We start from the raw sequence: 56,116 nt of genomic DNA, 5'->3' as shown, positions 1-56,116 counted from the left end.
ACCGCCCGTTTGGAGGGGCTTACTGAGAGGCTTCGGGTCCTGGAGAACGCTCCAGCGCAGACAGCCGAGACTCAAAGCTATCGAGCCGAGTCATGATCGCGTCCAGTCGTTCGATGATGTCGTCAGCCGCCGGTTGTTCGGGATCGGCAGGCACGCGGTAGAAGGTCCCGCGCCCCTGCCAGGAGACGATCAATCCCTCGGTGCGAAGCACGTCGAGTGCAGCGCGAATAGTTTCCTTCGCAACACCCCACTCCTCGGCCAGTTTGGGCGCTGACGGTAGCTGGCCGCCTGGTGTGTACGCGGCGCGAAGCTCATCGGCGATCCGCTGGTATACGGGCCGCAGGTCATCGGGGTCCATCAGCTGCTTCGGCACGCAGCCAGTTTACCCAGCTGTGCAAGACAATCTTGGTTCAGTTTCCTAGGTAGGTATAGACAAGCGCGTCTTGACCGTTCTAACCTAGGGAAGATAGCCAACACCAGATAAGAAGGAGTGCAGAGCGATGGCATTGAAGGACGTTTGGTTCAGCGTGGATTTCGGTGAGGCGTTCCCGATGGGGCTGGTGCTGATGGGCGAGGTCCAGCCGATGACGGAGTTCAGTTCGGACCGCAACGCGGTGAAGCGGCAGCGGGTGGACCTGGACAAGGACGGCAACGGCACGGGCAAGCGGCTGTGGAAGGGCACGGTGACCGATCCCGCGGGTTCGGGCGCGAGGAGCACTTCGTTCGATGTGACGTTCGTGGCGGACGTGCAGCCGGTTCCCTCGGCCGCGCCGCTGATGCCCGGTATCACCCCGATCGTGTTGGAGGGCTTGCAGATCAAGCCGAAGATCCAGGGTTCGGGTGAGTTCAAGTCGATCGGTTGGACGATCCGGGCCACGGGCATCGCGGGCGACAACTCGGGTGCGAAGCAGGCTCCGGCCGATCCGGGTGCGGCCCGCCAGTCCAAGGCGGCCTGACGATGAGCGCGGCGGACCAGACGATGTCGGCGGGGATGCGTTGGGCGCGTTGGTCCGCCGTGGTCATCATCCTGGGCGTGGGAGCGGCGGCGTTCCGGCTGTCGTTCACCACCCTGGAGGACCTCGCCAAGCTGGCGCACGTTCCCGCTCGGGATGCGTGGCTGTTCCCGCTGATCGTGGACGGCACGATCCTGCTGGCAACCTTCGGGGTGCTGGTCTGCACGCACCGCCCCGAACGCCGGTTCTTCGTCGCTGTCCTGACGGTCGGCGCGCTGGTCTCGGTGGCGGGCAACTCACTGCACGCGGTCGCGGCCGGTCGGGACCTCCCACCGTGGGCAGCTGCCTTGGTCGCGGCCATCGCCCCGATTTCCCTGCTTGCCGACACACACGGTCTCGCACTGCTTTTCCGTGCGGCACAACGCCATTCGGCACCCGCCCGGGTCGCGGCTTCGGCCGCCGTGGAGTCCGAGCCCGAACCTGATCCCGTCCCGGTCGCCGAGCCTGCCACGGCTTCGGTCCCGGTGGCGGTCCCCGATCCCGAACCGGTCACCGCTCCGCTTCCGGTCCCGGTTCCCGAGATTCGTCCGGCTGCGCCGCGTGTGGTCGCGCCGGTTCCTGTTCCTGTTCCTGTTCGTTCGTCGCGACCGGTGCAAACGATGCTGCCGATCGCGGTTCCTGTTGGAGGTGTTTCCTGATGTCCGATAGCTCGTTCATTTCGGTTCTGACGAGCAACGACAGCCGTTCGGGCGAGGCGTTGAACGCTCGCTGGGGCAGCGCCGTCGACATGGTGGTGATCTCGCTCGGTCACGGGCAGATGTTCCTGTCGCTGCTGGATGCCGCCGAGCTGCACACCCAGTTGGGTGAGGTGCTGACCGAGCAGTTCAAGCAGACCTCGACCATCGACCCCGGCGACTCGAAAGCGGTGGCGTAATGACCACGCTGACAAGCCTTTTCGTTACGGGAGGCACCTTCGCCGCGGCTGGTGGTATGGCCTGGCTTCGTCATCTGGGTTCGGGTCCGCGTGAGCTCACGGTGGCCGACATCGTGGCCGACGCTCCGCCGGAGTTGCGGACGGCGGTGTCGATCCTGGCCGATCCCGGTCAGACGGACTTGATGCTGTCCGCGCTCGGGCTGGGTTCGATCGAGGGCGGGTTCCCGTTCGTGGAGCGCTACGACTACACCGCTCACGGCCTGGACGTGGAGCTGATGATGCTCGGCGGACAGTCCCTGGCCGACTGGAACAACGGGGAAACCCTCGATCAGTTCGCCACCTATCTCGGCGTCCCGAAGGTGACAGCGTCGTCACCTGCTCCGAGCTGGGTCCGTCTCCAGGTGAGGGCGTGGGACACCCTCGCTGCCCCGTCAACGCTGCCGGGTGCGGTTCACAACGGCGTGGACCTGGAGGCGGTCCCAGTCGGAGTCACCGAAGACTACGAAACCTGGCGGCTGCGCGTCCTCTACGGGCACATCCTGCTCGCCGGTGCCATGGGTTCGGGCAAGGGCAGCGTGTTGTGGTCGATCCTGGCCGCTCTCGGCCCCGCCATCCTCGCCGGTCTGGTGGATGTGTATCTGGCCGATCCCAAGGGCGGCGCGGAGTTCGGCCGCGGGGAGAACAAGCTGTTCGTCCGCTTCGCTACCGACACCGAAACGATCCTCGCCATGCTGCGCGAAGCGGTCGTGGTGATGCGTGAACGCCTGGCCCGCATGCGCGCCCAGGGCATTCGGAAGCTCGTGCCCAGCACCGACGAGCCGCTGATCCTGATCATCATCGATGAGGCGGCCTCGCTGTCCTCCTACGCCGATCGCGAGGAACAGCAGGAGTTTCGGCGCCTGACTGGACTGTTGCTGTCGCAGGGTCGGGCGGCGGCGGTGTCGGTGATCGCGGCGTTGCAGGACCCGTCGAAGGAGACGATGCCGAACAGGCAGTTGTTCCCGATCCGCATTGGCCTGCGCCTGGATGAGCCGACCCAAACGACCATGGTCCACGGCCAGGGTGCCCGCGACCGCGGCGCACGCTGCGACGAGATCAGCGAACACACTCCCGGTGTCGGCTACGTCGGCGAAGACGGCTCGACGGGGTTCGTGCGGGTGCGCGCCTTCTGGGTGGACGACGACGCGGCAGACGCCATCGTGAACGCCTACTCCCCGGCACCGGAAATCGCCGGTCCTGCTGAGGATTACAGCGGTTTCGACCCGGACGACCTTGGCGACGGTGACGGGCTGGTGGCGGCATGAAGCGCGGATTCGTCACAGAAACCCATGTGGTCGTGTACTGCGAGTCCTGCGGGAATCACTACGCCGAGGGCGAGAACGAAGCGGTCTGCTTCGACACCATCGCCCAGGCCATCACCCATTTGGACTTGCAGGCCGCCGGTGTCGGCTGGCTGTTCGACGGCAACACGGTTGTCTGCGACGGCTGCCGGGCCACCAACTACTGCATCGAGTTCGGCCACACCTTCTCCACCACCTTGCCGTTGAGCACCACCCGTTCCCGCACCTGCGACCGGTGCGGACTCCCCGAAATCGAGGCCCAGAAATGACCAGCAAGAAGACCGCCGCCCGTAAGACCACCAAGGCCGACCGGTACGCCGACAACGTCATCGACCTCCAGGCTCGGCGCCGCTGCCAGTTGGAGGCCCGTGGCCTGGACCCGCTCGCGATCGCGGTCAACGTCTTCGCCGAGACGGGTTCGGTCCCGGCCTGGAACAGCGGCGGTGACGACTACGACGGCGGGGACTGGGCGGCATGAGAACCAACCCGAAACCCGCTGCCAAGCAGGTGAACCCGATCGTCCAGGCCGCAGCTGATCAGGTGGCCAAGGGCAAGCGGCGGCGTCCCGGCAAAAACCTGCACGAACCCTGCCGCGATCAGCTGGCACTGTTCGACCCGCCCGCCGAGAGGGACCCGCGATGAGTCGCCGTCCGAGACTGCTGGATCTGTACTGCTGCGCCGGTGGCGCCGCGATGGGCTACCACCGCGCCGGGTTCGAGGTGGTCGGCGTGGACATCGCGCCCCAGCCGCGCTATCCGTTCACCTTCCACCAGGGCGACGCGATCGAGTTCCTGACCGCGCACGGCCACGAGTTCGACGCCATCCACGCCTCCCCGCCCTGCCAGCACTACAGCTCCTTGCACGCGCTGTCCCCGGACTCGGAGTACCCGGACCTGGTCGCGGCCACCCGAACCGCCCTGGACCGGGTCGGGGTGCCGTATGTGATCGAGAACGTGATGCCCGCCCCGCTGGACCGGGCGCGTTCGATCACCCTGTGCGGGGCCATGTTCGGGCTACGCACCTACCGGCATCGCCGGTTCGAAAGCCGCGTCCGACTGTCGGCGCCGATCGAGCCCGAACACCGGGTGCGCACCGCGACGAGCCGACGCCGGGAACGGTGGGCCGCGGGCTGGAACATCTCGGTCACCGGTGATGTCGGCCGCTACGTCGGCCCCGAGGCCATGGGCATCGACTGGATGACCGGTGACGAACTGTGCCAAGCCATCCCACCCGCCTACACCCACCACGTCGGTGCCCAACTGCTCGCCCATTTGACCAATCCCAGCGGACAGCTGTCCCTGTTCGAGGCGGTGGCCTGATGACCAACAAGACAACCCACAAGCCCAATGACCCGTTCGACCTGCTCGGGCTGGCCGTGCTCAACCTCGGCGCGTGGATGATCACCGGAGCCGCCGTGACCATGTGGTGGGCGGTGTTGTTCCCGATGGTCTCGGTCCCGCTCGCGCTCGCGGTCACCGCAGGAATCGTCGCCGGACCGATGGCGGCGGCCGTGGTGGTCGGGGTGTCCGCCGCGGGGATGGTGCTCTGGCGCCGCAGGAGTCCGGAGACCTTCGAGCGGTGGGTATCTCGACGGGCACGGCATCGGTTCCTGACCTGGCTGCGCTACCGACGCCGCTGGACCCGCCTGATGACCGCCTGCCACTTGTCCGTCACAACCGACGACCGCACCGCCGCACTGCGGCTGCTGGGTGTTCAGATCGGCGACAGCGTGGATCGGGTCCGGGTCCGGATGTTGCCGGGCCACTGCCCTGCCGACTGGGAAAACCGCACCGACCATCTCGCGCACGCGTTCGGCGCGCAGGAGTGCCGCGCCACCATCGCCGGACCTGCGCTCGTGGAACTCGCTTTCCGCCATGGTGATTCGCTCGCTGACCCGATCGAACTCCCGCACATCGAAGGTGGGTTGTCCTGGAACATGGACGCGGCATGACCACGCCTGCCGCAGGAGTGGCCCCCATGCGGGAGACGGCCGCCGACCGGCGAGCAATGCCGAACATTGACGACATCGCCGAATCGGCCGCCGCGAAGGAAGGTGTGTGCGCTCGGGTGGTCCCAATGCGGGCCTTCGACCCGAAGACCGGTCGTGTCTCCTACGTCGGTGCTCCGTGCAAGGCGACCGTGGCCACGACGTGCCCGGCGTGCGCGAAGGCGAACAAGTACGTGCGCGTGACCCAGCTGCGGGAGGGTTGGTGCGCCGAACACGAACCCGTGCAACCCGAACCGGTGGTCACCGAGGCACAGGCCGATGTCCTGGCCTCCCGCGCGACCCTGTACGCGACGTATCACGAGGCCCGCCGCGACGGGGACACCGAACTGGCCGACGCCATCAAGGCCCTGGTCGCCGAACTCGACACCGAACTCCGCGAACTCGGCGTACGCGGTCAGCTCCCACCGCTGGACGAGAAACCACGCCGCAAAGCGAAGTCCACGCGACGCAGAGATGATCTGCCGGACCTGCCGCGCAAGAAGGTCGCCAGGACCACGATCGGCACCGCCTACGCCAACGGCAAGTACCGGCCCTCGACGTTCTGGACTCTCACGATGGGTTCCTACGGCCGGATCAATCGGGTGTGGGACCCCGAGGGCGGCAAGGACAAGCGCGGTGCGTGGGTCTCGGATGGGTCGCCGGTCGATCCGGAGTCCTACGACTATGCCCGTGCTGCTCGAGACATCATGCACATGAAGACGTTGTTCGATCACTGGATCACCAACCTTCGCCGCGCTGTCGGCTGGGACGTGCAGTACTGGGCCAGCGTCGAACCACAGAAACGCGGCGCGCCACACATCCACCTGGCTATCCGGGGCTCGATCCCGACCAAGCTGCTCTACGCGGTCACCGCGGCGACCTACCGCAACATCTGGTGGCCGCACTTCGACCCGAACGACCAGGTGTACACCGACGGTCACATGCCGATCTGGGACCACCAGGCGGGCACCTTCGTGGACCCGAGGACCAGGCGCGCGCTGACGGGCTGGGATGACGCGATGGCGGTCCTCGACAGCGTGGATGACCTGGAACCGGCTCACACCCTCAAGTTCGGGGCCGAGTCCAAACCAGTTCAGATCCTTGCCGGGACACCGGAAATGGATCGCAAGGTGGCCTACCTGACCAAGTACCTCACCAAGTCGGTAGGCGAAATCCTCGAGTCCGACAGCCCGCGAGTGAACCGCCACTACGACCGGTTGCACGCCGAACTGCAACGCACCCCGTGTTCGAAGACGTGCGCTGTGTGGTTGCGCTACGGCATCGTTCCCAAAGGGGCCACGGAAAAGACCCAACCAGGGCGTTGTCGGGGCAAGAACCATCGCCGTGACCTGCTCGGCGTCCCGGGCAAACGGTGCGGCAACTCGCGCAGGTGGAGCGGCAAGACGCTGCCCGACCACAAAGCCGAACGCATGGAGTTCGTCCGCGAGAAGCTGGCCGCGCTCGGCATCTTCCCGCCCGATACCTCACACCTGCGGATCACTCCGGTCGGTCCGGGTGACCGGGACGCGCCCCCTCGCTCACACCTGATCATGGCGTTGGTCGCGCTCAAGATCAGTCAACGCGCCGAATACGAAATGGCCATGCTCGCACGTGACGAAGGGCCACCAGGCGGCGACCCCATTTCCCGCGAAACCGTTGCAGTGCAACATGATTCGCACACTCAGATGGCAGCATAGGGAGGAAACCGCCATGTCCAAATTGCTCAACGAAGCCGAGGTTCGCAAGCTGATCCCAGTCGGGCACAGCAAGTACTACGAGCTGATCGGTTCCGGTGCGCTGCGCTCGGTGAAGATCGGCCGTCGCCGCTTCGTCACCGAACAGGCTGTCGCTGACTACATCTCCGGCCTCGACCAGGCCGCCTGATGCCACGTCAGAGGATGACACCCGGCGAGTGGGGCAAGATCACGGTCACTCAGACCAGCCCCGGCCAATTCACCGCCTACGCCTACGTGCGCGATGAGGACGGCCATCGTCGCAAAGTCAGGCGTACTGGTAGCAGCGGGGAGGCTGCACGCCGAAATCTGTTGCGGCACTTAAAGGAACGCACCGCCCCTCTCGCTGACGCTGCGGTCACCGATCGCATGACGCTGGGCGAGCTGTTCCCGGTCTGGCTCGCGACCAAAACCAAACTCAAGCCCCAATCGCGCAACGTGTACGAACAGGCATGGAATCGTCACGGGCGCAAGCAACTCGGCGCACTGCGTATTCGGGAGCTGCCCACCAGCCGCGCCGAAACGTACCTGGGCAAGATCGCAGCTCGATCGGAGTCGAACGCCAAGACATTCCGGGTGGTGCTGCTCGGCATGTTCGCTCTGGCGGTGCGATACGACGTACTGACGGTGAACCCGATTCGGGAGACCAGCCGGACTGGCGGCAAGCAATCCGGTGCCCGCGCCCTCACTCCTGAAGAGTTCGCGAAGGTGCGGGAGGCGGTCCGTGCCTACCGTGACCGGAAGACGGGTTTCGGACCTCGGCCCGGTCGCCAGCTCCCCGAGTTCATTGACGTGCTGGTCTCGACGGGATGTCGCCCGAATGAAGTGCTGTCGCTGCGCTGGTCCGATGTCGACTTGCTAGCCGACCCGCCGACGATGACGACCACCGGGACCATGATCGACCACGGTGCGGTCAAGGGGGAACCGCTACACCGACAGGACGAGCGAAAAGGGGATGCACCCGACCACACGGTGATCTTGCCCAAGCTCGCGGTGGAAGCGCTGACGATCCTGTTCGGCGACGCCGCCGGTCCCGACAGCCCGGTATTCACCAACCGAGACGGCGGGTGGATGAGCCTGGCGAACCTGCGTCGGTCACTGCGGGCCGCGCTGCCCGAGGAACTGAAGTGGGTCACCCCGCGCAGCTTCCGGCCGACTGTCGCGACGGTGGTTCGTAACGACCTCGGCCCGGCCGAAGCACAGGCCCAACTGTCACACGCAAAACTGGCTACGACCGAGCGGCATTACCTCGAACGGCGAACGGTCGGACCGGACGCGAGAAAGGCCCTTGACCAGTTCACGAAGGGAAAGTAGTCCCGCGTTTGTAGTCGGAAAGTAGTCGATCTGGGGCGATTCCCCGGACAACGAAAAAGCCCTCCACCTGCTTGCGCTGGTAGAGGGCTTTTTACTGCTCCCCCATCTGGACTCGAACCAGAAACCTGCCGATTAACAGTCGGCTGCTCTGCCAATTGAGCTATAGGGGACTATCCTGAGTGGCTCTCCCGTACTGGGCGGGCCGAGGAGAAACTTTAGCGTATAGCTGGGCGGGTTCCCAAATCGCGCTTCTACCTGGGGTGATGCGGGGGTGCATGTGGGACGGGTGGGGTCACAGTTGTCCCAGGGGTAACTCGGATCCGGATCGACAGGTGGACGTGGCGTCGGGCAGGATGGTAGCCGCGCGCACAGGCGATTGGGAGGAGCTCAGAGGAATGCTGCGGTTGATCATCGGCGTCGCGGCCGGTTATGTGCTCGGCAGTAAGGCCGGGCGGGCTCGCTACGAGCAGATCAGCGCGGCGACCCGCGCCGTCACCTCGAGCCCGGTGACCCGCAAGCTGGTGCAGGTGGGGCGGCAGAAGCTGTCGGACAAGTTGAGCACGCGCCCGCAGTTGGAGCCGATGGTGCCGTTGGACGAGCGCACCACCGTGCTGGTGCCGCACGATCAGCTGCGCCGCTGAGCTACTCCGGGCGCGGGAGCTACCGGCTCAGCGCCTCGCAGCGCCGTCAGCTGGCGCCGCTCGGGGAACCAACCAGGTTGCGCCGCTGAGCGATCCACAGTCGCTCCGCCCGGCGAATCCCGACCGGGCTGCGGCCGCGCCGCCGGGCGACCCGGTCCGCCAGCGGTAAGGCCGACTACCTTTCGGCCCAGCCGCATACGGACAGTCGCAGTACGGCGGCGCGTATCCGCAAGGGCAGGGCGGCTATCCCTCCTATCCGCACCAGGGCCAGCCCTTCGGTAGGCGCGGCAAGCACGGCCATGCTCGGTCATGCGCCGAGCAACCTCAGTCGCCCCACGGACGCGGTCCGGACGACGCTCAGCCGCGTCAGGAAGCAATCCCAGGGACGTAGCCGGAAACCGGAGCACCGACCGGTCCAGCGCCCCTCAAGCAGGTGCGAAATCGTCGGAGTTGCCCATCGCCTGGGCCTCCAGACTCTTCCGATACTGCTCCAGCGCAACCAGATCCCCGAACAGCGCCATATACGCGTCGGGCTGCTCGGTCGCGGAGAGCCGCTGCAGCTTGGACTTGAGCGTCGCGATCTGACGGCCGACCCACGCCTCCTGAGCGCGGGCGAGCACGCCGGTGATGAAGCGCGGGATGTCGTCGACGGATTTCACCGGCAGCGGCGCGTTGGCGAGTTCGGAGACCAGGGCGCGCATGGTGAGGTCGTCGGCGGCGTCGCTGACGGCGTTGACCCATTCCGCGCCGCTCAACCCGGCGGACGCGCCACCCGCGTCGGCGATCATGGTGCGCACCGCGACGTAGGCGGGATGGGTGAACGCTTCGGTCTCCAACGCGTCGAAGACCGTGCCCGCGATCGCCGGGTATTGCAAAGCGGCGCACAGGACTTGGCGTTGCGGCAGCAGCGTCGGGTCGTTCGGGTTGGGGCGGGCGGCGGGGTGTTCGGTGACCTTGGTGCTCGGCGCGGGGGTCTCGGCGCGACGCGGCCCGCCGAGGCGGTTGCGTTTGGCTTCCTCGCCGACGCGGCGCACCACGGTCTGGATGTCGTCCCAGCCGACCCAGCCCGCGAGGCGGGTGGCGTAGGCCTTGCGGGTGGCGTTGTCCTTGATCTGCGCGACCACGGGGACCGCGCGGCGCAGCGCCTCCACCTGGCCCTCGACCTGGTCCAGGTTGTGTTCGGCGAGCAGACCGCGAATCACGAACTCGTACAACGGGGTTCGCCGCGCGATCAGATCGCGGACCGCGCCGTCGCCGGAGCGCTGACGTAGCTCACACGGATCCTGACCGTCGGGGGCGATGGCGATGTAGGTCTGGCCCGCGAGCTTCTGGTCGCCCGCGAAGGCCTTCAGCGCGGCCGCCTGGCCCGCCGCGTCGCCGTCGAAGGTGTAGATGATCTCGCCGCGCCAGAAGTTGTCGTCCATCAGCAGGCGGCGCAGGATCGCCATGTGTTCGTCGCCGAAGGCGGTGCCGCAGGACGCGACGGCGGTCTTCACGCCCGCCAGGTGCATGGCCATCACGTCGGTGTAGCCCTCGACGACGACGGCCTGGCGGCCCTTGGCGATCTCGCGCTTGGCGTGATCGAGGCCGAACAGCACCTGAGACTTCTTGTACAGCAACGTTTCCGGCGTGTTCACGTACTTGCCGGGCATGGTGTCGTCGTCGAAGAGCTTGCGGGCGCCGAAGCCGATGACCTCGCCGCCGAGGTTGCGGATCGGCCAGAGCAGGCGGCGGTGGAAGCGGTCGATGGGGCCTCGCTTGCCCTGCTTGGACAGGCCCGCCGCCTCCAGCTCCTTGAAATCGAAGCCTTTGCGGAGCAGGTACTTGGTGAGCGTGTCCCAGCCGTCCGGTGCGTAGCCGCAACCGAACTGCAGGGCGGCGTTGCCGTCGAAGCTGCGGTCGGTGAGGAACTTGCGCGCCGCCTCGGCCTCCGGCTCGCGCAGCCGGGCCATGTAGAACTCGTGCGCGGCGGCGTTGGCGGCGACGAGACGGGCACGGGTGCCGCGATCGCGCTGCACCGAGGTGCCGCCGCCCTCGTAGTTGATCTGGTAGCCGATCCGGTCGGCCATCTGCTCGACGGCCTCGACGAAGCCGATGTGCTCGATCTTCTGCAGGAACTTGTAGACGTCCCCGCCCTCGCCGCAGCCGAAGCAGTGGAAAAGACCGTGGTTGGGCCGCACGTGGAACGACGGCGACTTCTCGTCGTGGAACGGACACAGCCCCTTCATGGAGTCCGCGCCCGCCCGCTTGAGCGCTACGTACTCCCCCACCACGTCTTCGATCCGGACGCGTTCGCGTATTGCCGCGATATCGCGATCAGGGAGTCGTCCGGCCACGCGACGAGTCTAGCCAGTCCGGCCGCGCTCGAGGCACCGGCATCTGCTGTCCGGTCGGCGCCATTCGTGGTCGACCAACAACCTCGGCGCACGACTGAACAAGGCGGGGTCGGTTCGACCAAGCCACAGTTCGGCATGCCCGCGTGGGCCGTGCGGCGTGCGATGTCCGCGGCCAGGACCTTGTCGGCGTAAGGCCGTAATGACGTAATGATTACGTCAAACGCCGAAGTAGGTGGCGAGACGTTCGAGGCGGCTTTCGGTGTAGGAGGCGATCTGGTCGACGACGACGCGGATCTGGGCGGTGGGGGTGGTGGCGGCGTCCCACCACGGGAGGAGTTGGGAGTCGAGGTGGCGGGGGGCTTCGGCGTGCAGGCGGGTGGCTACGGCGAGGATGCGTTCGCGCTGGGCGGCCTGCCTGCGGCGGTGGTCCGGGTCGGACATGACGTAGCGCAGGGCGACGGTCTTGAGCATGGCGACTTCGGCGGCGGCGACGGGCGGGATCTCGAGGTCGGCGGCGTAGCGGGACAGCGGCTCGCCGCCCGCGACGGTGCGGGTGGCCATGATGGCGGCCGTGGCGAAGCGACCGACGAGCTCGCTGGTGAGACGTTTCAGCGCGACCGAGGCGGTGAGGGTGCCGTCGTAGCGGAAGACCGCGGCGACCACCGGTAGTTCGGACAGGCGCTGGGCAGCCTGGACGAGGTCGTCGACGGTGAGAGTGGGGTGCTGGGCGTGGCCCATGCGTGCCAGTTCCCGCTGTTCGGAGGGGTCGGCGAGGGCGCGCAGATCGATGCGGCCCGCGATGATGCCGTCCTCGACGTCGTGCACCGAGTAGGCGACGTCGTCGGACCAGTCCATGATCTGGCATTCCAGGCTGCGCCTGCGGTCGGGCGCGCCCTTGCGTATCCAGGCCAGCCGATCCACGTCGACGTCGTAGGCGCCGAACTTGGTGCCGGAACCCGTTCTGCCCCACGGGTATTTGATCGCCGCGTCGAGGGCGGCGCGGGTGAGGTTCAGCCCGGCGCTGGCGCCGTCGGGGGTGAGCACCTTGGGTTCGAGCCGGGTCAGGATGCGCAGGTTCTGGGCGTTGCCCTCGAAACCGCCGTGCCGGTCGGCGAACTGGTCGAGGGCCTTCTCGCCGTTGTGGCCGTAGGGCGGGTGACCGATGTCGTGGGCGAGTCCGGCCAGGTCGACCAGGTCGGGGTCGCAGCGCAATCCGTCGGCGATGCTGCGGCCGATCTGGGCGACCTCCAGCGAGTGCGTCAGCCGGGTGCGCGGGGTGTCGCCGTCGCGAGGGCCCATCACCTGGGTCTTGTCGGCGAGCCTGCGCAGCGCCGCGGAGTGCAGGACGCGCGCCCGGTCGCGGGCGAACTCGGTGCGGTGGCCGTTCTCGAATTCGCTGCGCGGCGGGGCGAGGCCCGCGGTCTTGGTGCCCTCGGCGGCCATCCGTTCCCGGTCGTGATCGGTGTAGCAGTCCATCGGCGTCACTGTCCGGCGGTGTAGGAGAAGTCGGCGGAGAAGTGCGTCAGCTGGTACCACAGCAGCGCGAAGGTCTCCCTGGCGATGCCGTGGGCCTGGGATTCGCGGGTGTAGACGGCGGGGCCGGTGCGGGTCGGGGCGGTCCAGGCGTGCAGTCCGGCGTCGCGCGCCATGGTGCGGGTGCGCAGTGAGTGCCACGGGTCGCTGACCAGCACGGCCGACGACATGTCGCGCGCCTTCATGGCCAGTGCGACCGCCTCGACGCTGCGCAGCGTGTCCGACCCGGTCTCGACGGCCAGTATCCGGTCGGCCGGTACGCCGCGCCGCTGCAGATAGTTCTTGCCGGAGGCGGCCTCGGTGTAGAGATCGCCCTCCTGCTTGCCGCCGACGGTGATCACGCGCGGCGCGACTCCGGCCTGGAACAGTCGATACGCCTGGTCGAGACGGGCCTCGAACACCGAGGACGGCGTGCCGGAATACTGTGCGGCGCCGAGCACGACGATCGCGTCGGCCTTGGTGTAGTCGTCGATCCGCGCGACCTGCCAGACTCGAAAAGCCGTGCCGCCGATCAGCACCAGGGCCGTCAGCACCGCGGCGATCAGGATCCTCCGTGTCCAGCGCAGCATCCCGGCACCGACCCCGCGCGCGAGGCCGGATTCGTGCGCCGAGGCCGGTGTGCTGCGCTGGGGTGCCGAAATCACCCAACCAAGTGTGCCAGGTGACTCCGCGACCGCGCGGAGCTGCGCGCACGCCGTGGCCGCGCCGACGTCGAATTGTATTCCGGCGCCCGCGCGTGACTGATCCGACCGGGATCGCCCGCGGGCCGCGTCGACCGCTGGCCGGACGGGCGACTCGGCTCGCGGGCACCTCGGCCGCGGCACGTGGCGAACACGCCGCAGTCCAGTGAGGTATCGCACGGAGGCGTTTCCGAGTGCGCGGACTCACTCTCGGGTCGGCGGCGGGCATGAAGAGCCCGGCTCGACAAGGAGTCGAAACCGCACGCCGACGACCTACTCGCTGTGGCTGGAAAGCTCGGTGAGGCGATCCCGCACCGGCGGCTCGAGCAGCGCGCCGATGGCCTGCAGCGCGCGCCGGGCCGCCGGGGTCGTCGCCTGGTCGAGCAGTGCGCCGACCACCGTGCCGTCGCCGCTGCTCAACCGCGCGGCCACCGGCGGCAGATGGCGTTCGTCCACCGCGGACAGCACGGTCATCAGTTCGACCACCGCTTCGCCTTCGATGGCGACGGTGAACAGCCGATCGAGTCCCGCCTCGTCGAGTCCGTCGAGGAACTCTCCGCCCAGTTCGCGGCGCAAGCCGGGCTCCAGCCGGGACAGCACCGAGATACCGGCGATCAACGTCTCGTCCGAACTCGCCGACGCCGCACGGACGATGGCGCTGCGGCGCTCGGCGGACAACACCCGGACGACGTCGTTGAGCCGGTCGGCCGAGGGCGTCAGCGCCCCGGTGCGCAACAGCCCCTCGTCGTCGGCGATGCCGCGCTCGAAACCACGGATCAATTCGTCGGTGGCGTGCTCGACGAAACGCGCGGAGGTGACGTAGTCGCGGCGGCGCAGCAGCTCGTTCGCGGCGGGCACCAGCACCTCAGCGGGCATCCGAGGGGCGAGCACCGGGATGGCCCTCGGATCGAGATAGGGCGCGGCGTCGGCCATGTACTCGGGCGTGAGTTCGCCGAGCAGCCCGGCGGCCCGGTCCGGGTGATCGACCCCGACCGCTCCTCCCGCGCGGCCGCCGACCTCGGCGGGCACGGCTTTCAGCACCACCTTGGCGGCGAGCGCGTTGGGCACCAGCGGTGCGAGTTTGCTCACCCTCGCGAAAGTGGCCGCGTGCGCGTCGAAGAGCCGGTCGGAGATTCGCTCCCGCAACTCGCGCAGGTTCTGCGCGCCGAGCCGGGTCAGGCTCGCGAGGTCGGCGGGGTCGGCGTCCAGCGTCTGCGCCAGCATCTCCAGCTGGCCGCGGGTCAGCAGATCGGTCATCGTCTCGCCTACTTTCCGAACAGGATCTTGCGGGCCGGGATGCGCACGAGCCGCGGCAGTACTTCGAGCGCGCCGTCGATGGCCGCGTCGAGACTGTGCCGCTGCTGTTGTTCGGCGCGGTGCAGGAGGGTCGCCAGTGTCCTCGCCTCCTCGTCGGTGAGCTGGTCGATGATCTCGCGCGGCTCGGCCAGTTCGGCGAGCAGCTCACGTTTCGGATCGGTCATCCCGGTTGTGGCTCCTTGGTGTCGAAAAAGGTTGACTGGCTGGGTTGTTCGATCAGGCGGTGCGACGCTCGGCGCGCTGCCAGAGCGTGCGGTCGAGGAAGCCGCCGATCTCCCGGACGGCCTCGGCGGCTTCCGGCACGATCGAGGCCGCCGCCTGGAAGACGTGCACCTGCCCCGGCCAGATCTGGAGTTCGCAGGACACGCCGTGGGCGGCCAGGCGCTCGGCCATGAGTTCGGCGTCGGGATAGACGAATTCGCTGGAGCTGGCCTGAATCAACGTGGGCGGCAATCCGGTCAGATCAGCGTGCGCGGGCGAAACCAAAGGCGTTGCCCCGCACGTTCGCTCGGCGAGCGCACCGAAGATCGGCACGGCGCGGACCGGGAAGACCGCGCAGACGCCGCCGGTGGGCGCGGCGAGCTTCGCGGAGTGATCCCAGTCGGTGAGCGGCGACATGGCGACGATCGCGGCGGGCATCGGCAGACCCTGGCGCCGGATCTCCAACGCCGTCGCGAAGACGAGGTATCCGCCCGCGGAATCGCCCATCACGGTGACGTTCTCCGGCGCGACGCCCATCTCCAACGCGTGCCGATACCCGTCGACGCAATCCGATACCGCCTCGGCGATACCGTATTTGGGCATCTTGCGATAGCCGACCGCGAGGATACGCGCACCGAGCATGTCGGCGAAGCGCCCGACCATCTGGTGGTGCAGGGTCCGGTTCCCGACCAGGAACGCCCCGCCGTGCAGGTAGAGCACGAATCGGGATTCGTCGACGGTCCGCGGCGTGGTGAGCTCGGCTCCGCAGTGCGGCAGCGCGATACGTCGACGGCTCAAGCCCGGCGCGGTGCGCAGCACCCGTCCCAGATGATCGATCGCGCCGTACGGCCACGGCAGGTCCGGGTAGCGCGACCAGAGGGCGATGAACGGCCGCACGGAGTACCGGATCGCCGCGTCGAGAACGCGGGAGCGGAAACTGCCGCCCGCGAAGTCGGTGCGCAGCGGATTCGGTTGGGGGCGTACGGCGGAACGGTCCACGTCGACCGAATTCATGGTGGCAGCCCTTCTCGTCCTGGGTCCCCTTGCCCGCACGAGCGCTTCGAGCCCGCGCAACGCCGACGACCCGCGTTGTGATCCTGGCACAAGTATCGGCAACCGTCTGAGTCGGTGTCACTGCATCGATACGAGAATACGGGCTGCCGCGTTAGTCACGCGGAACGAATCGCGGTCAGACCGGATCCGCCGCCGCGACGGCCGGCGGGTAGAGGCGGTACACCATCAACGCCGCCGCGAGCAGCCGGGATTCGGTGGGATCGGAGGGATCGAAGCCGGTGAGTTCGGCGACGCGTCGCAGGCGGTAGCTGAAGCTGTTGGGGTGCAGGTGCACTTCGGCCGCCGCCGCCTTGCGATCGGCGCCGTGACGCATGTGCGCGTCCAGCGCCTCCAGCAGATGCGGGTAGGGCTCGAGCGGAACTATGCGCTGCGCCAATCGTTCTCGGGACCGGCCCGGACGGGTCAGCTGATACTCCAGCATCAGGTCGTCCAGCACGTAGGTGCCCGTCGGGAGGCCGAGCGCCCTGGCGAGATCACCGAGTTCGGCGGCCTCGCTCGCGGCCGACACCAGTTCGTCGCGCGGTACCGATCCGGCGTCGATGACGACGACCGAACTGCCGAGCCGAGCCGCGAGCGCCGCGCCCAATTCCCCGTACGGCGGATCGATCGACGGGTCGGCGGCCGTCGGCAGCAGCGCGATACCGGTCGTGCCGTCGAAGGTGTTCAGCGCCGTGGTCGCGGCGAGGGTGTCGAGCGCCTGCTGTACCAGCCGGATTCGGCGGCGGGCCACTACTGTGTCGACCCTCGGGTCCGCCTGGTTGAACGGGACGACCTGGATGGCGAGCACGTCGTAGCGCTCCGCCAGTGCGATGTCGGCGCGGGCGGCCAGTTCGGCGGTCTCGACGCCGCGCAGCAAGGCGGCGCACAACAGCCTGCGGGCCTCCCGTTCGCTGCCGTAGATCGACTGCTCCACGTCGCTGTGCGTCTCGGCCATGGAGACGGTCATGTTGGCGAGCAACTCCAGCAGCAGATCGGAGAAGGCCAGCAGATCACGCAGGTCGTCGGGTTCGGCGAGCGTCCCCGCCTCGCGCCAGAGATGCCGCACCGATCCGAACAGCGCTTGGATCAACGCCCGCAACGGAATTCGGTCTTCGGCATGCCGCTGCACCACCGGCACGACCCACTCGGCCACTTCCTCGGGAGTGCACGCTCGTTTCTCGTCCAGCGCCGCGAGGAAGGCCCCCGCCCCGGCGACGATCGCCGGAACGACCTCGTCGTTGAAATGCCCGGCGGGCAATGCCTCGGCGCCGGGGATCGCCGCGATCCCGGCATCGAGCAACTCGGTGAACAGATCGGTGAGGCGCGGAAGGAGCCGGGTGATGATCGGGGCATCGATCGAGAGCGGTGACGGCAGTGCGGGCATTGCGGCATTTTGACCGCGACCCGATGTTGCTGCAAGTTCCCCTGACGGCCGAGATCGGCTCACGCGACAAAGCACGGCGCGGTGCGGAACGAATCGGTCGGCCGCGCCTGTCGGTGAGCAGGAGCGATACGTCGCGAATCTGGCGCACTTAGTCTCTGGAGACTAATCAGCACGGTCGATCTTCTCGCCGATGTGCAGTGACAAGGGTCGCGCCAGCCCCCTAGATTCGGACACCGGCCGGGCTATGGCTCGAGTCACAACCCGAGCAGTGCGGAAAGGGAGCGGCGAACTTGGTGGGGACCTTCCGCGATATTTCGCGAGCGGCAGCGGCCGACGGGGGTGGTCCGGCGATGTTGCGCACCGTTCGCGAGAACTTCTCGGAGACGGTCACGTCGTCGTTGCGGACCTTCGGTCGTGCGGTGGGTATCGCGCAGGAGTCGGTGGTCGGCGCGGTGGGGGATGTGGTGCGCCGGGAGTTTCAGTGGCGTGAGGCGATCTTGCAGGCGTGGCGGTTGATCACGGTGACGACGGTGCCCGCGATTTTGATGGCGATTCCGTTCGGGGTGATCGTGTCGATTCAGGTGGGCAATCTGATCCACACGTTGGGTGCGGATTCGTTGTTGGGTGCGACCGGTGGTTTGGGGGTGATCAAGCAGGGTGCGCCGATGGCGACGGGGTTTCTGTTGGGTGGTGCGGGGGCGGCGGCGATCGCGGCGGATTTGGGTGCGCGCACGATTCGGGAGGAGATCGATGCGTTGCACACGATGGGGATCTCGCCGGTTCATCGGTTGGTGATTCCGCGGATGGTGGCGATGTTGGTCGTGGCGCCGTTGTTGAACGTGTTGATCATTTTCGTGGGGGTGTTGGCCGGGTATGCGGTGGCGATCGGTGGGCAAGGCGTCACCCCGGGGTCGTATTGGGCGACGTTCGGGTCGTTCACGACGGCGGCGGATGTGTGGATGTCGTTGGTGAAGGCGTTGATTTTCGGGTTTTTGGTGGTGGTGATCGCGTGTCAGCGGGGGTTGGAGGCCAAGGGTGGTCCGCGGGGTGTGGCTGATGCGGTGAACGCGGCGGTGGTGTTGTCGGTGGTGTCGATCGTGTGTGTGAATCTGTTGTTGACGCAGGTGACCGCGATGTTCCTGCCCACGAGGCTGGCCTGATGACCGCGTCCTCCTACGTCCCCGCCGGGCTCGGCAGGCTGACCCGCCGACTACGCGCGGCCCGGCCGCTGCATCCGCTGGAGACCATCGGCTTCGCGGCCGGATTCGTCTGGCAGGCACTGAGTTCCATCCCGCTGACGGTCACCCACTATCGCGCCGAGACCATGCGCGCCATCACCAATATGACCTGGGGGCGCGGCTCGGTGATCGTGGGCGGCGGCACCGTGCCGATGATGATCGTGCTCGGCGCCGCGATGGGCGCGTCGGTCGGCGTCGAATCCTTCGCCACCCTCGACATGCTCGGCATGGGCCCGGTCACCGGGTTGATCTCGGCGTTCGCGACGACCCGCGAACTGGCGCCGATCGCGGCCGCGATCGGATTCGCCGCGCAGGCGGGCTGTCGGATGACCGCCGAAATCGGTTCGATGCGCATCTCCGAGGAGATCGACGCGTTGGAGGCGCTCGGCCTGCGTTCGGTGCCGTTCGTGGTGACGACGCGCGTGATCGCGGGCGCCATCGCGATCGTGCCCACCTTCCTCATCGCGCTGATCCTGTCCTATCTCGCCTGCCGCGGGCTGATCACGTTGGTGCACGGGCAGTCCTCGGGTGTCTACGACCACTACTTCTTCCAGTTCGTCTCCGGATTCGACGTGATCGCCGCGGTGTTCAAGGTCGCGATCTTCGGCACCGTGGTCATCCTGATCCATTGCTATTACGGGTTTTTCGCCACCGGCGGCCCGGAAGGCGTCGGCGTCGCGTCCGGCCGCGCGGTGCGCGCGAGCTTCGTGGCGATCATCGCCGTCGACATGGTCTTGTCCATCGTCTTGTGGGGCTTCAACGCCGCCATCAGTTTCACGGGGTAGGAATGCCGAATTACGGAATGCCCGGTGTCGCGATCGACCGCAAGATGTCGATGCGCACCGGGGCGGTCTTGCTGGCGGCGGTGGTATGCGTCGGCGCGGGTTGGCGCGGCTACGACAGCGTCCGCGAGGAGGACGGCCTGCGAATCTCGTTGCACACCGAGCAAATCGGCGACGGAGTGGTCGCGGGCACACAGGTCAGGGCCGATGGCGTGCTGGTCGGCGAGGTCGCCGAGATCGCACCCGACGCGCAGGGCACGCAGCGGATCACCTTGCTGCTGGACGACTCTCGCCTGGACGGTCTCGACGACAGCCTGCGCGTGGACTACGCCACCGGAAACGTCTTCGGCATCAGCGAACTCGAGCTGCGCCCCGGACCGGGCGGTGCGGCCCTGCGGCCGGGCACGGTGATCGACCTGACCGGTGCGAACGCCGCGGCCGCCTACGACGCGACGATGGGCAGCCTGCTGCGCAGCGTCTCCCGGGTGAGCGACGAGGTGCTCACCGCGCAGCTGACCTCGGTGCTTGCCCAGCTCGCGGGTGACATCCGGGCGTTCACGCCGCTGCTGCAGTCGATGGTGGTGCTGGCCCGCACGGTCGCCGACGCGCAGACACTGCCGCTGTCGTATCAGCTCGGCCAGTTCGGCTCGGCGCTGGGCGGCGCGGCGCCGTTCGTCGGCGCGACCCTGCAGGTGATCGATCAGGTCTATCGAATTCCGGTGCTGCGCACGGACCGCGAGCGCTTCGACGCGACCATCGACACGGTCGTCGAGCAGCTCTTCCCGGCCTTCGAACGGACGATGTACCGCGCGGGTGACGAGTTCGCCGAATACGCGGCGATGCTGACGCCCATTCTCGCGGCCGCCGCCGGGATGGTGTCGACGCCGGAGCAGTCCAGTGCCGAACTGCGCGAGTTGCTCGATCGGTTGCGCTCGGCCATGCCCGAGACCCCGGATGGTCCCGTCCTGAACGTCGACATCGACGTGCGCACGGTGCCGGTCCTGGCGCCGCTGCTCGGCGACGCGGGAGGCCGGTGATGATCTCGGTCCGCGCGGCTGGTCTGCGGCTCGCGCTGTTCGCGGGCGCGATGGTGGCGGTGCTCGCGCTGGTGATCACCGCGATTCAGCGCCCGGTGTCCGGCGACACCGACAGCTACCGGGTGGTCTTCACCGACGCCAACGGCCTGAAGACCGGTGACGACGTGCGCATGTTCGGTGTCCAGGTCGGCAAGGTCGAAACCATTGCGCTGCAGAGTAATCAGGCCCTGGTAGGCATCAGCGTGCGCCGCGCCTCGCCGGTCTACGACAACTCCAGGTTCGCGATCCGCTACCAGAATCTCACCGGACAGCGATACGTGGATCTGCAGCAGCAGAACACGCCGAGCGGCCGCACCGCGGCGGGATCGACGATCGGCGCCGACCGCACCGTGCCCTCGTTCGACGTGACCAGCCTGTTCAACGGTCTGAAGCCGGTGCTGGCCACCCTCTCGCCCGAGACGGTGAACCAGTTCAGCGAGAGCATGCTCGCGGTGATCGAAGGCAACGGCAACGGCGTCGGCCCCGCACTCGACGCCATCGGGACGCTCAGCAGCTACGCGATCGACCGGCAGCAGGTGATCTCGACGCTGATCAGGAACTTGTCCAAGATCTCGGACGAAATCGGTGGACGCTCACCGCATTTGGTGACGCTGCTGAGCAAGCTGGCCGACGTCTTCACCTCGCTGCAGATCAAGATCACCGGACTGATCGATTTCGCGGTCACCGCGCCGCCGGTCCTCGATCCGGTCGACTCGCTGCTCGCCACGCTCGGGCTCACCGAGGACGCCAACCCCGACCTGGACACCATCGTGCACACACTCTTCCCGGACCCGCGTGTCTTCGTCGACCTGCTCGGCAGGCTGCCCGCCCTGCTGGCCGGTCTGCGCGAGGCGCTTCCGGCGACATCATCGAACACCGCTCTGACGTGCAGTCGCGGCCGGGCCGACGTCCCCGGCGCGCTCGACGTGCTGATCGCGGGCCAGAAGGTGGCGATATGCAAGGGCTGACGCGCTTGTTCGACCGGGAACGCCCACGCCGCGACGAGGCCGCCACCAGAAGGCGCGACCTGCGCCTCGGCGTGCTCGGCGTGCTGCTCGTCGCGCTGGCCATGGCGGCGGTCGCGGTGCTGTACGCGGTGCCGTTCGGCGAGCGCACCTACACGGCCGAGCTCACCGAGGCCCAGTCGGTGCGTCCCGGTGACGACGTGCGCCTCGCGGGCATCTCCGTCGGCAGCGTCGAATCGCTGGAGTTGCAACAGGATCGGGTGCTGATGACGTTCACCGTCGACTCGTCGGTCTTCGTCGGCAAGGAGACCTCGCTGGACATTCGCATGCTGACGATCGTCGGCGGCCACTACGTGGCATTGTTCCCCGGCGGGAACGTCCCGCTCGGCTCCCGAACCATCCCGTCGGATCGAGTCCGCCTGCCCTACAGCCTGATTCAAGCCTTCCAGGATGCCGTCGAACCGATTCGCCGCGTCGACGGGACCGGCTTGCGCGACAACCTGGCCGCGATGGCGGACTCGCTCGAGGCGAGCCCGGACAGCCTGCGTCGCACGCTCGACGGCGTCGAGCATTTCGTCGACGTGCTCGATCAGCAGCGCGCCGACGTCTCGAAAGCCATTGGCATCGCGGACGAATACCTCACCGCCGTCGGCGCCGCGAAAGGTGAGCTGGGGCGATTGGTGGACAAGGTCAACCTGCTCGAGACGCTGCTGGCCGACAAACGCACCGAGGTGCGCACGGCGGTGGAGGCGCTGGACCGGGTGATCAGCAGGCTCGGCGCGCTGCAGCCCGCCTGGGGCGGCACGCTCCGGCCGATGGCCGAGCAACTCGCCGCGGCGGTGCCGGAACTGGAACGGCTCGGTGAACGTCTGCAACCGGTCATCGACGATGTGCACGCGCTCGGCCAGCGCCTCGGACAGCTCGTTCCGCACGAGGGCGAGGTAGTGATCGATCAGTCGAACACCACCGTGCAGGCGCCGCCGTCGGCCGAACCGATCTGCGTGCCCGTGGCCGGGAGGGTCTGCTGATGCTGGCGAAAGTCCTCGGATCTCGCGGATTCATGTCCGTCGCCGGAGCTTTGGTGATCGTGGCGATGGCGGCGGCCGCGTATGTGGTGGCCGCGGACCCCTTCAAGAGGACCGAGACCTACTGCGCGCTGATGCCCGACACGATCGGCCTGTACGTCGGTAATCACGTCACCATGCGCGGTCTGCCGGTCGGCGAGGTGACCGCGATCGAGCCGTCGCCCACCTCGGTGCGGGTGGAGTTCACAGTCGACGCCGACCATCCCCTGCTGGCGGACGCCGCGGCGACGACGGTTTCCGACACCATCGTCGCCGATCGTGAACTCGCGCTGGTGAATACCGGCACCGGGCGCTGGGATTCCGCGCGGTGCCTGACCAAAACGCTGACGCCGAAGAGCATGACGGAAACGCTCGGCGCGCTGGCCGAATTGTCCAGCGAGGTAACGGGTCCCGAGGGCGGTGAACAGAACGCGCTGGCCCGCGGCATCGGCGCGCTGAACGCGGCGACGGCGGGCACCGGCCCGCAGCTCAACGAGATCGTCCGCAAGCTGGGCGGCGCGCTGAACTCCCCGGATGCCGCCATCGGCCACCTGGCCGGACTCATCGACGCGCTGTCCTCGCTGTCGGGCAGCGTGGCCGCCCGCTGGGGCGACATCAAGTCGATGCTGCTGCGCCTCTCCGACGTGCTCGGCCAGGTGAACAACGAACTGTTCGGCCGGACCGTCGAGATCATCGACAGCTTCCAGCGATTGCTGCCGATGCTCAACGAGATCACGAGCATGTTCGGCGATCCGATCTTCCGAGTGCTGGACGCCACCGTGCCGCTGGTGCGGTTGTTGCGCGACAACGTGGACAGCCTGCGCGACATCGTCACCAAGGTCCCGGCGCTCACCGCGGCTATCGGCACCGTGACGGCGACCGGTCTCACCTACCTGCCACCGAAAGTGGCCCTACCGGAACAGGATGCGGCACAGGTGTGCGCGGCGATCAACGCGATCTCTCCCGGGCGCTGCGGCGCGTCGGCCGATGGCAAACCGCAGGTCGACCTGGTGCACTGGGTCCTCGGCATGGCGGGGGCGCGGTGATGGCTCCGAGGATTCGCCACGGCCTGCTCGCCGCGCTGCTCGCGGCCACGCTGCTCGGCGGCTGCGCGTTCGATCCGGCCTCGGTTCCCGTGCCGGGGGCCTCTGTATCGGGGCCGACTTACCCGATCCGCATCGAGTTCGCCAACGCCTTGAACCTGCCCGCGCGGGCCAAGGTCATAGCCAACGGAGCGCAGGTCGGCAACGTCACCGGGGTGAGCGTGGTCGATCCGGCCGCGACGAACGGCGGCGGCGGTTATGTCGTCGTGGAGGCGGAGATCGAGAAGTCGGTGCGGATTCCGACCAGCACCCTCGCCCAGCTGCGGCAGAACACGGTGCTCGGCGACATCCACATCGCGCTGGCCACTCCGCCCGACGGCTTCGGTTCGCTCCTCGCGGCGGGCGGGACCATCCCGCGTGCGCAGACGGTCCCGGCCACCCAGATCGAGGACACGATGGCGGGCGTCGCGACGTTCGCGCAGGGTGGGGCGATCAGCCAGTTCCAGGAGATCGTCGACCGGCTGAACACCGTGCTGCCCGCCGATCCCGCCGAGACGGCACGGATCTCGGAAACGGTGGGCGCCAACGCGATCGACCTCGCCGAACACCTGCGGGAGGTCGACATCTTCCTCGACGCGCTGACCGCCGATTCCGCCGTGGTGAGCCAGATGGGTCCGCAGGTCGCCGAACTACTGACCGAGCCCGCCGTGGAACAGGTTTCGGCCTCGGTCGCGTCCATCGTCGATGTCGTCGGGGTACTCGGCGCGCTGGGTAGCGTCGCGCATTCGCTGGTGTGGCTGGCCCCGCTGGCGCAGGCGGGTGATGCCGCGGCTCGCGCGTTCGTCCCGCTGGCCCTCACGTCGCGGCCGCTCGATCTCACCGCGCCGTCTAATCTGAATGCCCTCGTCGCGCTGATCCGCGATCGGATCATCCCGTTCGTCGAACGCGGACCGAAGGTGAACATCGTTGGGGTGACAGTGAATTCCGGTGACGTTTCCACCGACGACCAGGTCGAGCAGATCGTCGGGGCGCTGCGCATGATCGGAGCGGTGCGATGAAGGTCGGTTCGCTGTTGTCGCTGGGCGGGATCGCCGTCATCACGGTGCTCGGCATCGCCTATCTCACCTTCGGCGTCGTGCGGGTGGAGCCGCTGCGCGAAGACCTGCGGGCGACTCTGGCGCTGACCAATTCCGGTGGGCTTGAGGTGGGTTCGCCGATCCTGTTGCGCGGCGTGAAGGTCGGTGAGGTCACCGCGCTGCGGCGCGGGCGCGGGCGGGTGGAGGCCGACTTCGACCTCGATCGGCGCTACCGGCTTCCCATGGACAGCACCGTCGTCATCGAGGGACTGTCAGCGCTCGGCGAGCCGTACGTGGAATTCACCCCGAACACCGACGACGGTCCCTACCTGACCGAAGGCCAGGTGCTGGAAGGCCTTCGGGTGCGCGCGCCGCTCTCGACCCCGGAGGTCGCCCGCCTGGTCACCCAGGTGATGAACCAGCTCGACCCGAACGCCATCGGCGAATTCATCGACACCCTCGGCATCGCGATGGAGGGCACCGAATCGGTGACGCCCGGCCTCGCCAGATCCACCGACCTGCTGGCCGCGGCCATCATGAGCCGGTCACCGCAAATCGGGACCATCATGTCGGATCTGCAATCCATCGCGCCGGACATGGACTGGACCGGGCCTTCGTTCGACACGGCCGCACCGAACTTCGTCGAGTTCGGCCAACGGGTCGACCAGATCGCCCAAGCGGTGGGCCGCCTGGCACAGACCGGCGACACGCCCACGATGTACCTGGAGGGAAACGGGCTGGTGCCGTTCATGACTCGGCTCACCGAGTGGATCGCCACGGTGGGCCCGGAGGTGAAGCCGCTCGCGCCGATGCTCCAGCCGCTCGCCGACGCTGCGGCGCACAGCGCGCCGCAGGTCGATCTCAGCGCGCTGATCACGCAGGCGCTGGCGGCTACCGAACCCGAAGGGGCCGTGCGTATTCGGGTTGGTGTGAAGTAGCGGGCGCGTGGTCCGCCCACGAGACTGCCTGTTCCGCTCCCCCTGATCGGAAGCAATCGCCCTAGCCGAGCCTGCGGATTCGTGGACAATGCTGGGGAGACCACGTAGGCGATGACGCGGAAGCGGGTGTTTCGGGCGGTGCGGACGAACGAAGAGAGCGGCGGCCTCGGGGCGGCCGCGGTGGGCATGGCCGCCCTGGGGTTGGGGGAGGCGATCGCCGCTGTCAAGGGCGGATCCCTGATCGATACCGTCGGCCGGGCCATGATCGACACCGCGCCGGTGCCGGTGGTGGAGGCCACCGTCGTACTGTCGGGCAGGCACGACAAGGCGGTCACCCGGTTCGGCGTCGGCGCGGGTGTGATCGCCGCGACCGCCGCGGTGGGCGCGCTGCCGCCCCGCCTGCGCACACCGGCCGCGGCGGTGTTCGGCGCGGGTGCCGCGGGCTTGGCGCTGCGCAAGTCGACCAGGTCCGCGTCCACGGTCGCGGGGGCGTCGGCGGCGGCCGCGGTGCTGGCGACCGGTTTGCGCAGGCGCCCGCGCGGACTGCTCGGCAGGCTGGCGTGGACGGCGGCGGGCACGGGACTGCTCGCCGCGGCGCGGAAGCTGCACCGCGATCACGATCTCGAACAAGACGGTGTGATTCGGCGCGTCGGCCCGCTCGGCGGCATCGGCCTGGTGCCGGACGACGGGCTCGAGGAGCCCGGCCTCTCCCCGTTGATCACCACGGCGGGCCGGTTCTACGTCGCCGACGTGAACCTGCGCCCGCCGCGCATCGACCCGGACCGCTGGCGGCTCGCCGTCACCGGTAGGGTGGCGCACCCGCTGCGGCTGTCGCTGACCGAATTGACCGCCGACGCAGTCGAATTCGACGCGGTCATGGTCTGCATCCACAACCGGGCGGGCCAGGGCAGGGCGGGCAACGCACGCTGGTTCGGCGTGCCGCTCGCGCACCTGCTGAAGCACGCGATTCCGGAGCCCGGCGCCACCCGGCTGGTGACCCGCGCCGTCGACGGCTACACCATCTCGCTGCCCGTCGAACCGCTGCGCTCCGGTGAATTGCCCGGCTACCTGGTGATCGGCATGAACGGCGAACCGCTGCCGCCCGAGCACGGCTTCCCGGCCCGCGTCTTCGTGCCCGGACTCTACGGCCAGTACACCGGCGCGAAGTGGTTGTCCGAACTGGAACTGACCGACGACAGCCACGCCGACTACTGGGTCCAGCGCGGCTGGCCCGACGAACTGCTGTGGGTGGAGCCGCACGCCCGCATCGACGCCACCGCCTCCGGCCGCACCGTCGCGGGCACCCTCACCGTCACCGGCGTGGCCTGGGCGCCGCCGCACGGCGTCGTGCAGGTGGAACTCAGCGTCGACGACGGCGAATGGCGCCCGGTCGATCTCGGTACCGAACTCGCCCCCGCCGCGTGGCGGCGCTGGCGCACCACGCTCGAGCTGCCGCCGGGCTCGCATACGCTGCGCGCCCGCGCCATCAGCCGCTCCGGGCACGTGCAGGCAAGCGCCACCCGCGCGCCGTTCCCGTTGGGTCCCACCGGCATGCACTCGGTCACCGTGCAAGTCTGAGCCTGCCTGGCGGGTCGCGCGGTTGAATCGTTTGGACAGCATCCGTGCGCCGCGGCTACCGCGCAGGCCCGCCGAACGGCGGCGTCCCGGCCGAGTTGTACTCGAAAGGGCCGCCGCCGCAACGACTCCAGGCTGCGTCGCGCTCACCGGCTGGCGATCGGCTCCTGAAGTTCGGTGACCCATCCGGCGGGGTCCTCGGTGTACTCCAGGGTCACCTCGCGCGCCAGACCCTGCGAGCGGTAGCCGTTTTCGTCGATCCACCGGCCGAGCGCCTGCCACGGTTCCAGCACCTCGTTCATGCTGCCGCGGTGCACCACCGTGGCGGCCTGCTCGACGGCGGGCAGGTCGACGATCGAGAAGTCCTGTCCCGCATCGGGTTCCGCCGCGACCGGGAGTGCGGCGTGCACCAGCACCGACCCGTCGGCGCGTTCGTCGTAGTAGGCGATGGCGGGGCCGACCGGCGTGAGTCCCGCGCGCTCCAACCGCACGCACAGCTCCTCGAACAGCGGACCCACCACGGGCCCGATCGATCCCGGCTCGAAATCCGCTGCCTCGCCGGTCAATTCGGCGACCCGGACGGCCGGAACGGATTTGACGACCACATCGTGCACGGGCATGGCGCCCTCCTTCTCGATGACGCGAAGTCTCGTTTCGACCTGGACGAGCCGTTCCCGGTCCGCCGCGATGCGCTGCTCCAGTTCCGCGTGCCGCAGGGTGAGCATGCCGCGCAGTTCCGCGCCGCTCACCTCCTCGTCGAGTATCCGGCGCACCTGTTCCAGAGTGAAGCCGAGTTCCTTCAGCGCGACGATGCGGTTGAGCCGGGCGAGCTGTCCGGCCGCGTAGAACCGGTAGCCGGTGGCGGGGTCCACCACGTCGGGCCGCAGCAGCCCGATGCCGTCGTAGTGGCGCAGCATGCGCACCGACACCCGTCCGTGTCTGGCGAAATCTCCGATGCTGAACATGACGCTCTCCGGTCTACGGCCTCACACGGTGTCAGGGTCAAGAACTCAGAACCGCCCGCCCCGGCTGACTCGCCGCGACCCGCTGGAACCGCCGAACGAGCCGGGCCGGTATCCGCCGCCGGAGCGATACCCGCCCGCCGCGCCGCGCAGCAACCCCTCCAACAGGATGCCGCCGAGCACCGCGCCCGCCTGGGCCCCACCCGAAGGCGGCCTGCTCGTCTCCCACGCCCGCACGCTGGCCTGCGCCTCTTGTAGCGCGCGGCCCGCCAGGTCGGCCGCTGTCTGCGCGTGCCGCAGCGCCTGACCGGGATCGGTGCCGCCGAGCCGTTGCGCCGCATCGAGATTTCGCTGCGCCTCGGAGAGCCGGGTGCGGGCGTTCACGTCGATGCCGCCGCGCCGGGTGGTGAGGTAGTCGGACGCCGCGGCTACCCGGGTGCGGGCATCGGTGAGCGCCTGATCGAGGCGGCGGCGCAGGTCCTCGACTGCGAGTTTGCGGTCGGTGGCGGCGGCGATGGCGCGATCCAGATCGCCGTCGGCGGCCACCGCGTCGTGGAAGGCGTCCAGCGGGTCGGCATCGGCCGTGGCCGACGCCTTGTCCAGGGCTTGCCGCGCTGACACGGTCGCGGTTTCCAGCTCGGCGCCGCCGAACGCGACGAGCTCGGTGGCCGCGTCGATGTCCTTGCGCAGTTCGTCCAGCGCGGCGGGCAGTCCGTCGCGGGCCTGCTGGATCGTGGTCGCCGCGTTGTCGACCGCGTCCAGCAGCGTGCGCGCCTGGCCGATGGCGCCCTCGGCGGCCCGGATCGCGCCGACGGCCGCGCCCTGTTCGCCGACCGGCCGTGTCAGCGCGGCGCGTCCGGCGTCGACGTTCTGTTCGGCGAAGGCGATGCGTTCGCGCGCCATCGCCGTGTTGTCGCGGATCGGGGCGAGCACGCTGGCTGGATGCGCGGCGGTGAGCCGGGTCAGCTCGGCTTCCGAGGCGGGCACGCGGCCGGTGAGGTCGACCAGATCCCTGGTCAGCGCGTCCAATCGGGCTGGCGCGTCGATCAGCAGGTCGCGCATCGCGTCGAATTCGGCTACCCGCCCGTCGAGTTCGCGATCCGCGCGGCCGACGAGACCGATCAGTTCGATCAGCAGACGGCGCTGGTCGGCGGCGGTCTCCGGAATGTCGTCATCGAGCCGCTGGCGGATGGCGAAGGCCTTGGCGGCGGCGGTTTTCGCGTTGTCCAGCGCGGTGGTGAACGGCGTCGCGGCGGTCGCGCCGAACTCGCCAACAGCCAATTCCAGTTCCTCGGCGCTGGTGCGCATCGCGTTGTCGAACTCGACGAGCACCTCGCGAGACCGCTCGTGCAGCGCCTCCAACGGGAGCGCGGCGAGGGCGGCGCTGTCGTCGGGATCCACCTTGCGCGCCGCCTCCAGCTCGGCGCGGTTCCGATCGCGGCGGCGCTTGCGCGTGTAGAGCAGCAGCGCGCCGAGTACCGCGGCGACGACGAGGGCCAGGATCAGCAGCGTACGAACGCTCACCCCGCCCGCGCTCATCGCCGAGTTCAGTCCGTCGGCGGTCGCGATGCCCGCGGCGGCCCAGTCGCTGTCGCGCAGCGCGGGTTCGACCTCCCGGGTCAACAGTTCGTCCAGTTCGCTCTCGCTGATGTCCGCGGGCAGGTCGCCGTAGAACCAGTAGTCGCGCGAGCCGGTGGCGACCGCGAGCAGCAGATCGCGGGTGCCGAAACCGGAAGCGGCAGCGGTGCGTGCGGCCCACGCTTCGGCGCCGAGCCCGTCGAAATCGCGCACGTAGCCGATCCACAGGCGGACCCGCCGGTCGTCGTAGAGACGGTCCACCGCGGCTTGGACCCGGTCCTGTTGGCCGTCGTCCAACACGCCCGCGCTGTCCACGACATAGGTGTCCATCCGGCTCGGCGGCTCCGCCGTGGCGGTCGGCGCGCCGATCAGCGCCGTGGCCAGCAGCAGGAGACCGACCGCCACCGGGGCGGACCAGCGGACGCGACGTTTCGGCTGCGACGGCACCCCATGAATCTATCCCCGGTTCCCGGCGAATCAGTGGATAGCATCGTGGCGTGATCACGATCGACCGCCCCTACACCGGCCACGTGTCCGCGGGCTCGAACCCGCAGCAGCGCGATCTCGACGGCGCGCGCATCGTCAAGATGTCCGTCGGCGGCATGGACAACAACGTCTACCTCGTGCAGTGCGCGGCCACCGGCGCCGCGCTGCTCATCGACGCCGCCAACGAACCCGACCGCATCCTCGAGCTCGTCGCCCAGGAAGCGCCTGGCAAGGTCCGGCTCATCGTCACCACCCACCAGCATCCCGACCACTGGTGGGCGCTGAAGGAAGTCGCCGCCGAGCTCGACGTCCCCACCGCGGCGCACCGCCTCGACGCCGACCCGCTGCCCGTCACCCCCGACCGCCTCCTCGACGACGGCGACACCGTCGAGATCGGCGACCTCACCCTGACCGTCATCCACCTCAGCGGCCACACCCCCGGCTCGGTCGCACTCGCCCTCCCCGAAGAACCCGGCCGCATCCACCTCTTCACCGGGGACAGCCTCTTCCCCGGCGGCGTCGGCAAAACCCACAGCCCCGAAGACTTCACCTCCCTCTACACCGACGTCACCACCAAACTCTTCGACCGCTACGACGACGACACCGTCGTCTACCCGGGCCACGGAGACGACACCACCCTCGGCACCGAACGCCCCCACTTGGCGGAGTGGCGCGAGCGCGGCTGGTGACACACGCTGTAGAACGTGTTCTAATTTTTGTGTGAATTCTGTTGCCGGTACCTGCGATCCCGCGTTTCGGGAGGTGCGGGAGGTATTCGCGGCCAGCTTCGCGGACGGGCAGAACCGCGGGGCGGCGGTCGCGGTGTTCGCGGGCGGACGGCCGGTGGTGGATTTGTGGGGTGGGGTCGCCGACGAACGCAGCGGGCGGCCGTGGCTGGCTGATACTCCGTGCGTCGCGTTCTCCTGCACGAAGGCCGTCACCGCCACCGCCGCGCTGCTGGTCATGGAGCGCGCGGGGACCGGTCCCGAAGAGCCGGTGCGGCGCTGGTGGCCGGAGTTCGCCGCGCACGGCAAGCACGCGGTCACCGTCGAGGACCTGCTGACCCATCGCGCGGGACTGCCGGTCTTCGAGCGGTCGCTGACCAAGTTCGACGCGGCCGACCCCGCTGCCATGGCGGCCGAACTCGCGGGACAGGCTCCGGTCTGGGAGCCCGGCGCCAAGCACGGCTATCACGCGCTCACCTTCGGATGGCTGGTCGGCGAGCTGGTGCGCAGGCGTACCGGCCGGACCGTTCCGGAGTTCGTCAGGGAGCATTTCGGCGCGGAACTCTGGGCGGGCCCGGACGAGATCGCGAACGCCGCTCGCCTCGGCTTTCCGCCTCCCGCCCAAATGGATTGGCGGACAGAGGATTTACCCGAGTACCCCGCCGTGCGGCGACTGGTCGAGTCGTATCGCGATCCCGACTCTCTTCTGATGCGCGGGTCGACGAATCCCACCGGCTCCTACAACGATCCGACCGTGCTCGCGGGCGGCTGGCCGGGCTCCGGCATCGTGACCACACCGCGCGCGCTGGCCCGTTTCTATCGCGATCTGATCCGCGGCGACCTGCTGCGCCCCGAGACGCTGCGCGACGCCGTGCGCGAACGAGTGCGCGGTGCGGACGAAGTCCTCGCCCTGGACAGCGCTTTCGGCCTCGGCTACATGCGCCCGTCGCTCAACTTCCAGCTCCCGAAGAGCGCGCGTGCCACCGCCTTCGGCCATCCGGGAATGGGTGGCTCGGTCGGCCTCGGCGATCTGGAACACGATCTCGCCCTGGCCTTCATCCCCAACCTGCGCCGGGATGGTCTCGCGGGCGACCGCCGCGCCTACGATCTCGTCGCGGCGGCCTACGCGGCGCTGTAGCCAGCGGCGATCAGGCGTCGATCGATACCGCCGCCAGATCATCGAGCTCCCGGCGCACGGCCGACGGCAACCGGTCTGCGAGCGGTCCGCCGCCGAGCACGCCGACGCACAGGCGGTCGGCGAAGGTGTAGACGAGGAAGGTGACGGCCGCCGACGGTCCCGCGGAGGGGCGCGGGTGGGCGGAGAGGTAGACGATCTCGTAGTCGGTGAGGGTGAGCGCGGGGGGCGTGCGGAAGCGGGGCACCCTGCCGGTGTTGGTCACCGCGACGTGCCCGGCCAGCGAGCGAGTCGCGGTGGGACCGAAGAACTCTGGGAAGTGCAGGACCGATTGCTGGACGATGCCCTCGGCCAGGTCGTGGCGCAGCCGTGCCGAAATGCGCTGCGCCAGTTCGACCACGTCGCTCGCGGTGGTGACGTCGGCGACGAAGGCGGCGAGTCCGGCTATATTGGTGCCGTCCGCGGCGGCGATCGGCGGATTCAGCCGTGCGCGCATGTCGACCGGGTACACACACCGCAGCGGCACGGAATCACGCGGCCTCGGCTCGTCCGGAGTGGCCTCGCGCGGCGTCGCAGCGCGTGAACTCGACCAACCAGGGCTCGAATCTTCGTGCCCCCAAGCGGTTTCGGCATACGCACGCAGCAGCGCGGCCGTGATGAGCCCGTTCACGGTGATGCCGTGCCGCCGCCCGAGTTCCACGATGCGCGCCGTCGTCCCCGGCTCGAGAATCGTTCGCTCCGGTCGCGCCAGCGCGGCGGGCGCGGGAGTCGGCGGCTCGGGCGGCAGGACCGGCGGGTGTTCCAGCGGCCGCGACGCGGACTCGAGACCGGACACCGCCGACCGGGGAATGCCGTGCCGGGCGGCGTACCACTCCAGCGGACGCGGATAGTCCTGCGGTGCAATGTCCTTCGCGATGCCGGACACCTCGTCGGTGTAGCGGTCCCACAGCCGGGCGAGCAGCGCGACGCAGTGGCCCGCGTCGGCGACGGCGTGGTGCGCGTAGAGCGTCACGCGGGAGCGGCCGTTCTCGATCACCACGTCGAGGTAGGCGAGCTGGACCGACGGATCGAGCGACTCCTCCGGCAGCCCGACGGTCGCGGTGTCGCCCGCGCGGACCCACGCGCCCACCGCGCTCCCCGCCGGGCGCAGCAGGTGACCGGTCCCGGCGGCGTCCTCGCCGATGCGGCAGCCGAGGATCGGATGGGCGCGCAGCAGCGCGTCGAAAGCGCTTCGCAAGGCCGTGCTATCGAGCTCGCCCTCGACCAGAACGGAGCGACCGGTATAGGTCGCGTGCCGCACGAAACGCTGCTCGGACGGCGCGAGCACCCGCACCGTATCGTCCGCTGTCCACCACACACCGCCCAGAGTGCGGCAACGCCGGGTCCTGCGCAAACCGGGCAGTACGGAAGACTGACGGACATGAGTCTCGCCGCACATCTGGAGGAAATCGGCCGCCCGCTGGTCGCCGAACAGCGCGCCCACCCGACCGTGGCGGGTATCGCCGCGGGCGATCTGCCCGAGCCGGTGTTCCGCTCGTGGCTGGAGCAGGACTACCTGTTCCTGCTCGACTACGTGCGGGTGTTCAGCAGGCTGGCCTGGCAGGCGCCCGCCGCGCACCTCGGCGATCTGGTCGACCTGGCGCACGCCACCTTTCACGACGAGCTCGCGCTGCACCGCTCGCTGGCCGCGGAGTTCGGCGCCGACCTCGACGGCGCGACCAAGGGCGGACCGTGCGCGAACTACACCGCCTTCCTGCTGGACTCCGCCGCGAACTACGGCGAAGGCCTCGCCGCGCTCTACCCGTGCATGTGGGGCTACTCGACGCTCGGTGCAGAACTCGCCACCGACCCGCCCGCCGAGCCGCGATATCGGCGTTGGGTCGACACCTACGCCGATCCCGGCTTCGCCGCGCTGACCCGCCGCTGCGCCGAGATGCTCGACGAATCCGGCGTCGATCCCGCGCGCGCCGAGCTCCTCTTCCGCGAAGGCATCCGCCACGAGCTGGCGTTCTGGGACGTTCCCCGGAAACCAACCGACTGAATGTCACCTCCACCCCGCTGGGACGGGGTGGAGGTGACATTCAGTCGGAATCGGCGCATAGAGGGAAGCGACGACCCGCGACCGGCAGCGCGGTCGCGGGTCGTCGCGGTGAAACTCAGACGCCGATGAGGTGCTGGGCGAGATAACCCTCGACCTTGTCCAGCGCGATCCGCTCCTGCGCCATCGAGTCGCGCTCGCGGATGGTCACCGCCTGGTCCTCGAGGGTGTCGAAGTCGACGGTGATGCAGAACGGGGTGCCGATCTCGTCCTGGCGGCGGTAGCGGCGGCCGATCGCGCCCGCGTCGTCGAACTCCACGTTCCAGTGCTTGCGCAGCTGGGCGGCGAGGTCCTTGGCCTTCGGGGTCAGGTCGGCGTTGCGGGACAGCGGCAGCACGGCGGCCTTCACCGGCGCGAGCCTGCGGTCCAGCCGCAGCACGGTGCGAACGTCCACGCCGCCCTTGGCATTCGGCGCCTCGTCCTCGGCGTAGGCGTCCACCAGGAAGGCCATCAGCGAACGGGTCAGACCGGCCGCGGGCTCGATGACGTACGGGATGTAGCGTTCGTTGGTGGCCTGGTCGAAGTAGCTGAGCTCGGTGCCGGAGTGCTCCGAATGCGTCTTGAGGTCGTAGTCGGTGCGGTTGGCGACGCCCTCGAGCTCACCCCACTCGCTGCCCTGGAAGCGGAAGCGGTACTCGATGTCGACGGTGCGCGTCGAGTAGTGCGACAGCTTGTCCTTCGGGTGCTCGTAGAGCCGCAGGTTTTCCGGGTCGATGCCGAGATCGGTGTACCAGGCCATGCGGGTGTCGATCCAGTACTGGTGCCACTGCTCGTCCTCGCCCGGCTTGACGAAGAACTCCATCTCCATCTGCTCGAACTCGCGGGTGCGGAAGATGAAGTTGCCCGGCGTGATCTCGTTGCGGAAGCTCTTGCCGATCTGGGCGATGCCGAACGGCGGCTTCTTACGCGCGGTGGTCTCGACGTTCTTGTAGTTGACGAAGATGCCCTGCGCGGTCTCCGGGCGTAGGTAGTGCAGGCCCTCCTCGTCGTCCACCGGACCCAGGAAGGTCTTGAGCAGACCGGAGAAGTTGCGCGGCTCGGTCCACTGGCCCGGGTCGCCCGTCTCGGGGTCGCGGATGTCGGCGAGGCCGTTGGCCGGCGGGTGGCCGTGCTTCTCCTCGTAGGCTTCCAGCAGGTGGTCGGCACGGTAGCGCTTGTGCGTGATGAGCGATTCGACCAGCGGGTCGGTGAAGGTCTCGACGTGACCCGAGGCCTGCCACACCTGGCGCGGCAGAATCACCGACGAGTCGAGGCCGACGACGTCCTCACGGCTGGTGACCATGGCGCGCCACCACTGCCGCTTGATGTTCTCCTTCAGCTCGACACCGAGCGGACCGTAGTCCCATGCCGACTTGGTGCCTCCGTAGATCTCACCGCACGGGTACACCAGACCCCGGCGCTTGGCGAGGTTGGCAACGGTGTCCACCTTCGACTTGGGTGCCACGCGAGATTTCTCCATCCACTGCGAGTCGGATTTCATTCACTGCATCGCATCTTTTGCACTGAATGCTATAGATGACCTCCAGCCTATCGGCATCGCGCAATCGACTTTGCACCGCCAGCCACCTGCACAAGATCACGCGCGCGGCGTCCGCTTCTCGAGCCTCCCCCGATCGACACTCCCGAACCTGGTTCGTCGGTAGCTCGCGCACGGCCGGAGTGGAGGCGGAGGTACACCCGACCGATCCGCGGCCCCGGGACGCGCGACCGTCGGGCGGGTGCGATCATGTTCCGACGGACCGCCGGGATCGCCCCGGCGCCAACGTTTTTGCCGAAGACGGCCGGGGCGGGGTGGGGCGCTGAGCTCCGAACGATTCGGCGGGTAGTACATAGGGGTGGGCCGTGGCCGATCTGCCACCGGATCTGTTCGATTCCGACTGGGCGCGCGAAGCCGAGCGCCGCGCTCTGCGCGATCACCGGCGCGCGACCAGGGTGCGCAAGGCCCGCCGCCTGGCCAGACCCAGCCGCGGCGCGCTGCTCTCGACGCTCGCGCTCAGCCTCGCGGTGGTGCTGATGTGGGCGGGCTTCGCCTTCCTGGACGGGACGGCGCCGAGCGCGAGCGCACCGTCCGCGAGCACCGCGAGCACGTCCACCGCGCCGCTGCGAAAGAACGCCGAGATCGATCCGACCAGGCCGTTCGCCGACACCCCCGCCGCCATGTGGCGCGAGGGCGCTGGCGGCATCGAACCGCCGCCCGCGATTGCCGTCGGCAAGTATTCCGCCGAGCAGGTCGGCCAGTTCATGGAGCGGGTGCGTCAGCTGATCATCACCGCGCGACTGGATCGCACGGTGCTGGAGACCGGCGACCCGACGCCGGTGCTGGCGTTGCTCGCGCCGATGATGGTCGAGAAACTGGCGGACAGGCTGGCGCCCGGCCACGAGCGCAAGGCATGGTACGTGTCCGAACGAATCGCGCCGGGCTTCCGGCTGCTGCCCGTGCAACCCCGCGTCATCGGATCTATGACGCCGACGATCAACGCCGAAGGCGAGCTGGTCGTGCGGACCAACTACCTGGTCGCCTACGCGTTCGAAGCGCCCGAGCCGCAGAAACTCGACGGCCCGATGGACATCGTGGCGCTGGTCCGCCAGGAGATCGAATTCCGCTGGATCGACGACCCGAAGTACGCTGCCGACGCGATGGGCATCTGGTTCGGCGAGGTGGACGGTTTCAGCTACGCGGTCGGCTGCGCGCAGGGCAACCTGGGCTTCCTCGCACCGGCCTACACCAACCCTCCGGGGACGAATTCGGCGACGCCGTCCGCGCGCCGCAGCGAGGAGTACTTCGACCCGAATATTCCGATGCCGGACGAGGACGGTTGCCCGTAACCCGTCGCCCGGCGCGCCGCGTTTGACATGCGCACCTGTGCATATCAAAATGGGATCGCTTTCCAATAAGGAGTTGGTTCCCGATGACCGCCGAGACGGCCGCCGCGCATTCGCACACACCGTATCGCTCCCCCGGACCCGCGCCGGTGCCCGCGCGCACCGTCTTGGAGGACGCGGGCGAGTTGCTCCGCGCCCTGGCCGCGCCCGTGCGCATCGCCATCGTGCTACAGCTACGGGAGTCGCCGCGCTGCGTGCACGAGCTGGTGGACGCGCTCGGCGTGACCCAGCCGTTGGTGAGTCAGCATCTGCGCATCCTCAAGTCGGCGGGCGTCGTGCACGGCGAGCGGTCCGGCCGCGAGGTGCTCTACGAGCTCGTCGACGACCACCTGGCGCATATCGTGGTCGATGCCGTCGCGCACGCAGAGGAAGGGTGATCCGTGCAGGAGAAGACGTTGGACCCGCAGAAGCAGGTCGGAATCCGCAGCACGCGACAGCGCAGCGCGATCGCCGCGCTCCTCGGTGACATCGACGAGTTCCGTTCCGCCCAGGAACTGCACGACGAGCTCCGTAAGCGCGGCGAGGGCATCGGGCTCACCACCGTCTACCGGACCTTGCAGTCGCTGGCCGACGCGGGCCTGGTCGACGTCTTGCGCACCGACTCCGGCGAGTCGGTCTACCGGCAATGCTCCACTGGGCACCACCACCACCTGGTGTGCAGGCACTGCGGCCGCACCGTCGAGGTCGAGGGCCCGACGGTCGAGGCGTGGGCCGAGGCCATCGCGTGCGATCACGGCTTCACCGAGGTGAGCCACACCATCGAGGTCTTCGGCACCTGCCGGAGCTGCGCCAAGACACCGCGCGACTGACGAACGCGACGAAGAAGGCCACCCGCTACCTCGGAAGCGGGTGGCCTTCTTCGTTGCGTATACGACCCGCTACTTCGTGGCGAGTGGCGTTCTGTCGCCGGATCAGGCAGCGGGGACGGGTTCGGCCACCGGCGCGGCTACCGGTGCCGCGGCGTCCCGGCCACGCAGCGCGGCCACACCGAGCAGCACAAGCGCCGCGGCGGCCCAGATCATCAGCACCGCAAGCGGTTTCCCGGCCCCCGCGCCGTCGAAGAAGGCGACCGAGCGCAGCAGCGAGGCCGCGGCGCCCGGAGGCAGCAGCTGACCGATCGCGCCCCACGGCTGCGGCAGCAGCTCCGGCGCGGAGGTGGCGGCCGAGAACGGGTTGCCGATCAGCAGCATGGTCAGCGCCGCGACGCCGATGCCGGGACGGCCGAGCACCGAGGCCAGCCCGACCACCGCGCCGGCGACCGTGAAGGACACCAGCCCGGCGACCGACGCCAGGATCAGGTAGCTACCCGGCAGCACCGACATCCAGCCCTGGACGATCGCCATGCTCAGCAGCCCGCCGAACAGACCGAAGCTCACCAGGCCGGCGACCTTCGCGCCGACCGACGGGATCAGCAGGCTCAGCAGAACGCCCGCCGCGAGGCCCGCCATCACCAGCGGCAGCACCATCGCGCCGAAGGCGGCGCCGCGCGGGTCGTCCGGATCGGCGGCGACGACGTCTTCCACCGCGGCGGCGGGCGCGCCGGACAACTGCTGCGCGATGGCGGTGAGCTGCTGGGCAACTGCCGGGCTCGCGCCGGAGGCGACCAGCACAGTCGGCGCTCCCCCACCGGTGACGATCGCGCCGTAGACCTCGCGGTCCTCGATGGCGGCGCGCGCCGCCGCGGCGTCGGCCGAGGTGGTGATCTCGAAGGCGTCGGGATCGCGCTGCCCGAGCCGTTCGGCGACGACGGCGGCCTGCGGACCGGCGACGGCGATGGGCAGGTCACGCGGCGCGATATTGGCCGCGGGCCATGCGAAGGCGATCAACATCAGCGCCTGGATCAGGGCCGCGCCGAGGCCGAGGGCGACCGCTCGCTGCATGGTTTTCATGACATTCTCCCAATAAATCGAATGCTCGTTCTCTTTCGATGTCCTTACCGTGGCACGGCCTCCGCAGCTTGTCAAGAACGGATATTCGTTTTACTTTGGGCTCATGCCCCGAGTCAGCGAAGAACACCTGGAACGCCGCAGACAGCAGATCCTCGACGCCGCGCGACTGTGCTTCGGCCGCAAGGGTTTCTTCGAGACCTCGATGCAGGACGTGTTCACCGAATCGGGGCTCTCGGCGGGCGCGGTCTACCGCTACTTCAAGAGCAAGAACGAGATCATCGCGGCGCTGGCCACCCAGACCACCGTCGACTTGCGCGCCGCGATCGCTCAGGCGGTGCGCACCGACCCGCTGCCGACGCCCGCGCAATTGGTGCGCGGCATCGCCGAGGAAGTGGTCCGCCGCAGCGGACCCGACGGGCCGGTGCGCTTGGCGCCGCAAGCGTGGGCTTTGGCATTGGTGCACGACGAAGCCGCCGAGCCCGTGCGCGAGACCATGCACGCGATGCGCGACCTCTGGCGCGACTACGCGGTGCGCATGCGCGAGCAGGGCTGGCTACCGGAGGACGCCGACACCGACGCGGTGGCCAAGGCGATCATCGGCTTCCTGCCCGGCTTCATCCTGCAACACCTGATCCTGGAAGACCTCGACCCCGACACCCTCGCCCGCGGCGTCGACCTGCTCATCCCGGTCGGCAAGCCCGTCGCCCGCTGAGCAGCACCGAATTCAAGAGGTTGTCGCACTGGGACAGGATCCCGGGGTGCACCTTCGACGGCCGCTGGGTCGACAGCAGCAGCCACAGCCCGTACTTGCGACCCTCGGCGGCGATCCACCAGCGCCAGTTGGCGGCGGCCTTCGGCGGCCACGACCACCAGGGAACCGGCGACGAAGGCGCTTCCACCGGCGTCGGCGACGACGAACGACCGGCCGTCGTCGGAGCGTGCCGCGAGACCCGAGCCCTCTTCGGTGCGCATCCACCGATTGCCATCGGCGGCGCGGCGACTCCCCAGCATTCGCCGATCAGCCAGGGCGTTCGCCGAACTCGCGGCCGTGAACGTCAGGGCAGCAGACCCTGGCGCGCCCGGCCCGCGCCGGACAGGACGAGCAGCAGCATGGTGGTCAGCGCCTGATCGTCCAGGCCCGCGGCGGGGAAGGTGTAGCGCAGGATGACGTCGGCGAGTTTGTCGCGGCCGATCACGGTGAGCGAGCCGAACTGCAAGTTGTTGTTGCGCTCGGCGACTCGCTTGTGCAGCTGCGGTTTCAGCGGGCGGTCCCAGGCCAGTACGCAGGTCGTGGACAGCACGTCGAGGCCGGGAGCCAGGGTCACCGCGCGCAGCGAACACAGCGCGCCCTCGTACTGAAAGCCGAGCGAACCCTCCGGGTCGACGCGCACGTCGATGCCGTACTGGGAAAGACACGCGCCCGCCCGCGCTTGGAGTTCCCGATCGGGGGTGACCGCCGCGTCCATCTCCGGTCCGCCGCTCACTTGGTGCCGCCGAAGCGGCGGTCACGCGAAGCGTACTGGAGGCAGGCCTCCCACAGGTTGCGCCTGTCGAAATCGGGAAACAGCGTGTCCTGGTACACGTATTCGGCATAGGCCGACTGCCAGATGAGGAAGTTCGAGCTGCGGAATTCGCCGGACGGCCGCAGGAACAGGTCGACGTCGGGCATGTCGGGCTCGTCGAGGTACTGCGCGAGGGTGGCCTCGGTGACCTTCTCCGGATCGATCTCACCCGCCGCCACGCGCCGCGCGATTTCCCTTGCCGCATCGGCGATTTCGGCGCGACCGCCGTAGTTGACGCACATCGTCAGCGTCATCGTCGTGTTGTCCTCGGTGAGTTCCTCGGCGATCTCCAGCTCTTTGATCACGCTGCGCCACAGGCGCGGTCGCCGACCCGCCCAGCGCACCCGCACGCCCATCTCGTGCATCTCGTCGCGGCGGCGCCGGATCACGTCGCGGTTGAAGCCCATCAGGAAGCGCACCTCGTCGGGGCTGCGCCGCCAGTTCTCCGTGGAGAACGCGTACGCCGAGAGCCACTTCACGCCGATCTCGATGCAGCCCTCGACGGTGTCCATCAGCACCGCCTCGCCGCGCTCGTGCCCCGCGGTGCGCGGCAGCCCGCGCTCCTGAGCCCACCGGCCGTTGCCGTCCATCACCAGCGCCACGTGGTTGGGAACCAGTTCCGGGGGCAGCTGCGGCGGCCGCGCGCCCGAGGGGTGCGGCGACGGCGGACGGACGACGCGGTTCTGCTGCCCGCTGCTCGGCCTTGTCGCGGTGGAGGAGTCTCGACGGAGGATCACGGCCTCCATCCTGCCATCCGGGCCGGGAGCCGAGACGACCTCCGCGGATCTACCCGCCGACCGGCCGAGCACGGCCGCGATCAGGGCGAAAGGCTCAGCCGACCCAGCCGACGTGTCCCGCGGGCGTCGGCGTCTTGGTGCGCTCGATCAGGGGCAACGTCCGCAGCTGACGCTCCAGATGCCATTGCAGATGGGCGGCGACCAGCCCGCTGGCCTGACGGCGCACCGAATCGGGCACCGTCGCGATGTAGTCCCACTCCCCCTTCAGCAGGGCGACGAGCAAATCCAGCACACCCGGCGCCGGGGTGGCCGCGCCGGGCGGGCGGCAGTGCACGCAGACGGCGCCGCCCGCCGCCACGTGGAAGGCCCGGTGCGGGCCCGGGGTCGCGCACTTGGCGCATTCGTCCAGCGCGGGCGCCCAGCCCGCGAAACCCATGGCGCGCAACAGGAACGCGTCGAGGATGAGTTCGTGCGGGCGCTGCTTGGCGGCGATGGCGCGGAGCGCGCTCGCGGTCAGCGCGTGCAGGCGCGGGGCGGGCGCGCGTTCCTCGCCCGCGAGGCGTTCGGCCGTCTCCAGCACCGCGCAGGCGGTGGTGTAGCGGCCGTAGTCGTCGATGATGTCGGCGGCGAAGGATTCGACGGTGTGCACCTGGGTGACGGTGTCGAGCGTGCGGCCGGGATGCAGCTGGACGTCGATGTAGGAGAACGGCTCCAATCGGGCGCCGAATCGGGACTTGGTCCGCCGCACTCCCTTGGCGACCGCCCGGACCAGGCCGTGCTGACGCGTCAGCAGCGTGACGATGCGGTCCGCCTCACCCAGCTTGTGCTGGCGCACCACGACCGCCTCATCCCGATACAAACGCACGTGCTCATCCTCCCACGAACCGGCGACAGCCCGCGGCCGCCGCGCCTCCGCGCGAATCAGGTGCGCAGCAATCCCGCGACCAGCAACAGCAGCGATTGCTGGGCCTGCGCGCGGGCGGCTTCCTTGTCTTCGGCGTGCGAGACGATCAAGCCCGCCTCGGTCACGGCGCTCAGCAGCAGCCGGGCCAGGATGTCGACGGGCACGTCGGCGATGAGCTCGGCGGCGCGGGCCCGCTCCAGCTCGGCGACGATCAGGCCGAGCCCGTGCCGTGCCTCGAAGGCGCGCCACTCCTCCCAGCCGAGCACGGCCGGCGCGTCGTAGAGCGCGATGCGGATCATCTCGGGGCGCTGGCAGATGTCGAGGAAGACGTTCATGCCGACGGCCATCGAGGTGAGGATGTCGCCGGGATCGACGGCGGCGATGGCCGCGCGGATCTCCGCGGTGTTGTCCGACTCGAGCCGTTCGAGCACCGCGCGAAACAGCCCGCGCTTGTCGCCGTAGTGGTGGTGCAGTGCGCCGCGGGTGACGCCCGCCTCGGTCACCAACTGCTCGGCGGAGGTCGCCGCGAAACCGCGTTCCGCGAACAGGCGCCGCCCCGCCTCTTCCAGGGCGGCCCTTGTCGTGCGGGAGCGGTCCTCCTGACTACGGCGTGGCATGCAGCCGAGTGAACTCCAGAATCCGCTGGGTGAGCAACTCGGGCTGATCCTCGGGCAGGAAGGTGTAGGAGTCGTCGACGAGTTCCAAGGTGGCGTCGGGGAACTCGCGCGCCAGCCGCTCGGCGTAGGCGACGGGGAACAGCTTGTCCTCGCGCGCCCACACGATCAGCACCGGCAGCCGGACGTCGCCGAACCGGGTCGCGGCGTCCAGCGTGTAGCGGCGGTGCGCGGATTTCAGGAAGCGCCGCAGGTCTTTTCGAATGGCGCCGGAGCGGCGGCTCGGCAGCAGATACGAGTCGACGTACTCGGCGGGCACCGGGCGCTTGCTCACCCAGCCGAAGGCGAGCGGCAGCCGGTGCAGCGCGCGCAGGCGCAGCGTCTCGGTGAGCGGGCGCATCGAACCCGGCACGCGGGCCAGCAGCGGCAGCAGGGTGAACGGCTGCGGCAGGAACTTCTCGTGACTGTCCACCGAGGCGAGCACCACGCGGCCGATGCGAGCGGTGTTCCTGGCCAGCAATACCTGGGTGATCGCGCCGCCGGTGTCATTGGCGACCAGGGTGACGTCGGTCAGGTCGAGCCGCTCCAGGAAGGCGGCGATCAGGTCGGCCACTCCGGTCGGCGTCAGGTCCGCCTCGGGCACCGGGATCGAGTGCGAGCCGAGCGGCCAGTCGGGCGTCAGGCAGCGGTAGCCCGCCGCGGCGACGGCGGGCACCACCGCGCGCCAGAGATCGGCGTTGACGAGCAGGCCGTGCACGAAGACGACGGGCGCGCCGGTGCCGGTCTCGTGGTAGCGGACGCGGGCGCCGGGCAGGTCGATCTCGTGCGCGGGGCCGAGTGACGGGCTGATTCCCATGGCTTCCTCCAGAAGGTCGGGCGTCCCGTCCACTTTTACATACATACCGAATGTATGTCTATAGCCACCCGGATCGCCCCAGCTCCGCGACGTGCGGAAACATCGGTGATGCACTTCGGCGCCCCTCGGCGATAACCCATGTGGACGGTCGTCCAATACAGCGCTACGGTTCACACCGGACGACCGAAGAGAGGGAGCTCACATGACGGTGCCGAAACGAGCGCTCAGGCCTGCCGACGAACCGGACTCCGCGGTGGGCGCGACGCCCGCGGGCGAGACGGGCCTCGCCGAGCTGGCCGGTGCGCTCGCGGCGGGCACGGTCAGCTCCACCGCGGCCGTGGCCGCCGCGCTCGACCGGATCGAGGCGAGTCAGCCGACGCTGAACGCGTTCCGCGTGGTCCGCAGGGACCGCGCGCTGGCGGAGGCGGCCGAGGCCGACCGGCGACTGGCCGCTGGCGAGCGCCTGCCGCTGCTCGGCGTGCCGATCGCCGTCAAGGACGACACCGACATCGCCGGTGAGCCGACGGCGTTCGGCTGCGGCGGCGACTTCACGCCGAAAACCGAGGACGCCGAGTCGGTTCGGCGACTACGCGCGGCGGGCGCGGTGATCGTCGGCAAGACCAACACCTGCGAACTCGGCCAGCTGCCCTTCACCAGCGGCGCGGCCTTCGGGCACACCCGCAACCCGTGGCACCGCGAGCACACGCCGGGCGGTTCGTCGGGCGGCTCCTCGGCCGCGGTGGCGGCCGGATTGGTGCCCGCCGCACTGGGTTCCGACGGCGCGGGCTCGATCCGGATCCCGGCGGCGTGGACCAACCTCGTCGGCATCAAACCGCAGCGCGGACGCGTCTCCACCTGGCCGGAAGCCGAAGCGTTCCAGGGCCTCACGGTCAACGGACCGCTGGCACGCACGGTCGCCGACGCGGCCCTGCTGCTGGACGCGGCGGCAGGACCGCACAAGGGCGACCGGCACACCCCCGAACCGATTCGCGCCTCCGATGCCGTCGGACGCGACCCCGGACGTTTGAAGATCGCGCTGTCCCTGCGTATTCCGTTCACCGCGACCAAGACCGCGCTGCACCCGGAGGTGCGCGCCGCGGTACGCGGCATCGCCTCGACCTTGCGCAAGCTCGGGCACTCGGTCACCGTGGCCGACCTGCACTACGGACTGCTCATCGGCGCGTCGTTCCTACCGCGCTCGATGGCGGGCATTCGCGCCATGCACGACCGGATGCCGGGCGCCGAGGTGGACCCGCGCACCCGCGCCAACGTCCGCTTCGGCCGGGTGCTCGGCGGACCCGCGCTCTTCGCGGCCCGGCAGGCGGAACCGTTGCTGCACAAGCGCATCGGCACCTTCTTCGACGACTACGACCTGGTGCTCGCGCCCACCACCGCCACTCCCCCGCCGCGCGCCGAGGAGATCGACGGCATCGGCGTCAACGCCACCAACAACCTCATCACCGCCGCCTGCCCCTACACCTGGCCGTGGAACGTGCTCGGATGGCCGAGCGTGAACGTGCCCGCCGGTTTCACCGACGCGGGACTGCCGGTCGGCGCCCAGCTGATGGGCGCCGCGGCCACCGAACCGCTGCTGATTTCCGTTGCGGCGCAACTCGAGTCCGAGCTGCGCTGGGATCGCCACCGTCCCGAACCCTGGTGGTGAGCGCCCGGGCGGAGCTGGTCGCCCGGCCCGGGCGGTTCGTCAGCTGCGCGCGGCGGTGAGTTCCGCGCGCTCCTGACGCTTGGTCGCGATCAGGCTGGAGATCGTGGTCACCGTCAGCACACCGACGATCACCGCGAGCGAGACGCCGATGGAGATCTCCGGCACCGCGACGCCCGACTCGTGCAGCGCGTGCATGAACAGCTTGACGCCGATAAAGCCGAGGATGGCCGAGAGGCCGTAGCTCAGGTGCACGAGCTTGGTCAGCAGTCCGCCGATGAGGAAGTACAGCTGGCGCAGACCCATCAGCGCGAAGGCGTTGGCGGTGAAGACGATGTACGGGTTCTGGGTCAGGCCGAAGATGGCCGGAATGGAGTCCAGGGCGAACAGCAGGTCGGTGGTGCCGATCGCCAGGACGACCACCAGCATCGGCGTCATGATCCGCTTGCCGTTCTGCACGACCCAAAGCTTGGTGCCGTGGTACCGGTCGGCCACGCCGAAGCGCCGCTCCAGGCTCTTCAGCAGGCGGTTCTCCTCGAACTCCTCCTGCTCGCCGCCTGCGCGTGCCTCCTTGATCAGCTTCCACGCGGTCCACACCAGGAAGGCGCCGAACAGGTAGAAGATCCAGGAGAAGCTGGCGATCAGGGTGGCGCCCGCGGCGATGAACACACCGCGCAGCACGAGCGCGAGGAGCACGCCGATCAGCAGCACCCGCTGCTGATACTTCGTCGGCACCGCGAATCTCGCCATGATCAGGACGAAGACGAACAGGTTGTCCACGCTGAGGGACTTCTCGGTGACGAAGCCCGCGAAGAACTCCCCGGCGGGCTGTCCACCCGCGAACGCCCAGAGCCCGAGCCCGAACAGCACGGCGAGCGCGATCCAAACCACGGTCCAGATCCCGGCTTCCTTCAGCGACACCTCGTGCGGCTTGCGCCCGATGAAGAAGTCGACGGCGATCAATGCGCCGAGCACCACGATGGTGGCGACCCACAGGGTCGACGAAACATCCACGACGGAACCTCCGGTATCCACGACGACATGCGTCGCTACCGGAGGTCTCTTCCACCCGGCCACATCGGATCAGGGCCGGGCCGCCACCCCGGGATCCGCGGCGGATCCGTACTGACGGGGCTGACGTCGGGGGAGTACTCCCCTCCACCGGGCCCACTATACAGACGCGTCCGGTGCGGACTGGTTTTCGTGGCCCAGCTCACCGCTCGAGCCCGGCTCACGACAATCCAGCGCCAGCGCACCACAACTCAACGCCGGGGCGGCGACCAGTCCTCCGACGCGCTCTTCGTTCCCGACGGACACCCGTCCCCTTCGGCGGGACGCGGCGACATCACCAGGCATTGCTGCGGACCCGGCTGCCCGACGCCCGCCGTGACGAGCACCGCGATCGACGACCCGTCCGCGATCCGGCTGGTCGTGAAGCCGAGCGTGCCGGTGACGCCGCGATAGTCCGTCTCGCGCAACTGCATCGCGACGGCCGTGCGGTTGATCGAACCGTCGGTGTGCTGCGGCCCGGTGCGCACCGCGCGCAGGAACAGCCCGACCACGTCGTAGGCGAGGCCGGTCCGGTCGCCGGGCCAGGACGGCTGGTAGTCGGCCATCTGCGGGTAGGCGCGCAGGTCGTCGATCAGCACGGCCAGCTCGGCGCACAGCTGCTGGTAGTCGAAGGCGACCGGCTCGTCACCGAGTTCGCCGTTGCCGCGGACACATTCGGCGCCGCCGAGCATCACCGGCGCCGCCTTGGCGACGTAGCGGACCGACAGATTGGCGGGCAGCGCCGCCATCGCCTTCTGATCGGTGATCAGGCGGGTCACCGTGTCGTTGCCGAGGATGGCGGGCGACTCGCCGGTCAGGCAGCCGCGGCTGACCGATTTGGCGAAGGTCGCGAAATCGTCGTTGCGGCCCGCGAAGAACAGCAGGGCGCCGCGATCGAAATCCGTTGTCTCGCAAGGGGCGGGAAAACGATTCAGCTCCTGCTGTTCGGTCCACTCCATGCGCCGGTAGAGCACGCCGCGGCGCTCCAGCTCGCCGCGCAGGTCCTCGACCAGGGTCTCGACGTAGATGTCGCCGTCGGCCTTCGGGTGGTAGATGACGACCTGGTTGTAGCGCGGCTGACCCGCCCGCGGCGCGCCCGCCGGATGGCGCGCGCCCTGCACGTAGTCCGCGATCAGCTTGGCCTGCGTCGTATTGCTCGGCGCCGCTTGGAAATACAGCGGCGAGGACTTCTCCAGGCCGTCGGCCGAGAGCGTCGTCGCGACCACCGGAACGCCGAGTTCGCCGAGCCGTCCGATGGCACGGCGGGTTTCGGCGTTGCTGCGATCCATGCCGACCACGCCGAGGATGCCGGGTTCGTCGCTCAGCAGGCCGCGCAGCTGATGGTCGACCACCCACGTCGCGTGCCGCATATCGGAGCCGCCGTTGGCGACGACGACCCGCAGCAGCGGTTCGGACTCGTCGGAGGCGAGCAGTGCGCGGCGCTGCTGCACCGCGAGTCCGGCGAGCTCCTCGACCTGGGCGTGTGGGTACCGCACGTTCGTGTCCACGTAGCTGAGTCCGGAGAAGTAGATCAGCGTGATGAGCGGCCGTCGCGGGTTGTCGCGGCGCGCGTCGGCGGCGGCGACGTTGAGCCGGAAGACCTCGCGCTGCATCGCCGTCAGCTCCGGATCGTCGGTGAAGACCTGGTCGGCGTTGTCGCTGTAGCCGACGCACTCGCCGTCGCGTTGCTGCACCGAGATGCCGGGCGTCCACGGCCAGTGCGCACACGGCGCGCCGCGCAGCGGCGGAATGTAGACCAGCGCGGCGGCCACCAGCAGTCCGATCGGAATGAGCACGCACATCGCGACGAACCACTTGCGGGCGGCCAGCGGCGGCGAGGGCGGCACCGCGAGGTGCGCCAGGCTGGGGTCGCGCACGCGGCCGTCGAGCGGGTCCGGCAGCCGCACGCGCAGCGGCAGGAACCACGCGTCCTCGGACCGATTCGTGCGCATGTTGTCGATATCGCGCAACCAGCGTTGCAGCGGATCCGGCTGCTGCCCGGAATACGGGCGGTCGACCAGGCTTTCGAGGGTGTCGAGGTGCTGGAGATCGCCGATCCTGGCCAGCTGCGGCGCCCGTCCTGGAGCGTCGTCGGGCTCGTCGGGCTCAGCGGGCGGGGCGGGGTCGTAATCCAGGCAGGCGAGCACGACCAGGGGATCGAAATGCCCGGTCTCGTTGCGAATGTTGTTGATCCATTGGATCAATTGCCTACCGGCGCCGTGTTCGTCGACCCCGCTGAGCAGCGCCACCGGATAAGCGGTGCGCCGCCAGCTCGACGGGCGCCACAACCGCTTGCGGTACGCGTCGCGCATGTCTTCGAGGAAGGCGTGCACCAGCAGCTTGGCGACCTGCTCCTGGTCCTCGTCGCTGCGCCGCGACGCGGTCAGCCTGGTCGCGAAACCCAGGAAGCTGTCCGACAATTCGGGCGCGAGGTAGCGCTGGCGCATGAACCAGCGGGTGACCTTCGACATGCCGGGGATGCGCCCGCTGATCCACAGCCACAGCCGCAGCACCGGCCACAGCGCGAGTACACCGAACACCAGCCGGGAGATGGTGTCGCCGCTGACGCCCTCGGCGGTGTCGGAGCGGTCCGTCGGCGAGCCGCTGCGCAGCAGGCGCGGCAGCCGCGAGCGCAGTTCGACCGTGGCCTCGGTCTCGTCGCTGGTAACACGTTGGCGGGTCAGCCAATCCGCGGTGCGGTAGCGCGGGAACTTGATCGGCCCCATCGCCGTGTCGTCGGTGGAGAAGCCCTCGACCAGCCGATGCACGATGGGCAGGCAGTGCCCCTGGATCTCCTCGCCCGTCGCGTTCGGGTCGGGTGTCAGCGCGTCGGGCGGCAGATCCGGCGCCTGTAGATCCACCCGTGCCCGCGGCGTCGCCCGTCTGCCACCGGATTCCCCTAGCCAGCGGTAGATCTCGACGAGCAGCGCGCTGCCCGCGCCCGCCCCGACCAGACCGACGACCGGGCGCGGCAGCGGACGCCTACGCCGCAGCAACGTGCGAAACACTCGCGGCTTCGCGTCGGGAACTTCGAGCGCGCGTAGTAGCTCGAGCAGTTTGGGGACATCGTTGGCGGTATCGGTCAATTCGACGGCCTCCCCCGTGGAATGCGTGGCTGCGACGCACACCCGGGCGTCAACCGGGACTGTACCGGTACAAATCGGACTCGGGCGGGCTGTTCGCTCGAGTTCGCGGTCCGCGAACGTGCCGTTTGCTCAGAAGCCCAGCTTGCCAAGCTGTTTCGGATCGCGCTGCCAGTCCTTGGCGACCTTGACGTGCAGGTGCAGATAGATCCGCACGCCGAGGATGTGCTCGATCTGCTTGCGCGCGTTGGTGCCGACCTCCTTGAGGCGGCTGCCACCCTTGCCGATGACGATGGCCTTCTGGCTGGGTCGTTCGACGTACAGCAGCGCGTGCACGTCCAACATGTCCTCGTTCTCCTCGCGCGGGAGAACCTCCTCGATCACCACGGCCAGCGAGTGCGGCAGCTCGTCGCGCACGCCCTCCAGCGCGGCCTCGCGGATGAGCTCGGCCATGAGGGTTTCCTCTGGCTCGTCGGTGAGCTCGCCGTCGGGGTAGAAGGCCGGGCCCTCCGGCATTTTCGAGGCGATGACGTCGACGAGGACCTCGACCTGCTCGCCCTTGACCGCCGACACCGGAACCACGTCGGCCTCGGGACCGAGCAGCTCGGAGACGGCGAGCAGCTGGGCGGCGACCTGGTCGCGACTCACCTTGTCGATCTTGGTGACCACGCCGAGCACGGTGGTCTTGGGCGCCATCTGCTTGATCTGCTGCACGATCCAGCGGTCGCCGGGGCCGATCTTCTCGTCGGCCGGGATGCAGATCGCGATCACGTCGACCTCGGAATAGGTGTCGCGCACAAGGTCGTTGAGCCGCTGGCCGAGCAGTGTCCGCGGGCGGTGCAGACCGGGCGTGTCGACCAGGATCAGCTGCGCGTGATCGCGGTGCACGATGCCGCGGATGGTGTGGCGGGTGGTCTGCGGTCGCGAGGAGGTGATCGCGATCTTCGCGCCGACCAGCGCGTTGGTCAGCGTCGACTTGCCGGTGTTCGGCCTGCCGACGAAACAGACGAAGCCGGAACGGAATTCGGTGGAGCCGGTCTTGTCAGCCACCCTGCACCTCGGCGCCCGCCGCGTCGTCGACGATGTCGAACACCGCGCCCGCGCGATCGGTGAAGATGATCCGCGCTTCGCCGGATACCTCGCGCACCGCCGTGACCCCGGCGTCGGAGAACCGGCCGCCGACCACCACGGCCGCCTCGAAGCCCTCGGCGCCGCTGGAGATAGCGGCCGCGACGGCGGCCTGCAACGCGGTCAGCCGCAATGCGTGCAGATCCACCTCGCCCGCCGCGTAGGTGCGGCCGTCGGTGTCGCGAATCGCCGCGCCGCCCGTCCCGCCGGTGCGCCCCATCGCGCCGCGCGCCAGGGTCAGCAGTTTGGTGTCCTCGGCGTCCAGTTCAGTCATCGGTTGCTCCATCCTCGTCTTTGTTGCCATTGCGCTTACCGCCGTTGGATTTTGCGCCCTCGGCCACCACCGCGCCCGCTTTCTCGGATTTCTCCGCGGCCTTGCGCACCAGGACCGTGTTGACGCGCATCCGGCCGCGCGAATCCGGTCCGCCTTCGGCGCGCAGCACCAGCCCGTGCACCACGATCTTCGAACCGGGCAGCGGGACCCGGCCGAGTTCGTGGGCGAGCAGACCGCCCACGGTGTCGACGTCCTCGTCCTCGATCTCCATGCCGTAGAGCTCGCCGAGATCCTCCACGGACAACCGCGCCGACACCCGGAAGTGGCCCTCGCCCAGTTCCTCGACCGGCGGGGTCTCGTCGGTGTCGTACTCGTCGGCGATCTCTCCGACGATCTCCTCCAACACGTCCTCGATGGTCACCAGGCCCGCGATGCCGCCGTATTCGTCGACCAGCAGCGCCATGTGGTTGCGGCGGCGCTGCATCTCGTCGAGCAGGTCGTCCAGCGGCTTGGAGTCGGGCATGAACACCGCGGGACGCATCACGTCGCGCACCCGCACCTTGCGACTGCGATCGGCGTACGGCACAAGGTCTTTCAGGTAGACCACGCCGAGGATGTCGTCGACGTTCTCGCCGACCACCGGGATACGGGAGTGGCCGCTGCGCACCGCGAGCGACATGGCCTGCGAGGCCGTCTTGTCCGCCTCGATCCACACCATCTCGGTGCGCGGCACCATCACCGCGCGCGCGGCGGTGTCGCCGAGTTCGAACACCGACTGGATCATCCGGCGTTCGTCGTCGGCCACCACGCCGCGCTCGCTCGCCATCTCGACCACTTCGCGCAGCTCGATCTCCGAGGCGAAGGGACCGTTGCGGAAACCCTTACCGGGGGTGATCGCGTTACCGATCAGGATCAGCAGCCTGCTGACCGGGCCGAGCAGCGCGCCGATGAATTGCAGCGGCAGCGCGGCGGCCAAGGCGAGCGAGTACGCGTGCTGGCGGCCGAGAGTGCGCGGGCCGACACCGATCACGACGTAGTCGACGAGCACCATCACCGCGGCGGTGATCAGCAGCGCCCAGTTGTCGTTCCAGATCTCGATGAGCGCCGCCGCTAGCAGCACCGTCGCGCCGATCTCGCACAGCACGCGCAGCAGCACCATCAGGTTCACGTAGCGGGCGCGGTCGGCGACGATGCGACTCAACCGCGCGGCGCCCGGCCGATCGGCGCGCACCATGTCGCCGAGGCGGGCCGGGGAGATCGTGTTCAGCGCCGCGTCCACACCGGCGAACAGGCCGCCCGCGGGCACGAGCAAGACGGCCAGCACGATCAGGGTCGGTGAGTTCACGCGGGACCCAGCGCGTCACCGGGTCCGGTGAAGCCGGCCTTGCCGAGCAGGCGGGCGTCGCGCTCGGCGAGTTCGGCGCGCCGCCGTGCCTCGCGCAGGCTCTCGTACCACTCCTCGAGCAGCCGGGCTTGGAGTTCGAACATCTCCTTCTCCTCCTCCGGCTCGGCGTGGTCGTAGCCGAGTAGGTGCAGCACGCCGTGCACGGTGAGCAACGCGAGCTCGTGCTCGAGCGAATGCCCCGCCTTGCGCGCCTGCGCCGCCGCGAACTCCGGACACAGCACGATGTCGCCGAGCATCGAGGGCCCCGGCTCGGGGCTGTCCGGCCGACCGCCCGGCTCGAGCTCGTCCATCGGGAAGGACATCACGTCGGTGGGGCCGGGCAGGTCCATCCAGCGCATGTGCAGGTCGGCCATGGTGTCGAGATCGACGAGCACCATCGACAGTTCGGCCGCCGGATGGACGTCCATCCGGGCGATCACGAACCGCGCAACACTGACCAGGTCTTCTTCGGGTACGTCGATACCCGACTCGTTGGCGATCTCGATGCTCACCTGAACAGCCTAATAAACGCAATCCGCCCGCAGCCCCGCGCATGGCCGGACCGACCGGAGGTGACCGTCGTTCACCCGGCCGGTGCGATCGACTGTCGTGCGCGCGGAGCTCAGCGGCGGTCGCGGCTGGCGGCGCGGCGCTGGGCGCGGTTACCCGGGTAGTGGGGGGTGACCTGCGGCCGGGCGGCCTCCCAGCGGTCGTAGGCGTCGACGATGTCCGAGACCAGGCGGTGGCGGACGACGTCGCTGCTGGTGAGCTCCGAGAAATGGATGTCCTCGATCTCGGTGAGGATCTCCGCCGCCGCGCGCAGACCGGAGCGGGCGCCGGTGGGCAGGTCGACCTGGGTGATGTCGCCGGTGACCACGATCTTGGAGCCGAAGCCCAGACGCGTCAGGAACATCTTCATCTGCTCGGCGGTGGTGTTCTGCGCCTCGTCGAGAATGATGAAGGAGTCGTTCAGCGTGCGACCGCGCATGTACGCCAGCGGCGCGACCTCGATGACGCCCGCGGCCATCAGCTTCGGGATCGCCTCGGGGTCCATCATGTCGTGCAGCGCGTCGTAGAGCGGGCGCAGGTACGGGTCGATCTTCTCGTTGAGCGTGCCGGGCAGGAAGCCGAGCCGCTCGCCCGCCTCGACGGCGGGACGGGTGAGGATGATCCGGTTGACCTGCTTGGTCTGCAGCGCCTGCACGGCCTTGGCCATGGCCAGGTAGGTCTTGCCGGTACCCGCGGGACCGATGCCGAACACGATGGTGTTGGCGTCGATCGCGTCGACGTAGCGCTTCTGGTTCAGCGTCTTGGGGCGGATGGTCTTGCCGCGCCGGGACAGGATGTCCAGGCTCAGCACCTCCGCGGGGGAGTCCGAGGAACCTTCGGTCAGCATCGACACCGTGTGCCGCACCGCCTCCGGAGTCACCACCCTGTTGCGGCCGGTCAGCGCGATGAGCTGTTCGATGACCCGCTCGGCCAGGGCGACGTCGGCCGCCTTGCCGGTGAGGGTCACGGAATTGCCGCGAACGTGAATGTCCGCGTCGAGCAACTGCTCGAGCTCACGCAGATTCTGGTCGGCCGAACCGAGGAAGGGGAACACGGATTCGGGAGCGAGTTCGATGCTGGAGCGCACGGTGCGCGCTGCGGGGCCCGAACCGTTGTCGCGGGCGCCAATGCCTGCTGTGGGGTTGGTCGGGTCGCCGATCTCGCCTTGTGTTCGCAAAAGTGGTTACAGCCTGCTTTCCGGTCTCGACAGCCGTGGTGAATGACAAAAGTTTAACGCGCCCCACCGACAGCGGACAGTGAATAAACGGCTACCGATGCGGCGGCCACTCCCGCCGTGTGCTGGATATTCCCCCGTGGCCGTCCGACCAATCCTCGGCGAAGTCACGGAAACGTCGCACCGCGTCCGACGGCGCGGCGGCGGCCGACCAGATCAGCCCCACCTCACGCCACGCGCCCTCGTCCGCCAGCGGAACCAGCGCCAGGCCCGAGCGCGCGGCGGACGGCGCGGGATCTGCCAGCGGGAGCAGCGCGACGCCGAGGCCCGCCGAGACCAGCCCGGTGACGGTGACCAGGTCGCTCGCCTCGAAGGCGACGCGCGGGCGGATGTCCGCGGCCGCGCAGAGTTCGTCGAAGATGCGCCGCATACCGAACCCGGGATGCATGGTGATGAACTCGGCGCCACCGAGGTCGGCCAGACGCACCTGCCTGCGCCCGGCCACGCGGTGCTCGGCGGGCACGGCGAGCACCAGCGGCTGACGCAGCAGGCCGCGCCAGCCGAGGCCGGGCGCGCTCGGACGCGGCGAGACGACGGCGAGGTCGGCCGCGCCGTCGAGGACCTGGCGGGTGATCTTCTCGGCGGCGCCCTGGCGCAACGTCACGGTGACCCGGCCCGCGTTGCGCCGGAAACCGGCGATCAACTGCGGCACCAGCCAGCCGCCGAAGGAATGCAGGAACGACAGCCGCACCACGCCCCGGGCGGGATTGGCGAGATCGGCGACGGCTTGGCCCGCGGCGTCGAGTTCGGCCTGCGCGCGGCGCGCGTGCTCGTAATAAACGCGGCCGAATTCGTTGAGCGCGATCCGCTTTCCGCGCCGGTCGAACAATTCCGCGCCGAGCCTGCGCTCCAGCCGGGCGAGCATCCGCGACAGCGTGGGCTGGGCGATGTGCAGGCGTTCCGCGGCCGCGCTCATCCGTTCCAATTCCGCGAGTGTCGTGAACCACTGCAAATCCTCGCCGAGCACCTCGCTACCTCCCTATATGCGCCTACAGCATCAAGCCATTGTTCATTATTCATTTCCTTTCGGAAGGGGCGGTGGCAATGCTGAGAACAGGAGGTAGCCATGACCACCACGGCAAACACCATCGTGGGACGCACGACCGGCAGCGACGCGGCACACGACCGCCGAATCACCATCGCGTTGTTCGCGGCGGGCCTCACCACCTTCGCCTCGATGTACAACGCGCAGGCGCTGTTGCCCAGCCTGTCCACGGCGTTCGGCGCCACGCCCGCCCGCGCGGCGCTCGCGGTCTCGCTCACCACCGGCTGTCTCGCGCTGGCCATCGTGCCGGTGAGCGCGCTGTCCAGCCGGATCGGCCGGACGAGGGTGATGATCGGTTCGGCGGCGGCCGCCGCGGTCATCGGCCTGCTGGTTCCATTCAGTCCCTCGCTCGACGCGCTGCTGGCCGGACGGGCGTTGCACGGCATCGCGCTGGCCGGGGTTCCGGCGGTGGCGATGGCGTATCTGGCGGAGGAGATCGGCGCCGAAGGGCTCGGCGCCGCGATGGGCGTGTACGTCGCGGGCACCACGATCGGTGGTCTGGCCGGACGTCTGATTCCCTCGTTCACCCTCGACCTGGCGTCCTGGCGCTGGGCAGCGGCGGCGGTCGGCGTGGCCGCCGCGGCCTGCACAGTGTGGTTCGTCCGGCTGTTGCCGCCCTCACGCGGCTTCGTCGCGCGGCCCGCCGGACTGCGCACGGTCTTCGGCGATCTCGGGCGGCAGCTGCGGCACCGTCAGCTGCTCGCGCTGTTCGGCTTGGCCTTCGTCCTGATGGGCGGCTTCGTCTCGATCTACAACTTCCTCGGCTACCGGCTCACCCAGCGACCCTTCGAATTGCCCGCGGCGGTGGCGGGTTCGGTGTTCCTGCTGTACTTGGCGGGCACCGTGACGTCGGCGTGGGGCGGTCGCTTGGCCGACCGCGTCGGCAGGCAGCGGATGCTGACCGCGTCTATGGCGGTGATGGGCCTCGGGCTGGCGTTGAGCGTGCCGGATCGGCTTGGCTGCGTCGTCGCGGGCGTATTGCTCTATACCGCGGGCTTTTTCGCCGCGCACACGGTCGCGAGCGCCTGGGTCGGCACGCTGGCCCGCGGCAATCGCGGGGCCGCCTCGTCGCTGTACCTGTTCTTCTACTACCTCGGCAGCGCGGTCGTCGGCGGCC

Annotated in this window: 58 protein-coding genes and 1 tRNA gene (1 of these 59 running past the window's edge); 31 read left to right on the top strand and 28 right to left on the bottom strand. The window is 69.1% G+C overall.

The window, feature by feature from the left end:
- Positions 1-19: 19 nt before the first annotated feature.
- A complete protein-coding gene (locus AB0H49_RS16230) occupies positions 20-373 on the bottom strand; it encodes a winged helix-turn-helix domain-containing protein (RefSeq protein ID WP_357251976.1) in 354 nt (117 codons plus the stop codon).
- A gap of 127 nt (positions 374-500) precedes the next feature.
- On the opposite strand from AB0H49_RS16230, the gene AB0H49_RS16225 reads away from it, so the two are divergent.
- From AB0H49_RS16225 to AB0H49_RS16170, 12 genes are read left to right on the top strand one after another with little or no spacing between them, the layout of a single operon-like run.
- Entirely contained in the window at positions 501-956 is a 456-nt protein-coding gene (locus tag AB0H49_RS16225) for a hypothetical protein (protein ID WP_357251973.1), read from the top strand.
- Positions 957-958: 2 nt separating this feature from the next.
- Positions 959-1,651, top strand: a complete 693-nt coding sequence (locus AB0H49_RS16220; protein ID WP_357251970.1) for a DUF2637 domain-containing protein — start codon at positions 959-961, stop codon at positions 1,649-1,651.
- Positions 1,651-1,887 (top strand): hypothetical protein, encoded by a 237-nt coding sequence (locus AB0H49_RS16215; protein ID WP_357251967.1) that lies wholly within the window; start codon positions 1,651-1,653, stop codon positions 1,885-1,887. Before AB0H49_RS16220 ends, AB0H49_RS16215 begins: the two co-directional genes overlap by 1 nt.
- Positions 1,887-3,191, top strand: coding sequence for an FtsK/SpoIIIE domain-containing protein (locus AB0H49_RS16210; protein ID WP_357251964.1), 1,305 nt, complete (start codon positions 1,887-1,889; stop codon positions 3,189-3,191). The genes AB0H49_RS16215 and AB0H49_RS16210 overlap by 1 nt, the downstream gene beginning before the upstream one ends.
- The gene (locus AB0H49_RS16205) at positions 3,188-3,496 is read left to right on the top strand and encodes a hypothetical protein (RefSeq protein WP_357251961.1); all 309 of its coding nucleotides are present in this window, start codon (positions 3,188-3,190) and stop codon (positions 3,494-3,496) included. Before AB0H49_RS16210 ends, AB0H49_RS16205 begins: the two co-directional genes overlap by 4 nt.
- The gene (locus tag AB0H49_RS16200; RefSeq protein WP_357251958.1) at positions 3,493-3,705 is read left to right on the top strand and encodes a hypothetical protein; all 213 of its coding nucleotides are present in this window, start codon (positions 3,493-3,495) and stop codon (positions 3,703-3,705) included. The genes AB0H49_RS16205 and AB0H49_RS16200 overlap by 4 nt, the downstream gene beginning before the upstream one ends.
- Positions 3,702-3,869 carry a hypothetical protein gene (locus AB0H49_RS16195; RefSeq protein WP_357251955.1) on the top strand — a complete coding sequence of 56 codons (168 nt, stop codon included), beginning with the start codon at positions 3,702-3,704 and terminating at the stop codon, positions 3,867-3,869. The genes AB0H49_RS16200 and AB0H49_RS16195 overlap by 4 nt, the downstream gene beginning before the upstream one ends.
- Positions 3,866-4,546: a DNA methylase gene (locus tag AB0H49_RS16190; protein WP_357251952.1), complete on the top strand. Its 681-nt coding sequence runs from the start codon at positions 3,866-3,868 to the stop codon at positions 4,544-4,546. The genes AB0H49_RS16195 and AB0H49_RS16190 overlap by 4 nt, the downstream gene beginning before the upstream one ends.
- The gene (locus AB0H49_RS16185) at positions 4,546-5,178 is read left to right on the top strand and encodes a hypothetical protein (protein WP_357251949.1); all 633 of its coding nucleotides are present in this window, start codon (positions 4,546-4,548) and stop codon (positions 5,176-5,178) included. The genes AB0H49_RS16190 and AB0H49_RS16185 overlap by 1 nt, the downstream gene beginning before the upstream one ends.
- Positions 5,175-6,911, top strand: coding sequence for a replication initiator (locus AB0H49_RS16180; RefSeq protein ID WP_357251946.1), 1,737 nt, complete (start codon positions 5,175-5,177; stop codon positions 6,909-6,911). The genes AB0H49_RS16185 and AB0H49_RS16180 overlap by 4 nt, the downstream gene beginning before the upstream one ends.
- Positions 6,912-6,924: 13 nt before the next feature.
- Entirely contained in the window at positions 6,925-7,098 is a 174-nt protein-coding gene (locus tag AB0H49_RS16175) for an excisionase (protein ID WP_357251943.1), read from the top strand.
- On the top strand, positions 7,098-8,261 hold the full coding sequence (locus AB0H49_RS16170) for a tyrosine-type recombinase/integrase (RefSeq protein ID WP_357251940.1): 1,164 nt from the start codon (positions 7,098-7,100) through the stop codon (positions 8,259-8,261). The genes AB0H49_RS16175 and AB0H49_RS16170 overlap by 1 nt, the downstream gene beginning before the upstream one ends.
- A 97-nt stretch (positions 8,262-8,358) precedes the next feature.
- On the opposite strand, the gene AB0H49_RS16165 is transcribed toward AB0H49_RS16170, so the two are convergent.
- A tRNA-Asn gene (locus AB0H49_RS16165) sits at positions 8,359-8,431 on the bottom strand.
- Positions 8,432-8,656: 225 nt separating this feature from the next.
- Here AB0H49_RS16165 and AB0H49_RS16160 point away from each other — a divergent pair.
- Complete coding sequence (locus tag AB0H49_RS16160) at positions 8,657-8,902, top strand: hypothetical protein (RefSeq protein ID WP_067787169.1); 246 nt, start codon at positions 8,657-8,659, stop codon at positions 8,900-8,902.
- Positions 8,903-9,327: 425 nt separating this feature from the next.
- Here the strand turns inward: AB0H49_RS16160 and dnaG are convergent, their stop codons facing one another.
- The 7 genes from dnaG to AB0H49_RS16125 all read right to left on the bottom strand — a co-directional run bounded on the left by dnaG (position 9,328) and on the right by AB0H49_RS16125 (position 17,406).
- Positions 9,328-11,238: a DNA primase gene (gene dnaG / locus AB0H49_RS16155; RefSeq protein ID WP_357251936.1), complete on the bottom strand. Its 1,911-nt coding sequence runs from the start codon at positions 11,236-11,238 to the stop codon at positions 9,328-9,330.
- A 216-nt stretch (positions 11,239-11,454) separates the two neighbouring features.
- The gene (locus tag AB0H49_RS16150) at positions 11,455-12,714 is read right to left on the bottom strand and encodes a deoxyguanosinetriphosphate triphosphohydrolase (protein WP_357251933.1); all 1,260 of its coding nucleotides are present in this window, start codon (positions 12,712-12,714) and stop codon (positions 11,455-11,457) included.
- Positions 12,715-12,719: 5 nt separating this feature from the next.
- A complete protein-coding gene (locus tag AB0H49_RS16145) occupies positions 12,720-13,340 on the bottom strand; it encodes a YdcF family protein (protein ID WP_355001143.1) in 621 nt (206 codons plus the stop codon).
- Between the two features lie 384 nt (positions 13,341-13,724).
- Positions 13,725-14,708 carry a hypothetical protein gene (locus AB0H49_RS16140; protein ID WP_357251930.1) on the bottom strand — a complete coding sequence of 328 codons (984 nt, stop codon included), beginning with the start codon at positions 14,706-14,708 and terminating at the stop codon, positions 13,725-13,727.
- An 8-nt stretch (positions 14,709-14,716) separates the two neighbouring features.
- Entirely contained in the window at positions 14,717-14,932 is a 216-nt protein-coding gene (locus AB0H49_RS16135; RefSeq protein WP_355000719.1) for a hypothetical protein, read from the bottom strand.
- Between the two features lie 52 nt (positions 14,933-14,984).
- Complete coding sequence (locus AB0H49_RS16130; RefSeq protein ID WP_357251926.1) at positions 14,985-15,983, bottom strand: alpha/beta hydrolase; 999 nt, start codon at positions 15,981-15,983, stop codon at positions 14,985-14,987.
- Positions 15,984-16,158: 175 nt separating this feature from the next.
- Positions 16,159-17,406 (bottom strand): helix-turn-helix domain-containing protein, encoded by a 1,248-nt coding sequence (locus AB0H49_RS16125; protein ID WP_357251924.1) that lies wholly within the window; start codon positions 17,404-17,406, stop codon positions 16,159-16,161.
- 350 nt (positions 17,407-17,756) lie between these two features.
- Here AB0H49_RS16125 and AB0H49_RS16120 point away from each other — a divergent pair, with 350 nt between their 5' ends.
- The 9 genes from AB0H49_RS16120 (at position 17,757) to AB0H49_RS16080 (ending at position 27,166) form a co-directional block, all read left to right on the top strand.
- Positions 17,757-18,566, top strand: coding sequence for an ABC transporter permease (locus AB0H49_RS16120; RefSeq protein ID WP_357252134.1), 810 nt, complete (start codon positions 17,757-17,759; stop codon positions 18,564-18,566).
- Complete coding sequence (locus AB0H49_RS16115; RefSeq protein WP_357251921.1) at positions 18,566-19,429, top strand: ABC transporter permease; 864 nt, start codon at positions 18,566-18,568, stop codon at positions 19,427-19,429. The genes AB0H49_RS16120 and AB0H49_RS16115 overlap by 1 nt, the downstream gene beginning before the upstream one ends.
- A gap of 2 nt (positions 19,430-19,431) precedes the next feature.
- Positions 19,432-20,463: an MlaD family protein gene (locus AB0H49_RS16110; protein WP_357251918.1), complete on the top strand. Its 1,032-nt coding sequence runs from the start codon at positions 19,432-19,434 to the stop codon at positions 20,461-20,463.
- Positions 20,463-21,470 (top strand): MCE family protein, encoded by a 1,008-nt coding sequence (locus AB0H49_RS16105; protein WP_357251915.1) that lies wholly within the window; start codon positions 20,463-20,465, stop codon positions 21,468-21,470. Before AB0H49_RS16110 ends, AB0H49_RS16105 begins: the two co-directional genes overlap by 1 nt.
- Positions 21,458-22,495: an MCE family protein gene (locus AB0H49_RS16100; RefSeq protein ID WP_357251912.1), complete on the top strand. Its 1,038-nt coding sequence runs from the start codon at positions 21,458-21,460 to the stop codon at positions 22,493-22,495. Before AB0H49_RS16105 ends, AB0H49_RS16100 begins: the two co-directional genes overlap by 13 nt.
- The gene (locus AB0H49_RS16095; RefSeq protein ID WP_357251909.1) at positions 22,495-23,577 is read left to right on the top strand and encodes an MlaD family protein; all 1,083 of its coding nucleotides are present in this window, start codon (positions 22,495-22,497) and stop codon (positions 23,575-23,577) included. Before AB0H49_RS16100 ends, AB0H49_RS16095 begins: the two co-directional genes overlap by 1 nt.
- Entirely contained in the window at positions 23,577-24,632 is a 1,056-nt protein-coding gene (locus AB0H49_RS16090) for an MlaD family protein (protein WP_357251906.1), read from the top strand. Before AB0H49_RS16095 ends, AB0H49_RS16090 begins: the two co-directional genes overlap by 1 nt.
- A complete protein-coding gene (locus tag AB0H49_RS16085) occupies positions 24,629-25,588 on the top strand; it encodes an MlaD family protein (protein ID WP_357251903.1) in 960 nt (319 codons plus the stop codon). The genes AB0H49_RS16090 and AB0H49_RS16085 overlap by 4 nt, the downstream gene beginning before the upstream one ends.
- A 138-nt stretch (positions 25,589-25,726) precedes the next feature.
- On the top strand, positions 25,727-27,166 hold the full coding sequence (locus AB0H49_RS16080; protein ID WP_357251900.1) for a molybdopterin-dependent oxidoreductase: 1,440 nt from the start codon (positions 25,727-25,729) through the stop codon (positions 27,164-27,166).
- Positions 27,167-27,309: 143 nt separating this feature from the next.
- Here AB0H49_RS16080 and AB0H49_RS16075 read toward each other — a convergent pair whose 3' ends face one another.
- Both AB0H49_RS16075 and AB0H49_RS16070 read right to left on the bottom strand, forming a co-directional pair.
- On the bottom strand, positions 27,310-28,128 hold the full coding sequence (locus tag AB0H49_RS16075) for a MerR family transcriptional regulator (protein WP_357251897.1): 819 nt from the start codon (positions 28,126-28,128) through the stop codon (positions 27,310-27,312).
- 45 nt (positions 28,129-28,173) lie between these two features.
- Complete coding sequence (locus tag AB0H49_RS16070) at positions 28,174-30,150, bottom strand: TPM domain-containing protein (protein ID WP_357251894.1); 1,977 nt, start codon at positions 30,148-30,150, stop codon at positions 28,174-28,176.
- Between the two features lie 50 nt (positions 30,151-30,200).
- On the opposite strand from AB0H49_RS16070, the gene AB0H49_RS16065 reads away from it, so the two are divergent.
- Both AB0H49_RS16065 and AB0H49_RS16060 read left to right on the top strand, forming a co-directional pair.
- On the top strand, positions 30,201-30,878 hold the full coding sequence (locus AB0H49_RS16065; protein WP_355000733.1) for an MBL fold metallo-hydrolase: 678 nt from the start codon (positions 30,201-30,203) through the stop codon (positions 30,876-30,878).
- A gap of 31 nt (positions 30,879-30,909) precedes the next feature.
- Positions 30,910-32,052, top strand: coding sequence for a serine hydrolase domain-containing protein (locus AB0H49_RS16060; protein WP_357251891.1), 1,143 nt, complete (start codon positions 30,910-30,912; stop codon positions 32,050-32,052).
- Between the two features lie 10 nt (positions 32,053-32,062).
- Here AB0H49_RS16060 and AB0H49_RS16055 read toward each other — a convergent pair whose 3' ends face one another.
- A complete protein-coding gene (locus AB0H49_RS16055) occupies positions 32,063-33,406 on the bottom strand; it encodes an acyltransferase (RefSeq protein ID WP_357251888.1) in 1,344 nt (447 codons plus the stop codon).
- A gap of 63 nt (positions 33,407-33,469) precedes the next feature.
- On the opposite strand from AB0H49_RS16055, the gene AB0H49_RS16050 reads away from it, so the two are divergent.
- Positions 33,470-34,090: a transcriptional regulator gene (locus AB0H49_RS16050; RefSeq protein ID WP_357251885.1), complete on the top strand. Its 621-nt coding sequence runs from the start codon at positions 33,470-33,472 to the stop codon at positions 34,088-34,090.
- A 115-nt stretch (positions 34,091-34,205) separates the two neighbouring features.
- Here AB0H49_RS16050 and AB0H49_RS16045 read toward each other — a convergent pair whose 3' ends face one another.
- On the bottom strand, positions 34,206-35,591 hold the full coding sequence (locus tag AB0H49_RS16045) for a glycine--tRNA ligase (RefSeq protein WP_355000737.1): 1,386 nt from the start codon (positions 35,589-35,591) through the stop codon (positions 34,206-34,208).
- Between the two features lie 398 nt (positions 35,592-35,989).
- On the opposite strand from AB0H49_RS16045, the gene AB0H49_RS16040 reads away from it, so the two are divergent.
- The 3 genes from AB0H49_RS16040 (at position 35,990) to AB0H49_RS16030 (ending at position 37,839) form a co-directional block, all read left to right on the top strand.
- On the top strand, positions 35,990-36,973 hold the full coding sequence (locus tag AB0H49_RS16040; protein WP_357251882.1) for a hypothetical protein: 984 nt from the start codon (positions 35,990-35,992) through the stop codon (positions 36,971-36,973).
- An 83-nt stretch (positions 36,974-37,056) separates the two neighbouring features.
- Positions 37,057-37,407, top strand: a complete 351-nt coding sequence (locus AB0H49_RS16035) for a metalloregulator ArsR/SmtB family transcription factor (protein WP_067787209.1) — start codon at positions 37,057-37,059, stop codon at positions 37,405-37,407.
- 3 nt (positions 37,408-37,410) lie between these two features.
- The gene (locus tag AB0H49_RS16030) at positions 37,411-37,839 is read left to right on the top strand and encodes a Fur family transcriptional regulator (protein WP_355000739.1); all 429 of its coding nucleotides are present in this window, start codon (positions 37,411-37,413) and stop codon (positions 37,837-37,839) included.
- A 102-nt stretch (positions 37,840-37,941) separates the two neighbouring features.
- Here the strand turns inward: AB0H49_RS16030 and AB0H49_RS16025 are convergent, their stop codons facing one another.
- Positions 37,942-38,919: a hypothetical protein gene (locus AB0H49_RS16025; RefSeq protein ID WP_357251877.1), complete on the bottom strand. Its 978-nt coding sequence runs from the start codon at positions 38,917-38,919 to the stop codon at positions 37,942-37,944.
- 103 nt (positions 38,920-39,022) lie between these two features.
- On the opposite strand from AB0H49_RS16025, the gene AB0H49_RS16020 reads away from it, so the two are divergent.
- On the top strand, positions 39,023-39,631 hold the full coding sequence (locus AB0H49_RS16020) for a TetR/AcrR family transcriptional regulator (protein ID WP_355000741.1): 609 nt from the start codon (positions 39,023-39,025) through the stop codon (positions 39,629-39,631).
- Here AB0H49_RS16020 and AB0H49_RS16015 read toward each other — a convergent pair.
- The 6 genes from AB0H49_RS16015 to AB0H49_RS15990 form a co-directional block, all read right to left on the bottom strand.
- Complete coding sequence (locus tag AB0H49_RS16015; protein WP_355001172.1) at positions 39,600-39,818, bottom strand: hypothetical protein; 219 nt, start codon at positions 39,816-39,818, stop codon at positions 39,600-39,602. The genes AB0H49_RS16020 and AB0H49_RS16015 overlap by 32 nt on opposite strands.
- A 156-nt stretch (positions 39,819-39,974) precedes the next feature.
- Positions 39,975-40,385 carry a hypothetical protein gene (locus tag AB0H49_RS16010; RefSeq protein ID WP_355001144.1) on the bottom strand — a complete coding sequence of 137 codons (411 nt, stop codon included), beginning with the start codon at positions 40,383-40,385 and terminating at the stop codon, positions 39,975-39,977.
- A 14-nt stretch (positions 40,386-40,399) separates the two neighbouring features.
- Positions 40,400-41,227 (bottom strand): isoprenyl transferase, encoded by an 828-nt coding sequence (locus AB0H49_RS16005; RefSeq protein WP_355000742.1) that lies wholly within the window; start codon positions 41,225-41,227, stop codon positions 40,400-40,402.
- 85 nt (positions 41,228-41,312) lie between these two features.
- The gene (gene recO, locus AB0H49_RS16000) at positions 41,313-42,083 is read right to left on the bottom strand and encodes a DNA repair protein RecO (RefSeq protein WP_357251872.1); all 771 of its coding nucleotides are present in this window, start codon (positions 42,081-42,083) and stop codon (positions 41,313-41,315) included.
- A 56-nt stretch (positions 42,084-42,139) separates the two neighbouring features.
- The gene (locus AB0H49_RS15995; protein ID WP_357251869.1) at positions 42,140-42,739 is read right to left on the bottom strand and encodes a helix-turn-helix domain-containing protein; all 600 of its coding nucleotides are present in this window, start codon (positions 42,737-42,739) and stop codon (positions 42,140-42,142) included.
- Positions 42,726-43,592, bottom strand: a complete 867-nt coding sequence (locus AB0H49_RS15990; protein ID WP_357251866.1) for an alpha/beta hydrolase — start codon at positions 43,590-43,592, stop codon at positions 42,726-42,728. Before AB0H49_RS15990 ends, AB0H49_RS15995 begins: the two co-directional genes overlap by 14 nt.
- Before the next feature lie 202 nt (positions 43,593-43,794).
- On the opposite strand from AB0H49_RS15990, the gene AB0H49_RS15985 reads away from it, so the two are divergent.
- A complete protein-coding gene (locus tag AB0H49_RS15985; RefSeq protein ID WP_357251863.1) occupies positions 43,795-45,255 on the top strand; it encodes an amidase in 1,461 nt (486 codons plus the stop codon).
- A 39-nt stretch (positions 45,256-45,294) separates the two neighbouring features.
- Here AB0H49_RS15985 and AB0H49_RS15980 read toward each other — a convergent pair whose 3' ends face one another.
- From AB0H49_RS15980 to AB0H49_RS15945, 8 genes are all read right to left on the bottom strand, one after another.
- Complete coding sequence (locus AB0H49_RS15980; RefSeq protein ID WP_357251860.1) at positions 45,295-46,266, bottom strand: TerC family protein; 972 nt, start codon at positions 46,264-46,266, stop codon at positions 45,295-45,297.
- Between the two features lie 248 nt (positions 46,267-46,514).
- On the bottom strand, positions 46,515-49,388 hold the full coding sequence (locus tag AB0H49_RS15975; protein WP_357251857.1) for a hypothetical protein: 2,874 nt from the start codon (positions 49,386-49,388) through the stop codon (positions 46,515-46,517).
- A 129-nt stretch (positions 49,389-49,517) separates the two neighbouring features.
- On the bottom strand, positions 49,518-50,435 hold the full coding sequence (gene era, locus AB0H49_RS15970; protein ID WP_357251854.1) for a GTPase Era: 918 nt from the start codon (positions 50,433-50,435) through the stop codon (positions 49,518-49,520).
- Positions 50,428-50,787, bottom strand: a complete 360-nt coding sequence (locus tag AB0H49_RS15965) for a cytidine deaminase (RefSeq protein ID WP_355000749.1) — start codon at positions 50,785-50,787, stop codon at positions 50,428-50,430. The genes era and AB0H49_RS15965 overlap by 8 nt, the downstream gene beginning before the upstream one ends.
- Positions 50,780-52,132 carry a hemolysin family protein gene (locus tag AB0H49_RS15960; RefSeq protein WP_355000750.1) on the bottom strand — a complete coding sequence of 451 codons (1,353 nt, stop codon included), beginning with the start codon at positions 52,130-52,132 and terminating at the stop codon, positions 50,780-50,782. Before AB0H49_RS15960 ends, AB0H49_RS15965 begins: the two co-directional genes overlap by 8 nt.
- On the bottom strand, positions 52,129-52,683 hold the full coding sequence (gene ybeY, locus AB0H49_RS15955; protein WP_355000751.1) for an rRNA maturation RNase YbeY: 555 nt from the start codon (positions 52,681-52,683) through the stop codon (positions 52,129-52,131). The genes AB0H49_RS15960 and ybeY overlap by 4 nt, the downstream gene beginning before the upstream one ends.
- 110 nt (positions 52,684-52,793) lie before the next feature.
- Positions 52,794-53,849, bottom strand: coding sequence for a PhoH family protein (locus AB0H49_RS15950; protein WP_355001145.1), 1,056 nt, complete (start codon positions 53,847-53,849; stop codon positions 52,794-52,796).
- 139 nt (positions 53,850-53,988) lie between these two features.
- Positions 53,989-54,921: a LysR family transcriptional regulator gene (locus AB0H49_RS15945; RefSeq protein ID WP_355000752.1), complete on the bottom strand. Its 933-nt coding sequence runs from the start codon at positions 54,919-54,921 to the stop codon at positions 53,989-53,991.
- Positions 54,922-55,020: 99 nt separating this feature from the next.
- Between AB0H49_RS15945 and AB0H49_RS15940 the strand changes: the two genes are divergently transcribed.
- On the top strand, positions 55,021-56,116 hold the 5' portion of the coding sequence (locus tag AB0H49_RS15940) for an MFS transporter (RefSeq protein ID WP_357251849.1). 176 nt of this gene lie beyond the right edge of the window; the window shows 1,096 of its 1,272 coding nt (coding positions 1-1,096); the start codon lies at positions 55,021-55,023; its stop codon lies beyond the right edge, outside the window.

The sequence above is a fragment of the Nocardia sp. NPDC050713 genome (assembly GCF_040654315.1).
Lineage (GTDB): Bacteria > Actinomycetota > Actinomycetes > Mycobacteriales > Mycobacteriaceae > Nocardia.
Note: the sequence above shows the minus strand (reverse complement) of the source record. Positions and strands in the feature narration are given on the sequence as shown.

Bases quoted from the DNA above. Each gene is read 5' to 3' on its own strand.
- AB0H49_RS16225 (WP_357251973.1), top strand. From the start codon at position 501: ATGGCATTGAAGGACGTTTGGTTCAGCGTGGATTTCGGTGAGGCGTTC.
- AB0H49_RS16220 (WP_357251970.1), top strand. From the start codon at position 959: ATGAGCGCGGCGGACCAGACGATGTCGGCGGGGATGCGTTGGGCGCGT.
- AB0H49_RS16215 (WP_357251967.1), top strand. From the start codon at position 1,651: ATGTCCGATAGCTCGTTCATTTCGGTTCTGACGAGCAACGACAGCCGT.
- AB0H49_RS16210 (WP_357251964.1), top strand. From the start codon at position 1,887: ATGACCACGCTGACAAGCCTTTTCGTTACGGGAGGCACCTTCGCCGCG.
- AB0H49_RS16205 (WP_357251961.1), top strand. From the start codon at position 3,188: ATGAAGCGCGGATTCGTCACAGAAACCCATGTGGTCGTGTACTGCGAG.
- AB0H49_RS16200 (WP_357251958.1), top strand. From the start codon at position 3,493: ATGACCAGCAAGAAGACCGCCGCCCGTAAGACCACCAAGGCCGACCGG.
- AB0H49_RS16195 (WP_357251955.1), top strand. From the start codon at position 3,702: ATGAGAACCAACCCGAAACCCGCTGCCAAGCAGGTGAACCCGATCGTC.
- AB0H49_RS16190 (WP_357251952.1), top strand. From the start codon at position 3,866: ATGAGTCGCCGTCCGAGACTGCTGGATCTGTACTGCTGCGCCGGTGGC.
- AB0H49_RS16185 (WP_357251949.1), top strand. From the start codon at position 4,546: ATGACCAACAAGACAACCCACAAGCCCAATGACCCGTTCGACCTGCTC.
- AB0H49_RS16180 (WP_357251946.1), top strand. From the start codon at position 5,175: ATGACCACGCCTGCCGCAGGAGTGGCCCCCATGCGGGAGACGGCCGCC.
- AB0H49_RS16175 (WP_357251943.1), top strand. From the start codon at position 6,925: ATGTCCAAATTGCTCAACGAAGCCGAGGTTCGCAAGCTGATCCCAGTC.
- AB0H49_RS16170 (WP_357251940.1), top strand. From the start codon at position 7,098: ATGCCACGTCAGAGGATGACACCCGGCGAGTGGGGCAAGATCACGGTC.
- AB0H49_RS16160 (WP_067787169.1), top strand. From the start codon at position 8,657: ATGCTGCGGTTGATCATCGGCGTCGCGGCCGGTTATGTGCTCGGCAGT.
- AB0H49_RS16150 (WP_357251933.1), bottom strand. From the start codon at position 12,714: ATGGACTGCTACACCGATCACGACCGGGAACGGATGGCCGCCGAGGGC.
- AB0H49_RS16145 (WP_355001143.1), bottom strand. From the start codon at position 13,340: ATGCTGCGCTGGACACGGAGGATCCTGATCGCCGCGGTGCTGACGGCC.
- AB0H49_RS16140 (WP_357251930.1), bottom strand. From the start codon at position 14,708: ATGACCGATCTGCTGACCCGCGGCCAGCTGGAGATGCTGGCGCAGACG.
- AB0H49_RS16135 (WP_355000719.1), bottom strand. From the start codon at position 14,932: ATGACCGATCCGAAACGTGAGCTGCTCGCCGAACTGGCCGAGCCGCGC.
- AB0H49_RS16130 (WP_357251926.1), bottom strand. From the start codon at position 15,983: ATGAATTCGGTCGACGTGGACCGTTCCGCCGTACGCCCCCAACCGAAT.
- AB0H49_RS16125 (WP_357251924.1), bottom strand. From the start codon at position 17,406: ATGCCCGCACTGCCGTCACCGCTCTCGATCGATGCCCCGATCATCACC.
- AB0H49_RS16120 (WP_357252134.1), top strand. From the start codon at position 17,757: ATGTTGCGCACCGTTCGCGAGAACTTCTCGGAGACGGTCACGTCGTCG.
- AB0H49_RS16115 (WP_357251921.1), top strand. From the start codon at position 18,566: ATGACCGCGTCCTCCTACGTCCCCGCCGGGCTCGGCAGGCTGACCCGC.
- AB0H49_RS16110 (WP_357251918.1), top strand. From the start codon at position 19,432: ATGCCGAATTACGGAATGCCCGGTGTCGCGATCGACCGCAAGATGTCG.
- AB0H49_RS16105 (WP_357251915.1), top strand. From the start codon at position 20,463: ATGATCTCGGTCCGCGCGGCTGGTCTGCGGCTCGCGCTGTTCGCGGGC.
- AB0H49_RS16100 (WP_357251912.1), top strand. From the start codon at position 21,458: ATGCAAGGGCTGACGCGCTTGTTCGACCGGGAACGCCCACGCCGCGAC.
- AB0H49_RS16095 (WP_357251909.1), top strand. From the start codon at position 22,495: ATGCTGGCGAAAGTCCTCGGATCTCGCGGATTCATGTCCGTCGCCGGA.
- AB0H49_RS16090 (WP_357251906.1), top strand. From the start codon at position 23,577: ATGGCTCCGAGGATTCGCCACGGCCTGCTCGCCGCGCTGCTCGCGGCC.
- AB0H49_RS16085 (WP_357251903.1), top strand. From the start codon at position 24,629: ATGAAGGTCGGTTCGCTGTTGTCGCTGGGCGGGATCGCCGTCATCACG.
- AB0H49_RS16075 (WP_357251897.1), bottom strand. From the start codon at position 28,128: ATGTTCAGCATCGGAGATTTCGCCAGACACGGACGGGTGTCGGTGCGC.
- AB0H49_RS16050 (WP_357251885.1), top strand. From the start codon at position 33,470: ATGAGTCTCGCCGCACATCTGGAGGAAATCGGCCGCCCGCTGGTCGCC.
- AB0H49_RS16035 (WP_067787209.1), top strand. From the start codon at position 37,057: ATGACCGCCGAGACGGCCGCCGCGCATTCGCACACACCGTATCGCTCC.
- AB0H49_RS16025 (WP_357251877.1), bottom strand. From the start codon at position 38,919: ATGAAAACCATGCAGCGAGCGGTCGCCCTCGGCCTCGGCGCGGCCCTG.
- AB0H49_RS16020 (WP_355000741.1), top strand. From the start codon at position 39,023: ATGCCCCGAGTCAGCGAAGAACACCTGGAACGCCGCAGACAGCAGATC.
- AB0H49_RS16010 (WP_355001144.1), bottom strand. From the start codon at position 40,385: ATGGACGCGGCGGTCACCCCCGATCGGGAACTCCAAGCGCGGGCGGGC.
- AB0H49_RS16005 (WP_355000742.1), bottom strand. From the start codon at position 41,227: ATGGAGGCCGTGATCCTCCGTCGAGACTCCTCCACCGCGACAAGGCCG.
- AB0H49_RS15995 (WP_357251869.1), bottom strand. From the start codon at position 42,739: ATGCCACGCCGTAGTCAGGAGGACCGCTCCCGCACGACAAGGGCCGCC.
- AB0H49_RS15990 (WP_357251866.1), bottom strand. From the start codon at position 43,592: ATGGGAATCAGCCCGTCACTCGGCCCCGCGCACGAGATCGACCTGCCC.
- AB0H49_RS15985 (WP_357251863.1), top strand. From the start codon at position 43,795: ATGACGGTGCCGAAACGAGCGCTCAGGCCTGCCGACGAACCGGACTCC.
- AB0H49_RS15965 (WP_355000749.1), bottom strand. From the start codon at position 50,787: ATGACTGAACTGGACGCCGAGGACACCAAACTGCTGACCCTGGCGCGC.